The sequence below is a fragment of the Stenotrophomonas sp. SMYL20 genome (assembly GCF_036320045.1).
Taxonomy (GTDB): Bacteria; Pseudomonadota; Gammaproteobacteria; order Xanthomonadales; family Xanthomonadaceae; genus Stenotrophomonas; species Stenotrophomonas maltophilia_A.
In genome coordinates, this window is the sequence record NZ_JAWIRT010000020.1 from 44,564 (window position 1) to 102,234 (window position 57,671).

At 63.8% G+C, this 57,671-nt stretch carries 46 protein-coding genes and 1 pseudogene (1 of these 47 cut by a window edge); 24 read left to right on the forward strand and 23 right to left on the reverse strand.

Annotated elements, in window-relative coordinates:
* Nucleotides 1–96 precede the first annotated feature (96 nt).
* Together V3B48_RS15705 and V3B48_RS15710 are read right to left on the reverse strand one after the other, a co-directional pair.
* Nucleotides 97–1,338 carry a dipeptidase gene (locus V3B48_RS15705; protein WP_182266965.1) on the reverse strand — a complete coding sequence of 414 codons (1,242 nt, stop codon included), beginning with the start codon at nucleotides 1,336–1,338 and terminating at the stop codon, nucleotides 97–99.
* Between the two features lie 124 nt (nucleotides 1,339–1,462).
* A complete protein-coding gene (locus tag V3B48_RS15710; protein WP_049400342.1) occupies nucleotides 1,463–2,632 on the reverse strand; it encodes a class I SAM-dependent rRNA methyltransferase in 1,170 nt (389 codons plus the stop codon).
* A gap of 365 nt (nucleotides 2,633–2,997) precedes the next feature.
* On the opposite strand from V3B48_RS15710, the gene V3B48_RS15715 reads away from it, so the two are divergent.
* The gene (locus V3B48_RS15715; RefSeq protein ID WP_049400341.1) at nucleotides 2,998–3,960 is read left to right on the forward strand and encodes a TerC family protein; all 963 of its coding nucleotides are present in this window, start codon (nucleotides 2,998–3,000) and stop codon (nucleotides 3,958–3,960) included.
* A 106-nt stretch (nucleotides 3,961–4,066) separates the two neighbouring features.
* Nucleotides 4,067–4,837, forward strand: a complete 771-nt coding sequence (locus tag V3B48_RS15720; protein WP_253143489.1) for a rhomboid family intramembrane serine protease — start codon at nucleotides 4,067–4,069, stop codon at nucleotides 4,835–4,837.
* A 145-nt stretch (nucleotides 4,838–4,982) separates the two neighbouring features.
* Here the strand turns inward: V3B48_RS15720 and V3B48_RS15725 are convergent, their stop codons facing one another.
* Nucleotides 4,983–6,098 (reverse strand): glycerophosphodiester phosphodiesterase, encoded by a 1,116-nt coding sequence (locus V3B48_RS15725; RefSeq protein WP_253143490.1) that lies wholly within the window; start codon nucleotides 6,096–6,098, stop codon nucleotides 4,983–4,985.
* A gap of 200 nt (nucleotides 6,099–6,298) precedes the next feature.
* On the opposite strand from V3B48_RS15725, the gene V3B48_RS15730 reads away from it, so the two are divergent.
* Nucleotides 6,299–6,787, forward strand: a complete 489-nt coding sequence (locus tag V3B48_RS15730) for a hypothetical protein (protein ID WP_329894052.1) — start codon at nucleotides 6,299–6,301, stop codon at nucleotides 6,785–6,787.
* Nucleotides 6,788–7,483: 696 nt separating this feature from the next.
* Complete coding sequence (locus V3B48_RS15735; protein WP_253143491.1) at nucleotides 7,484–8,272, forward strand: phage integrase N-terminal domain-containing protein; 789 nt, start codon at nucleotides 7,484–7,486, stop codon at nucleotides 8,270–8,272.
* An 84-nt stretch (nucleotides 8,273–8,356) separates the two neighbouring features.
* Here the strand turns inward: V3B48_RS15735 and V3B48_RS15740 are convergent, their stop codons facing one another.
* The 12 genes from V3B48_RS15740 to rpmH all read right to left on the reverse strand — a co-directional run bounded on the left by V3B48_RS15740 (nucleotide 8,357) and on the right by rpmH (nucleotide 25,782).
* Entirely contained in the window at nucleotides 8,357–11,455 is a 3,099-nt protein-coding gene (locus V3B48_RS15740; protein WP_049400338.1) for a type I restriction endonuclease subunit R, read from the reverse strand.
* Nucleotides 11,448–12,764: an AAA family ATPase gene (locus V3B48_RS15745; protein WP_080355117.1), complete on the reverse strand. Its 1,317-nt coding sequence runs from the start codon at nucleotides 12,762–12,764 to the stop codon at nucleotides 11,448–11,450. Before V3B48_RS15745 ends, V3B48_RS15740 begins: the two co-directional genes overlap by 8 nt.
* A gap of 1 nt (nucleotide 12,765) precedes the next feature.
* Entirely contained in the window at nucleotides 12,766–13,965 is a 1,200-nt protein-coding gene (locus tag V3B48_RS15750; protein ID WP_049399032.1) for a restriction endonuclease subunit S, read from the reverse strand.
* Nucleotides 13,962–15,521, reverse strand: a complete 1,560-nt coding sequence (locus V3B48_RS15755; protein WP_049399031.1) for a type I restriction-modification system subunit M — start codon at nucleotides 15,519–15,521, stop codon at nucleotides 13,962–13,964. Before V3B48_RS15755 ends, V3B48_RS15750 begins: the two co-directional genes overlap by 4 nt.
* A gap of 216 nt (nucleotides 15,522–15,737) precedes the next feature.
* On the reverse strand, nucleotides 15,738–17,375 hold the full coding sequence (locus V3B48_RS15760) for an ATP-binding protein (RefSeq protein ID WP_253143493.1): 1,638 nt from the start codon (nucleotides 17,373–17,375) through the stop codon (nucleotides 15,738–15,740).
* Nucleotides 17,376–17,403: 28 nt separating this feature from the next.
* The gene (locus V3B48_RS15765; RefSeq protein WP_253143494.1) at nucleotides 17,404–17,736 is read right to left on the reverse strand and encodes a helix-turn-helix domain-containing protein; all 333 of its coding nucleotides are present in this window, start codon (nucleotides 17,734–17,736) and stop codon (nucleotides 17,404–17,406) included.
* Between the two features lie 159 nt (nucleotides 17,737–17,895).
* On the reverse strand, nucleotides 17,896–19,101 hold the full coding sequence (locus V3B48_RS15770; protein WP_253143495.1) for an integrase arm-type DNA-binding domain-containing protein: 1,206 nt from the start codon (nucleotides 19,099–19,101) through the stop codon (nucleotides 17,896–17,898).
* Between the two features lie 184 nt (nucleotides 19,102–19,285).
* Entirely contained in the window at nucleotides 19,286–20,635 is a 1,350-nt protein-coding gene (gene mnmE / locus V3B48_RS15775) for a tRNA uridine-5-carboxymethylaminomethyl(34) synthesis GTPase MnmE (protein ID WP_049399027.1), read from the reverse strand.
* A gap of 3 nt (nucleotides 20,636–20,638) precedes the next feature.
* Nucleotides 20,639–23,311: a polysaccharide deacetylase family protein gene (locus V3B48_RS15780; RefSeq protein ID WP_253143496.1), complete on the reverse strand. Its 2,673-nt coding sequence runs from the start codon at nucleotides 23,309–23,311 to the stop codon at nucleotides 20,639–20,641.
* A 115-nt stretch (nucleotides 23,312–23,426) separates the two neighbouring features.
* On the reverse strand, nucleotides 23,427–25,142 hold the full coding sequence (gene yidC / locus V3B48_RS15785; RefSeq protein WP_049399025.1) for a membrane protein insertase YidC: 1,716 nt from the start codon (nucleotides 25,140–25,142) through the stop codon (nucleotides 23,427–23,429).
* Nucleotides 25,142–25,636 carry a ribonuclease P protein component gene (rnpA, locus tag V3B48_RS15790; RefSeq protein ID WP_021203275.1) on the reverse strand — a complete coding sequence of 165 codons (495 nt, stop codon included), beginning with the start codon at nucleotides 25,634–25,636 and terminating at the stop codon, nucleotides 25,142–25,144. The genes yidC and rnpA overlap by 1 nt, the downstream gene beginning before the upstream one ends.
* 5 nt (nucleotides 25,637–25,641) lie before the next feature.
* Nucleotides 25,642–25,782: a 50S ribosomal protein L34 gene (gene rpmH / locus V3B48_RS15795; protein ID WP_005411729.1), complete on the reverse strand. Its 141-nt coding sequence runs from the start codon at nucleotides 25,780–25,782 to the stop codon at nucleotides 25,642–25,644.
* 255 nt (nucleotides 25,783–26,037) lie between these two features.
* Here rpmH and dnaA point away from each other — a divergent pair, with 255 nt between their 5' ends.
* From dnaA to V3B48_RS15870, 15 genes are all read left to right on the forward strand, one after another.
* Entirely contained in the window at nucleotides 26,038–27,369 is a 1,332-nt protein-coding gene (gene dnaA / locus V3B48_RS15800) for a chromosomal replication initiator protein DnaA (RefSeq protein WP_005411730.1), read from the forward strand.
* A 275-nt stretch (nucleotides 27,370–27,644) separates the two neighbouring features.
* Nucleotides 27,645–28,745, forward strand: coding sequence for a DNA polymerase III subunit beta (gene dnaN / locus V3B48_RS15805; protein ID WP_005411731.1), 1,101 nt, complete (start codon nucleotides 27,645–27,647; stop codon nucleotides 28,743–28,745).
* A 992-nt stretch (nucleotides 28,746–29,737) separates the two neighbouring features.
* Nucleotides 29,738–30,832, forward strand: coding sequence for a DNA replication/repair protein RecF (recF, locus tag V3B48_RS15810; protein ID WP_032128507.1), 1,095 nt, complete (start codon nucleotides 29,738–29,740; stop codon nucleotides 30,830–30,832).
* A 112-nt stretch (nucleotides 30,833–30,944) separates the two neighbouring features.
* Nucleotides 30,945–33,404 carry a DNA topoisomerase (ATP-hydrolyzing) subunit B gene (gene gyrB / locus V3B48_RS15815; protein ID WP_032128508.1) on the forward strand — a complete coding sequence of 820 codons (2,460 nt, stop codon included), beginning with the start codon at nucleotides 30,945–30,947 and terminating at the stop codon, nucleotides 33,402–33,404.
* 67 nt (nucleotides 33,405–33,471) lie between these two features.
* Nucleotides 33,472–34,317 (forward strand): CPBP family intramembrane glutamic endopeptidase, encoded by an 846-nt coding sequence (locus tag V3B48_RS15820; protein ID WP_329894053.1) that lies wholly within the window; start codon nucleotides 33,472–33,474, stop codon nucleotides 34,315–34,317.
* A gap of 71 nt (nucleotides 34,318–34,388) precedes the next feature.
* Nucleotides 34,389–35,195: a M48 family metallopeptidase gene (locus V3B48_RS15825; RefSeq protein ID WP_032128510.1), complete on the forward strand. Its 807-nt coding sequence runs from the start codon at nucleotides 34,389–34,391 to the stop codon at nucleotides 35,193–35,195.
* A 132-nt stretch (nucleotides 35,196–35,327) separates the two neighbouring features.
* On the forward strand, nucleotides 35,328–36,515 hold the full coding sequence (locus V3B48_RS15830) for a tetratricopeptide repeat protein (RefSeq protein ID WP_032128511.1): 1,188 nt from the start codon (nucleotides 35,328–35,330) through the stop codon (nucleotides 36,513–36,515).
* 254 nt (nucleotides 36,516–36,769) lie between these two features.
* Nucleotides 36,770–37,327: an energy transducer TonB gene (locus V3B48_RS15835; RefSeq protein ID WP_180836271.1), complete on the forward strand. Its 558-nt coding sequence runs from the start codon at nucleotides 36,770–36,772 to the stop codon at nucleotides 37,325–37,327.
* A gap of 94 nt (nucleotides 37,328–37,421) precedes the next feature.
* A complete protein-coding gene (gene exbB, locus V3B48_RS15840) occupies nucleotides 37,422–38,183 on the forward strand; it encodes a TonB-system energizer ExbB (protein WP_004132614.1) in 762 nt (253 codons plus the stop codon).
* A gap of 57 nt (nucleotides 38,184–38,240) precedes the next feature.
* Nucleotides 38,241–38,666 carry a biopolymer transporter ExbD gene (locus V3B48_RS15845; RefSeq protein ID WP_012509603.1) on the forward strand — a complete coding sequence of 142 codons (426 nt, stop codon included), beginning with the start codon at nucleotides 38,241–38,243 and terminating at the stop codon, nucleotides 38,664–38,666.
* Nucleotides 38,667–38,669: 3 nt separating this feature from the next.
* On the forward strand, nucleotides 38,670–39,083 hold the full coding sequence (locus V3B48_RS15850) for a biopolymer transporter ExbD (protein ID WP_032129281.1): 414 nt from the start codon (nucleotides 38,670–38,672) through the stop codon (nucleotides 39,081–39,083).
* A gap of 102 nt (nucleotides 39,084–39,185) precedes the next feature.
* Nucleotides 39,186–40,646, forward strand: a complete 1,461-nt coding sequence (gene cls, locus V3B48_RS15855; RefSeq protein ID WP_253143498.1) for a cardiolipin synthase — start codon at nucleotides 39,186–39,188, stop codon at nucleotides 40,644–40,646.
* Nucleotides 40,647–40,686: 40 nt separating this feature from the next.
* Entirely contained in the window at nucleotides 40,687–40,956 is a 270-nt protein-coding gene (locus V3B48_RS15860; RefSeq protein ID WP_032129280.1) for a hypothetical protein, read from the forward strand.
* Between the two features lie 9 nt (nucleotides 40,957–40,965).
* The gene (locus V3B48_RS15865) at nucleotides 40,966–41,709 is read left to right on the forward strand and encodes a pyridoxine 5'-phosphate synthase (protein ID WP_121504965.1); all 744 of its coding nucleotides are present in this window, start codon (nucleotides 40,966–40,968) and stop codon (nucleotides 41,707–41,709) included.
* 146 nt (nucleotides 41,710–41,855) lie between these two features.
* On the forward strand, nucleotides 41,856–42,947 hold the full coding sequence (locus tag V3B48_RS15870) for a PA0069 family radical SAM protein (RefSeq protein WP_253143499.1): 1,092 nt from the start codon (nucleotides 41,856–41,858) through the stop codon (nucleotides 42,945–42,947).
* Between the two features lie 54 nt (nucleotides 42,948–43,001).
* On the opposite strand, the pseudogene V3B48_RS15875 reads toward V3B48_RS15870, so the two are convergent.
* The 3 genes and pseudogenes from V3B48_RS15875 to V3B48_RS15885 all read right to left on the reverse strand — a co-directional run bounded on the left by V3B48_RS15875 (nucleotide 43,002) and on the right by V3B48_RS15885 (nucleotide 46,485).
* Nucleotides 43,002–43,738, reverse strand: a pseudogene (locus V3B48_RS15875) (2OG-Fe(II) oxygenase).
* A gap of 108 nt (nucleotides 43,739–43,846) precedes the next feature.
* Nucleotides 43,847–44,863, reverse strand: a complete 1,017-nt coding sequence (locus V3B48_RS15880; protein WP_014035428.1) for a class 1 fructose-bisphosphatase — start codon at nucleotides 44,861–44,863, stop codon at nucleotides 43,847–43,849.
* Nucleotides 44,864–45,282: 419 nt separating this feature from the next.
* Nucleotides 45,283–46,485: an amino acid aminotransferase gene (locus V3B48_RS15885; RefSeq protein WP_049462449.1), complete on the reverse strand. Its 1,203-nt coding sequence runs from the start codon at nucleotides 46,483–46,485 to the stop codon at nucleotides 45,283–45,285.
* Between the two features lie 171 nt (nucleotides 46,486–46,656).
* Here V3B48_RS15885 and V3B48_RS15890 point away from each other — a divergent pair, with 171 nt between their 5' ends.
* Nucleotides 46,657–48,747 carry a TonB-dependent receptor gene (locus V3B48_RS15890; RefSeq protein WP_329894055.1) on the forward strand — a complete coding sequence of 697 codons (2,091 nt, stop codon included), beginning with the start codon at nucleotides 46,657–46,659 and terminating at the stop codon, nucleotides 48,745–48,747.
* A gap of 78 nt (nucleotides 48,748–48,825) precedes the next feature.
* Here the strand turns inward: V3B48_RS15890 and V3B48_RS15895 are convergent, their stop codons facing one another.
* A complete protein-coding gene (locus V3B48_RS15895) occupies nucleotides 48,826–49,170 on the reverse strand; it encodes a hypothetical protein (RefSeq protein ID WP_032129273.1) in 345 nt (114 codons plus the stop codon).
* A 146-nt stretch (nucleotides 49,171–49,316) separates the two neighbouring features.
* Here V3B48_RS15895 and V3B48_RS15900 point away from each other — a divergent pair, with 146 nt between their 5' ends.
* The 3 genes from V3B48_RS15900 to ligD all read left to right on the forward strand — a co-directional run bounded on the left by V3B48_RS15900 (nucleotide 49,317) and on the right by ligD (nucleotide 53,279).
* Nucleotides 49,317–49,715 carry a hypothetical protein gene (locus tag V3B48_RS15900; protein WP_253143501.1) on the forward strand — a complete coding sequence of 133 codons (399 nt, stop codon included), beginning with the start codon at nucleotides 49,317–49,319 and terminating at the stop codon, nucleotides 49,713–49,715.
* A 156-nt stretch (nucleotides 49,716–49,871) separates the two neighbouring features.
* Nucleotides 49,872–50,789, forward strand: a complete 918-nt coding sequence (locus V3B48_RS15905) for a Ku protein (RefSeq protein ID WP_180837982.1) — start codon at nucleotides 49,872–49,874, stop codon at nucleotides 50,787–50,789.
* 3 nt (nucleotides 50,790–50,792) lie between these two features.
* Nucleotides 50,793–53,279 (forward strand): DNA ligase D, encoded by a 2,487-nt coding sequence (ligD, locus tag V3B48_RS15910; RefSeq protein ID WP_329894056.1) that lies wholly within the window; start codon nucleotides 50,793–50,795, stop codon nucleotides 53,277–53,279.
* A gap of 146 nt (nucleotides 53,280–53,425) precedes the next feature.
* Here the strand turns inward: ligD and V3B48_RS15915 are convergent, their stop codons facing one another.
* From V3B48_RS15915 to V3B48_RS15930, 4 genes are all read right to left on the reverse strand, one after another.
* The gene (locus V3B48_RS15915) at nucleotides 53,426–53,818 is read right to left on the reverse strand and encodes a hypothetical protein (protein ID WP_197617072.1); all 393 of its coding nucleotides are present in this window, start codon (nucleotides 53,816–53,818) and stop codon (nucleotides 53,426–53,428) included.
* A 127-nt stretch (nucleotides 53,819–53,945) separates the two neighbouring features.
* A complete protein-coding gene (gene adhP / locus V3B48_RS15920) occupies nucleotides 53,946–54,974 on the reverse strand; it encodes an alcohol dehydrogenase AdhP (RefSeq protein WP_182266977.1) in 1,029 nt (342 codons plus the stop codon).
* A 96-nt stretch (nucleotides 54,975–55,070) separates the two neighbouring features.
* On the reverse strand, nucleotides 55,071–55,709 hold the full coding sequence (gene eda, locus V3B48_RS15925) for a bifunctional 4-hydroxy-2-oxoglutarate aldolase/2-dehydro-3-deoxy-phosphogluconate aldolase (RefSeq protein ID WP_121504971.1): 639 nt from the start codon (nucleotides 55,707–55,709) through the stop codon (nucleotides 55,071–55,073).
* A gap of 116 nt (nucleotides 55,710–55,825) precedes the next feature.
* Nucleotides 55,826–56,416: a cysteine dioxygenase family protein gene (locus tag V3B48_RS15930; RefSeq protein ID WP_049399007.1), complete on the reverse strand. Its 591-nt coding sequence runs from the start codon at nucleotides 56,414–56,416 to the stop codon at nucleotides 55,826–55,828.
* Between the two features lie 239 nt (nucleotides 56,417–56,655).
* Here V3B48_RS15930 and V3B48_RS15935 point away from each other — a divergent pair, with 239 nt between their 5' ends.
* On the forward strand, nucleotides 56,656–57,671 hold the 5' portion of the coding sequence (locus tag V3B48_RS15935) for a LacI family DNA-binding transcriptional regulator (RefSeq protein ID WP_285302187.1). 40 nt of this gene lie beyond the right edge of the window; 1,016 of the gene's 1,056 nt are visible here — the first part of the coding sequence; it begins with the start codon at nucleotides 56,656–56,658; the stop codon falls past the right edge of the window.

Consider the following 57,671-nt stretch of genomic DNA (forward strand, 5'->3'; position numbering starts at 1 on the left):
CCCCCCGCCCCCCCGGGGGGCCGCCCCGGGGCCGCCCCCCCCCCGTGTCCCCCCCCCCCCCCCCCCCGCCCCGCCCCCCCCACTTCCGCAGGGCGGTCAACCGCCCTGCTTTGCAGCGTAGTCCTGCGCCTGCCGCATCACCCGCAGCAGGTTGCCGCCCCAGATGCCGGCAATCTGCTTCTCGGTATAGCCCTTGCGCAGCAGCCACGCGGTGATCTTCGGCAGCTGGCTGACATCGGGCAGGTCGCTCAGGCCACCGCCGCCATCCCAGTCCAGGCCGATGCCCACGTGCTCGGGGCCGACCACCTTGAGGATGTGCTCGAAGTGGGCGAAGAAGTCGTCGAGGCTGGCATGGCGCACCGGGTGCTCGTGGTCCAGCGCCTGCTCGGCCTTCAGCAGGGCAACGCCCTGTTCGATGCCCATGCCTTCCCAGCCACCCAGCTGCTTGCTCAGCGCTTCCTCGGCCTGCTTGCGCTCGGGCGTCTTTGCGGTGTCGATCAGGTAGCCGCCATAGGCGTTCACCTGGATCACGCCGCCGGCCTTGGCCAGCTTGCGCAGGCGCGCGTCATCCAGATTGCGCGGGTGGTCGTAGACCGCCTTGGCCGAGCTGTGCGACAGCACGAACGGCACCGGCATCATCGCCAGCAGGTCGTCGAACACCGCGTCGGACGCATGCGACTGGTCGATCACGATGCCCAGCTTCACTGCTTGCCGCACCAGATCCTTGCCCGCCGGGCTCAGGCCTTTCCACTCCGCCCCTTTGGGGTCGGTGGCCGAATCGGCAAACTCGTTGTTGGCGAAGTGCACGGTGCTGAGCAGGCGCAGGCCGGCGCGGTGGTAGAACGACAGCAGGCTCGGGTCTTCCACCAGCGGGCTGGCGTTTTCCATGCTGATGTAGACCACGCGCTTGCCGGCGGCCTTGATCCGCGCCGCGTCATCTGCGGTCAATGCCAGCGCGAAGCGCTCGGGGTTGGCCGCCAGCATTTCGCGGATCTCCAGCAGCCGCTGCAGGCCATGGTCACGCTCGGCGAGGTGCGCGGCGGGGCTGCGGTCGCCCTGATCGGTGTAGATCGCCCAGAAACCGCCGTCCAGCGCACCTTCGACCATGCGCGGGTAGTCGACCTGCGAAAGCGCGTTGCGGTCGTGACGCTGCTCGATGTCGAAGCCCGTTCGGCCGAAATTGGCCGGCGTATCCAGGTGGCTGTCGAGGGTGACCAGGCGCTGCTGCAGGGCCTTGGCGCGCGCCAGCTCCTGTGCGCTGAACTCGATGGCATGAGCCGACAGCGGCGCGCACAGCGCCAGGGCAAGCACGACGGACAGGTGGCGCAACGATGGCATGGGCTCTCACCGGCAATGGGAAGAGCCCGACCATAGCGCTGCGGCCCGCGGATTTGTAGAGTCGAACTGTGCTCGACTGATCAGGCACCGCGAGTCGAGCATCGCTCGACTCTACATCTGGAAATCAATCCACCACGCGGCAGAACACGGCCTTGAGGTAACGCGATTCCTGCACGTGGGCCATGAACGGATGGTCCGGACCGGCGCCGGCCACCTTCAGGATCTGGATCGTGCGGCCGGAGAAATAGGCCGCGCGGCGCAGCATGTCGAGGAACTGGTCCTCGGCCACCAGGCCGGTGCAGGAGAACGTGGCGAACAGGCCACCGGGCTTGACCACGCCCAGCGCCAGCTTGTTCATGTCCAGGTACTTCTTCAGCGCAGTGATGACCTGGTCGCGGTCGCGGGTCATCTTCGCCGGGTCCAGGATCACCACGTCGTACTGCTCACCGCGGTTGGCGGCGTCGCGCAGCCACGGGAAGATGTCGGACTGGACGAACTTCGGGCGCACGTTGTTCAGGCGCGAATTGCCCTTGGCGATCTGGATGACGTCTTCATCGATGTCGATGCCGACCACTTCAGTGGCACCACGCGCCGCTGCGTACACGGCGAAACCGCCGGTGTTGCAGCACAGGTCGAGCACGCTCTTGCCTTCCACCTGCTGGCTCAGCCACTCGCGGTTCTCGCGCTGGTCGGCAAAGAAGCCGGTCTTGTGCGCACCGGCCGGGTCAGCGCGGAACTTGATGCCGTACTCGGTGATCACCGCCGCTTCGGTGGTGGTGTTGCCGTGGAAGTCGAAGCTTTCCTGCTTCTGCACGTGCTCGTCGGCAAAGCTGTGGAAGCGGCAGCCCGGGAACTGCTCGCGCAGGGCGTCGTAGATCCACTCGCGGTGGCGGAACATGCCGGCGGCGAAGAATTCGACCACCACCAAGTCGCCGTAGCGGTCCACCACCAGGCCGGACAGGCCATCGCCCTCGCTGTGCACCACGCGCCAGGCGTCGGACACCGCGTCGAGCTTCAGCACCTCACGGCGCAGCGACACCGCCTGGGCGATCTTGCGCGAGAACCAGCCAGCATCGACCGGCACGTTCTGGTCGGTTTCGAGGATGCGCACGGCAATGCGCGAGTGCCCGTTGTAGAACCCGCGGCCGATGAACTCCCCGTCCACGCCGACCACGTCGACGATGGAACCGGGCTTGGGCCGGACGGTCGGCTTCTCGACCAGTTTCTGGAAGATCCACGGGTGGCTGGAACGCCACGCATTCTTGAGGCGGACAATCGGAAGGGGGGTATTCATCCACCTATTGTAGCCGGGGGGCGCTTTCGTAGAGTCGAGCTGGCGCGACGGGCGTTGCTGAACGGCCCGGGCAATGCGTGCCAACCAAGGTTGGCATCTACCAGGGCGGGGGCCCCGGCCGCCCGGCATTTGACGGCAGCCCGGCCAGGCCGCAGAATCGGCGCCAGAAGGGGAGTAGCTCCCAGACGTTGTCGCCGTCATTTCGAGCCCGCAGGCTCCGGTGCAACGGCAGTTCCAGCCGACTGGAACTGCGAGCGAGACCTTCGCCGTACTGGCGAAGCTCTGTCCCTGGATCCCCCTCCCGATCCTCCGTTGCAGATCCTCGCCGTCCGGCCTGGCATTCATCTTTCCAACGGACATTCCCAATGCAGACGATCGGTAACGTGTGGTTGTGGGGCGGCTTCGCAGCGGTGGTGGTCATCGCCCTGCTGGTCGACCTCGTGTTGATGCGCCATGGTGGACCGCACAAGGTCACCTTCAAGGAGGCCCTGTGGTGGTCCATCGGCTGGGTCGCGCTGGCCCTGCTGTTCAATGCGGGCCTCTGGTACTACCTGAATGAGACCGCGGGCCAGGTGGTGGCCAACAAGGTCGGCCTCGAATTCCTGACCGGTTACCTGGTCGAGAAGGCGCTGGCGGTCGACAACATCTTTGTCTTCCTGATGATCATGAGCTACTTCGCGGTGCCGGAGGAGCAGCGCCAGAAGGTGCTGATCATCGGCATCCTGGGCGCGATCGTGCTGCGTACGATCATGATCTTCGCCGGCAGCGTGCTGATCACCCAGTTCCATTGGCTGCTCTACGTGTTCGGCGCCTTCCTGCTGTTCACCGGCTGGAAGATGTGGTTCGCCGCCGGGCAGGAGCCGGACCTGGAGGCCAACCCCGCCCTGCGCTGGATGCGCAAGCACCTGCGCCTGCTGCCGGATTACGCGGGCAATGCGCTGAGCGTGAAGCGCGACGGCGTGCGCTGGTTCACCCCGCTGTTCGCGGTACTGATCCTGATCGCGGTCACCGACGTGATCTTCGCGGTGGACAGCATCCCGGCGATCTTCGCGATCACCACCGACCCGTTCATCGTGCTCACCTCCAACGTGTTCGCGGTGCTGGGCCTGCGTGCGATGTTCTTCCTGCTGGCCGGCATGGCCGACCGCTTCCACCTGCTGCCGTACGGCCTGGCGCTGGTGCTGGGCTTCATCGGCATCAAGATGATGATCATCGACCTGTTCAAGATCCCGACCCCGATCTCGCTGGGCGTGGTGGCGGTGATCATCGCCGCTACCGTGGTGTTGAGCCTGAAGTACCCGCCGAAGGAAGGCGAAGGCCAGGCCTGAGCCTGACCCGCTGGATGGCGCGGCCGGTGGGATTGTCCCGCCGGCCGTTTCCACTCTCCCGCAGCGGTGGCCTTGGTTTCGCGCCAACCACCGCCATTGCTGAGGTATGAACAACAACGCGCCCCTGCCCGCCGGCGACGTGCCGGCCCCCCGCAATGACCGCTCGCGCATCCTGCGGGCGTTCAATGTCAGCCTGGCCGCCGTGCTGGTGCTGGTGGCCGTGTTCGCCCTGCAGGGCACGTTCGACTGGCGACCGTGGGCGGTCGCGCCACTGGAAGCCAAGGGCCTGCTTGGCCTGATCGGCGGCCCGATGCTGCATGCCTCGGTCGAGCACATCGTCGCCAACAGCATCGCCATCCTGATCCTCGGCACGCTGGCCGGCAGCGTCTACCCGAAAGCCACTGTGCGCGCCCTGCCCCTGCTGTGGCTGGGCTCGGGCATCGGTGCGTGGATGCTGGGCAATCCGGGCAGCGTGCACCTGGGCGCCAGCGGCGTCACCCACGGCCTGATGTTCCTGCTGGCCAGCCTCGGCCTGCTGCGCCGTGACCGTGCGGCGATCGCCACTGGCCTGATCGGCATGCTGTTCTACGGCGGCATGCTGATGACCATCCTGCCGCACGCCGACGGCGTGTCCTGGCAGTCGCACATGGGCGGTGCCTTCGCCGGCATCATCGCCGCGCTGCTGTTCCGCAACGCCGACCCACTGCCGCCGCGCCCGCGCTACAGCTGGGAGGACGAAGAAGAAGACGTCGAACCGCTGCCCGACGATGAGCTGGAGCCGCCGTCACCGCAGCGCGTGCCGGTGCTGTGGCAGCCGCGCGAGGGCCAGGACTACGTGGTGATCCCGTTCCGCCGGCCGGACGAGCCGCGCGGTTGATCGGGTGACGGGGTCCGGCATCTTCATGACCCAGTAGTGGCCGACCTTGGTCGGCGCTCCTGCTGCATGCCAACCAAGGTTGGCAACTACCAGAGCATTCCGTCACATCCGGTAGCGCCGGGCCATGCCCGGCGGCATTGGCCGGTCAGTTCGCCGCATTCCCCGCCGTGCCCATGCCATCCACCGCCTGCCGGCCCAGTGCCGGATCATCGGTGAAGAACGCATCGATGCCAGTGGCCAGATAGGCGCGCATCTCGGCGACCGAACCCTCGGCATTGCGCGCGTTGTCGGCGCCCTTGCGCAGGTTGCTGGCCTGGAAATGGTTCTCCGGGCGGAAGGTATACGGAATCACCATCAGGCCCACTGCATGTGCGTCCTGTACCAGCGTGGTCGGTGTCCCCAGTGCACCCTTGGCGTCCAGCGGAATGATCGAGCGCAGCTCCGGGCCGATGCTGTCGGCGTAGCTGGCAATGTCCTTCAGTCCGGCCGGCGTCATCATCTGCGCGTAGGTCAGCTTGCCACCGGCCTTGGCGATGTCGGCCGGCTGGGTATCGCCTTTCCAAAGCAGCTGCAGCAGGCGGATGTTGCTGCCCCGCCCGATCTTGCCGCGCAGGTAGCGCAGGTTGGCGGTCTCGAACGACTGGATGGTGACCGGGCCCACGTTGGTATAGGCATTGCCGCGCAGCGCGGCCAGCAGCTTGTCTTCCATCGGCAGGCCGATCGACTGGAAGTAGGTCGGATGCTTGATCTCCGGCACCAGGCCGATGCCGCGGTTGGCGCGGCCGGCCTGCTGCACCAGGAACGCCAGGATCTCGTCGAGGCTGGCGATGCGGAACTGGCCATCGTAGGCGGTGCTGCGCAGTTCCGGCAGGCGTTCACGCGCGTACAGCGTCTTCAGCTCGGCCAGGGTGAAGTCTTCGGTGAACCAGCCATCGACCTTCTGCCCGTCGATGACCTTGCTGGTGCGGCGGCTGGCGAATTCCGGATGCGAGGCGACATCGGTGGTGCCACTGATCTCGTTCTCGTGGCGGGCCACCATCACCCCGTCCTTGGTCATCACCAGGTCCGGTTCGATGTAGTCGGCGCCATCGGCGATGGCCTGCGCATAGGCCGCCAGGGTGTGCTCGGGCAGCAGTGCGCTTGCCCCGCGGTGGCCATAGACCGACACCTTGTGCGCGGCCGGGGTGGAGGATTCAGCACTCATGGCCACCGATGGTGCCACGGCCAGCGACAACAGCAACGCACAACCCCACGACTTCACTGCGACTTCCCCAAGCGGTATGTGATGGGCGTCAGTATGCGGCGGCAATGTGACAGGCGGGGGACCCCATGGATCCGGTAGTCGCCGACCTTGGTCGGCGCTCTGCCAGTCGGCGTCCATGACCCCGGGCGTCCTGTGCCAACCAAGGTTGGCACCTACCAGAGCGAAGGTTGGCACCTGCCAGAGCATGAGCCGAGCAATTGATCGATGACGGGGTCAGAGATCCCTTCGGGGATCTGGCCCCGACCTTACTTGCCGTAGAAAAAGAAGTATTAAAAGAAGTACGTACACACCGCTCACAACCCGAAGTGCGGGTATCGGGGCCAGATGTGCCAGCCCGCTTCCGGCAACTGCCGCAGGATCAGCAGCGGGTTCTCACCGCGCGTCTCAGGGGCTTGCCTCCGGAGCAACGCCTGGCGGTGCTGGCCGAGTGGGACGTGCGCTGCGAATCAGGTGGCGTGCACAACGCCATCGCCTACCTCTACGGGTTGATCAAGAAGGCCGTGGAAGGCATGTTCAAGCTCTGGGCGGCGCGCAAATCCACCCCGCAGCAGACACCCGTGCAGGCCGTCAGCAACAGCCAGCATGGCTCGCCGCCGGCTCTTTCTCCATCGTCCAGCAGCCAAGCCGCAAAGCCTGCATCGCGCGAGGTAGCGCAACGGCATCTGGATCAGATCAGGCGCAGTTGAAGACCCCATCGCTGCCCATCGGACAGATCATCGGGTGCATGGCTGACAGCGGAATGCTGCTAACAGCCCCGGGAAACACGCCTGCTGCTGCAAGGTTGGGGCCACTGGGCTCGGCGTGAGACAGACGGGGGCCGTCACTGCCCGCCGCAGTGACGGCCCGGCGAAATGCAGCAGGAATGCGGGTTGGCGCGGCGTCGCATTGATGGCTGCGCACATGACGATGCCCCGGCACACTGGCCCAGCAACGACCTGCCGGTGGGTATGAACACCGGAACCCTGGCGCAGGTTCCTGCAAGCGCCGACCCGGCTCGCCGGACGGAACCATCCCAGGCATACCCAGGCTCGCTTGGTGTGCCGCCCTACCCATGGGCAGAGCCTTCCTCATCCTCGGCGTGATTCGTCTCGCCATCGTCGTAACACACATCCGCCGTTCCAGGCACTCGTCGCGGGTCGCCCGACCTGCCGGCTTCTTTCCACCACTGCACAACAGGAGGCACCCATCCCAGCACATCGCGTTGTTGTCCCTTGCAACTCTTCCGCCCGGCCTTCCCACAGGAAGCAAGGCGGACGCCTCATTCGAGGCCACAGGTGAACTGAGCACCTGGCCCTTGCCCTTCGGGGATCTCACCTTGGCGAGTTGGCAAAAACACTGACCGTTTGCTTCTCAGCCCCGACAACCGATGGAACAACGCCGCGATGGACGACCTGACCTATACCTTGCGCCAGCTCTGCCTGCGCAACCGCGACGGCAGCCACGCCACCCAGGCTGACCGGCAACGGTCGCTGAGTCTGGCCGCACGCCAACTGCGCGAAGCAGGTTTCCGCCAGATGCGGGCCATCTCGCTCAAAGGCAAGCATGTCGAAGCCCTGTTGCAGCGTTGGCAAGCCGAAGGCCTGTCGGCAGGCACGATCAAGAACCGCATGGCGCACCTGCGCTGGTGGGCAGAGAAGGTCGGCAAGGCAGGCATCCTGCCAACGAACAACACCAGGCTGGGCATCCCTGACCGTCGCTATGTGACCAACGAAAGCAAGGCCAAGGAATTGGGCGACGGACTGGACAGAATCTCCGATCCACACGTTCGCATGAGCCTGCGCCTGCAAGCGGCCTTTGGCCTGCGGCGGGAAGAGTCCATCAAGTTCCAGCCCCGCTATGCCGACCGTGGGGATCACATCGCCATCAAGGGGTCATGGGCCAAGGGTGGGCGCGACCGGACAGTGCCGATCACGACGCCGGAACAACGTGCGGTGCTGGACGATGCTCACCGCCTAGCTGGTTCGGGCTCGCTGATCCCGACGCACAAGACCTACATCCAGCAACGGCATGCCTACGACGGCCAGTGCAAGGCAGCGGGCCTGAGCAACATGCACGGACTGCGGCATCGGTACGCGCAGATGCGATATGAGGCACAAACGGGGTGGAAGGCACCTGCGGCGGGGGGGGGCGCCGACTGCGGCGCTGACACACAAACAACTCGCCCAAGATAATGCCGCACGGCAAAGAATCAGCCGAGAACTTGGGCATGAGCGGATCCAGATTACAGCGGTGTATCTTGGACGATAGATTACTTTTCAGATTGATCCACCTACACCCTTGAACTTCTCAACAAAGGCCGCGATCTTCTGGAAGACAGTCTGCTTCTTGGTCAGAAATTGCGGGTTCAATGGGCTCATCTTGGGCAGAACCGCGTTGAGTTCGGTGCCGTTTTCGCTGGCGAACTCACGCTTGAGTGAGGTGATGATGTAGCGCTTCGCAGCCTCGGCGTAGAGGCTTTCCGAAGTGATCAACTCCTGCGCCTCACGCTGCTGCTCAGCCTGGGCGAACTTGAAGAACGCATCGATCACGCTGGCCTTGTCACCGATCTGGTCCAAATCGGTCTGGTTGATGAAGTCCACCACTAGACTTTCTTTCGCGCGGTTGCCCAGGCTGGCGCGAATCACACGCCGCACCTCATCCACCAGTTCAGTCTTGCTCTTGGTCTTCTTGTTGTGCTCGAAGATCAGTTCCAGGATGTAGTCCAGGTTGATTTCCTGTGACCTCAATAGGTCCACCTCAAAGACCACGTCATCCCAGTCAATGGTGGACTTCTCTTTCTCGGCCCCCGCCTTCTCTCGGCGTAGCCAGTCGCGCACGTCGTTGTAGGTCGAGCGATAGTCCTGAATCTTCCGCTCGGGCGGGAGCGTGACGGCTTGCAGCGCGGTCAGATCTTCGTCACTCAGGTAGTGCTTGGCCTTGAACGCCTCAACTGCGGCAGCGTCGGCCAGATCGACGCTTTGCAACTCCTTCAAGCTGGCAAATTCGTCATAGTTCTGCAGCACGTTCTCCACGCGCAGGTACTCGCCGAACAGCTTGGCAAACGCCTTCTTGTCGGCCTCCTTCTCAATGGCCGCAGGGTCGGGGAAACGCTCTTCCAGCTCCTGCACCACATCCTTGAAGCCCCTCCGTGCCTCGCCGGTAGCCGCATCGGTGAAGCCTTCCATGTACTCCTTGTAGCTCTTCTCCAGCACCACGTTCTTGGTGTTCTTGTCACCGAACAGGGTGATGGCGTCGATGGTCGCTTGCTCCAGATCGCGGAACGTGACGATGTTGCCGAAGGTCTTGGTAGCGTCAAAGATGCGGTTGGTACGCGAGTAGGCCTGCATCAGTCCGTGGAAGCGCAGGTTCTTGTCGACAAACAGTGTATTGAGCATGGGCGCATCAAAACCAGTCAGGAACATGCCCACCACGATGAGCAGGTCGATTTCCTTGGCCTTCACCTGTTTGGCCAGATCGCGGTAGTAGTTCTGGAAGCCGTTGCTATCCACGCTGAAGTTGGTCTTGAACAGCGCGTTGTAGTCGGCGATGGCCGCGCTCAGGAACTCCTTTGCACTGCTGTTCATGGCCGAGACATCAAAGTTCTCGTCCTGGATGTCGCCAATCGCGTCCTGCTCTTCGTTGGCGGCGAACGAGAAGATGGTGGCCACCTTCAGCGGCTTCTCGCTGGTCTTCTGCAACTCGCGGAAGCACTCGTAGTACAGCTTGGCAGCATCCACGCTGCTGACGGCAAACATGGCGTTGAAGCCCTTGTTGCCCGCATGCTGGCGATGGGTCTTTTGCCGGAAGTTGTTCAGGATGTACTGGGTGATCTCGCGGATGCGATCCGGGTGCAGCAGGGCCTGCTTGTTTTCGGCTGCACTCAGCTTCTTCTCGTCCTGCTCGGTCTCGATGGCCTTGAACTGCGGACGAACGTCGTTGTAGTCCACCTTGAACTTCAACACCTTCTCGTCGCGAATGGCATCGGTGATCACGTACGAGTGCAGCTCACGGCCAAACACGCTCGCTGTGGTCTCGGCACCCAAAGCGTTCTCCGGGAAGATGGGTGTGCCGGTGAAGCCGAACTGGCAGAACTTCTTGAACTTTTTCTTCAAGTTCTTCTGTGCTTCGCCAAACTGGCTGCGGTGGCACTCGTCGAAGATGAACACCACTTGCTTGCCGTAGATGGGCAGGTCTGCCTCGCTCTTCATCAGGTTGTTGAGCTTCTGGATGGTGGTGACGACGATCTTGTTGTCGTCCTTCTCCAAGTTGCGCTTCAAGCCTGCCGTGCTATCCGAGCCGTTCACGCTGTCCGGCGAGAAGCGTTGGTATTCCTTCATGGTCTGGTAGTCCAGATCCTTGCGGTCTACCACGAAGAACACCTTATCGATGAAGTCCAGCTCGGTGGCCAGGCGCGCGGCCTTGAAACTGGTCAGGGTCTTGCCGCTGCCGGTGGTGTGCCAGATGAAGCCGCCGCTTTCTGTGTTGCTCCAGTTTTTGGCCTGATGGCTGCTCTTGATCTTCCACAGAATGCGTTCCGTGGCGGCGATCTGGTAAGGCCGCATCACCAGCAGCGTGTTGCTGACGTCAAACACCGAATAATGCAGCAGCACATTGAGCAGCGTGTGCTTCTGGAAGAAAGTGGCCGTGAAGTCCTTCAGGTCGCGGATCAAGCTGTTGTCCGCCTTCGCCCAGTTCATGGTGAAGTCGAAGCTGTTCTTGTTGCGCTGCGTGGTGTTGGCGAAGTAGCGGCTGTCGGTGCCGTTCGAGATCACGAACAGTTGCAGATACTTGAACAGGGAGTGCTCGCTGTTGAAGCTCTCCTTGCTGTAGCGGTGCACTTGGTTGAAGGCTTCCCGGATCGCCACGCCGCGCTTTTTCAGTTCCACCTGCACCAGTGGCAGGCCATTGACCAGGATGGTCACGTCATAGCGGTTGGCGTGCGTGCCTGCCTGCTCAAACTGCTTGATCACCTGTACCTTGTTGCGGGTGATGTTTTTCTTGTCCAGCAGGTAGATGTTCTGGATGCGCCCGTCGTCAAAGACAAAATCGTGGATGTAGTCGTCGTGAATCTTGCGGGTTTTCTCGACAATGCCATCACTGGGCTTGTCCAGCCAAGATTCGACGAACCGCAGCCATTCACCGTCGGTGAACTGCACGGCATTGAGCGCCTGCAGTTGCACGCGTACGTTGGCCAGCAGATCGACAGGGGTCCTGATGAACTGAGCGAACTCGTAGCCCTGATTGACCAAATCTTGGATCAGCTCGCGCTCCAGATCGCTTTCGCTTTGGTAGTGCTCAGAGACCTTCCACTCCCGGGTGTACTGGTCGAGGACGATGAAGTTCTTGGACTCAGCGATGGCCTTGTAATCAAACATTTTCGGCCTCCTGCTTTTTGAAACGGTAGGTGTCGCCTAAAAATGAAACCAGCTGAGCAAGCCTTTCCTTATCAGATTCTTCTATCTCAGCCACTTCTTCACCTGCGTGTGCAGAATGACTAGACAGATTCAGGATTCTGTTTGCAAATGGGTCCGGCACACCATCTGAAGTCGTCTGAAGCAAATCTTCCCATCGTAGATAACCCAGAAATGTCGCCGTCTTTTCGAGAATGTTTCTCAAGAAATTGAAGTGATACTTCTTTATCTGTCCGTCCTTTATGGCGGATCGCAATTCCGCCAGCAAGAACAAGTGATAAGAGAAAGGGTGGTCATTAGACGTGATTAAATCAAAATTTCCATCGGCCTTCTTCTCCAGCCTGTATTTCTCAGATTGCCCACGCTTATAAATCCAGGATGAACTGCCATCCTGATTGCGTTTTTTTAAATCGTTGTTAAGCTCATTGTGCAAAACGTTGTAAAAAAGAGGGCTGTGCGTTGTTATCACAAACCTCAATCCATGGCCATCAACATAGGCGCTTTTTTTAATTAGTCCAGCCAAATCAACAGCAAGTTCTATGAGATGACCGTCATCCAATGAACTTACCGGGTCATCGATAAAAACATACTTCAAGCTGTTGAATTTATCGGTGATCCTATTTGCTACATTCCCCTCATTACGTATCAATACAACCTGCTCCAAAAGCGTATACAAAACACTCCAAATAAAATTACTTTCTTCGCCTTTGGAGACTTTTATTATTTCGTATTGGCCCTGAATTGGGGCATCGACAACACTTGCTTCCGAATCGGCTTGAGCGGCGACAACAGGCTTATTGATAGGCACCTGGAAAGAAATTTCCGAAAAGGCTGGCACGACCAAGTCAATCTCTTGTTCGTCAAAATTTCTAATCTTCTTTGTATATCTTTGATTGAATACCGGATTGGTATTGCTGCTCGTATACCGTTGAAAGTTTGATGCAATGTTGCCGTCTTCACCCAAATCTTGGAGTATCGTTATTAGCCAGTCCGTAAAAGTATTCGGTTGAACCTTAAGCTTGGGTTCAATGTCGCTGTCTAAGTCGTTATCCCAGTAAAATAAGTCTTCAGTGAACGCGTTGTAATAAAGTATCTTGTTCCGCGGCGGGTCTACTTCTCCTCCGTTGTGATCCTCGGAGTTCTTTGGCGCAATTAAATCCTTGAACGCCCGGGATAGCCGAGTTTTGCCTGATCCGTTGAATGCATAGATTAGTTGCACCTTTTTGTTGGCATCTTGTAGCTGTTGCGCAATCTGCGCGAGTGTCTTTCCCATGTTATGCCTTCACCTCTTCCGGCTTTGGAAAGCTCATCAGCAGATCACGGTAGTACTCGTATTGCTTTTGGCGCAGCTCGATCTCGTGGGGCAAGCCTTCAGTTAGGGATGTGGTTAGGGCGTGGAACTTATCAAGGATGCCCGCAATACGCTGTTGCTCGAACATTGAAGGAAATGGGATTTTTAATCCTTTTAAAAGGCCGCCCGTCACTAGAGGCTGTCCACCACCCACTGCGTACTGATTTAGATTCATTTGCGTTAGTTGATGAAATGCGAAACGAATATTCCATTCATCTTTGGGGCGAACTATGAGCGTGTTGTCGGATACGTCAAAGGTTCCGGACACTGCATTAACTCGCCCGGCATTCGCACCGACGCGCGCAACCAGAAGTACTTTGCCCAAGTATGCTGCTTCGCTAGTGAACCCGATCAAACCTGTCGATCCATAGACTGGGATAGGACCATCTGTGGCTCGATCCTTATTTCGTCCTGATGCAATACTTCTTGTAACGTCTTCCAGGGTCTTCCACTCAACGTCACTATCGTCAAAACTCAACAACTGATCACGATAGTATTTGTATTGTTTCCTGCGGGCAGTCAGCTCAGCGGTCAGCTCGGCGGTCAGCTCGGTGAAGGCGTCCAGGATGCGGACGATTTCGGCTTGGATTTCAAGCGATTTTTTTGGATTGTCGGGGCAGGGGATGGGTACTTGTATCTTCCTAAACCTCTCTTTGGAAATATTGAAGCGAGTGACGCCGCTTGCGGTTTTTGCAATTTCCATCCGCATGAAGCTACTTCTAAAAAGATGCTTCACAAAGCCCGGACTCAGAGGGACGTCTTGGTTGAACCTGACCCCAAAAGAAAAACTGTTTAGATAGATCGGACCTTCGAAATCCTCGACGACCACCGAGGACATACCGGCTTCTTCCGCAATTTCGGAAGATCCAGTGAACAAAACGTCACCAATCTTAATGCTGTTCTGCTTTTCTGATTCTGACACCTTCACATTTTCAAGGCAGGAAAAATCAATGCTTGAATTTGCGAAGATGTTTTTGTACGTTACATACTTGGCACATCCTCCCTCAAAGTCTTTCTTGCTTTTTCCAGTAAGCCCCCCGTAGAAAGACGAGATTTCTCCCAGTGGCCGCCACTGAACATCAGCTTCGTCCAAAATCTTGACCAAGAAGTTCACGTCGCTCATGCCTCCAGCTCCTCGCCTTCAATCTCAGCGACGATGGCATCAATATCCCTCCGAAGCTGGTCAATCCTGGCGACAGTGGATTTCAGCTCGGCGTTGAGCTGAGCAATGTCCACCACTTCACGTGTGTCTTCGGGTTCCACGTAGCTACTGACCGAGAGGTCGTAGTCATTGGCCGCCACCTGCTCCAAGGGCACCGATTTGGAAAAGTGATCGACATTTTCCTTGCTGTCGAACACCGCCATGATTTGCTCGATATGCGAATCCAGCAGGACGTTGTTATTGGTTTCTTTCTTGAATAGCCCGCTGGCGTCGATGAACTGAGTAGTGGTGTCTTTCTTATTTTTCGCCAGCACCAGAATGTTCACCGCAATGGTTGTGCCGTAAAACAGGTTGGGCGCGAGCGAGATCACGGTTTCCGCGTAGTTGTTATCCACCAGATACTGGCGGATTTTCTGCTCAGCCCCACCCCGGTAGAAGATGCCGGGGAAACAGACAATCGCAGCGCGGCCTTTGCTGGAGAGGTAGCTGAGCGCGTGCAATACAAAGGCAAAGTCGGCCTTGGACTTTGGCGCGAGTACGCCGGCCGGGGCAAAGCGTTCGTCGTTGATCAGCGTGGGGTCGTCGCTGCCGATCCACTTCACCGAATACGGCGGGTTGGAGACGATGGCGTCAAATGGCCGGTCGTCAGCGAAATGCGGCTCCTCCAACGTGTTGCCCAACTGGATGTTGAACTTGTCGTAGTTCACGTTGTGCAAGAACATGTTCATCCGCGCCAGGTTGTACGTGGTGTGGTTGATTTCTTGCCCAAAGAACCCGTCTTCGATCAGGTGTTGGTCGAAGTGCTTCTTGGCTTGCAGCAGCAGCGAGCCAGAGCCGCAGGCGGGGTCATAAATCTTGTTGACGCTGGTTTGCTTGTGCATGGCCAGCTGGGCGATCAGCTTGGACACATGCTGCGGCGTGAAAAACTCGCCGCCCGACTTGCCCGCGTTCGCCGCGTAGTTCGAAATCAGGAATTCGTAGGCGTCCCCGAACAGATCGATGTGGCTGGCATCGAAACCGCCGAAGTCCAGCTCCGCCACGCGTTTGAGCACTTTGGACAGACGATCGTTCTTGTCCTTGACGGTGTTGCCCAGGCGGTTGCTGGTGGTGTCGAAATCCGCAAACAGGCCTTTGATATCGCGTTCGGAGGGGTAGCCGTTGGCGGAGGCCTCAATGGCGGAAAAGATGTTGGCCAGATCGGTATTCAGGCTCTCGTTGGTGTTGGCGTTGGCCGCCATGTTGACGAAGAGCTGGCTGGGGTAGATGAAGTAGCCCTTGGTCTTGATGGCGTCATCTTTGGCGGCCGCGATGTTCGGATCACTGTCTGCCATGGCGGCGTAATTGACAGAAGGGTCACCGCCGGTGATGTAGTCGATGAAGTTCTCGCTGATGAAGCGATAGAACAGGGTGCCCAGCACGTATTGCTTGAAGTCCCACCCATCGACGGCACCGCGGACGTCATTGGCGATATCCCAGATCTTGCGCTGTAGTGCGGTGCGTTGTTCGTTGCTTGTCATCTTAAAAGTCCAGTTTTGATTCGTTGGGTCCGGCTCAGGCTTAACGCTTGAACTGGAGGAAATGAGTTGTTACGGCAAGAGGGCCGAGGTCTATCTCCCGGCTTTCTTCGCCTTGGGTCGATAGAAATCCTTGATTCTTCAGGCGAATGCCGACGTATCGCTCAGCTTTTATCGCCCATCTATCGACGATAGAACGCAGGTTGTCCGATAGACTGGTCATGCCACGGCCCAGTACCGCCGCCAGCGGTTGTCACCCTCAAAGCGGACTTCCCCGCGCCCGATCAGCTCTTCCAGCGCGCGCTTGACTTGCTTGGGATGAATCTCCCCGCCAACGCGTTTATGTATGTCACTGATCGCAGACCTTGGATAGCGCTGCAAATCTTCAAGTACAAGTGCTGCCAAGCGGTGCGGCTCGATGCGCTTGAGCGTGGTGGACGTGGAGAAGTCCAGGCTGCGCAACAGTTCCGGATCAATGAAGTAGCGCGTGGCCTGGGTTCGGCCGACACTACGCACCAGCTGCCATTCCAGCGGACGTTTGAGCCACGCGGACAGCGATTCGACCGATGGAAGCTCCAGCGCCTGGGCCAGTTCCCGGGCTGTCAGGGCATCATGTTGCGCCAGCAACCCCAGAGCGATGCGTTCGCGCTGGGTCAACTGATAGGTCTGGTCGGCCTTCGCAATGAAGTCGATGACTTCGGGCTTGATGATGCGACGGTGCACCGTCACCTGCACGCGATCATGCCGTTCGGACAGTTCCGGCGCGGGCCGACCTTGCGACAGCAGCACCTCGAACATCTTGTCGAAGCCACTGCCTTCCCGCTCCATCAGCTTGAGGTCGTGGAACAGGCGCGCAAGGTGTTCGTTGCGGCGTACCGTCGTGTGCAGGATATTTTGTGGAGTGACGCCCAAGGGAAGCAGGCCAGGATTGACGACTTCAAGCCGGTCAGGGTGCAGGTTCAGGAAGATGTCGCCTCGCTGGGTGTAGGGGCGATGTACGAGGGCATTGACCAGCAATTCGCGCACCACGATCTCATCGAATGCAGGCACGTTCTGGCGGTACAGGCCATCGGGCAGTTCATAACGCTCCCGGAAATCCGGCACCCCCTGCCAGACGGCCTCGATCAGCTCCATCGGGTTCAACGTGTGGTCGTCCCAAGGCAGTTTGTTGACCTTCTGCTCATGTTCGTCGTACTTGATGAACTGGATGACTGGTGCGGTTGCCAGTTGCGCCCGGTGCTGCTGCTTGCCGATGCACAGGATGCCGAGGTGGGTCAGGTACTGGCCTTGTGCAAGCTGGTAGTGATCAAGCAGTTCCTCATCATCCTTTTCCTTGACAGATGCTTTGACGCGGTCGGATGCGCGCAGGGCGTTCAGCAGGCGGTTGAACTGGGCGGTGTCGCGCTCCGCGCGGGGGATGTACAGGGTGGTCTGGGTTTCCCAGGGCAGCGCGCTGCGCTCGGTTGCCAAACGCATCACCTCGTCACCGGTAACCGGCTTGCTCTGGTCTGCGACGCGCAGGAAGTAACGGCCGTCGGTGGTCGAGGCGACAGCAGCAGCGCGCGGGACAGTCAGGTCGATATATTGGCCGCCATTGGCGGCGGTCACGATGTCGGGGAGCGCCACCACATTGACCGTGCGTTCGGCCAGCTTGCGCCGCAATGTGTCCGGCAGGTCTATCGGTACTTGCTGGCCTGCAGGCGGCTGATCCTGGTCGTCCTCGATACCGATCAGGAGGTGGCCGCCCGTCGCATTGGCGAAAGCCACGCAGTCCTTGACCAGTTCGCCCCAGTCGGCTGTCTTGCCCAACACCGCGCGCAGCGACTTCCGGTCGAGCAGTTGCCCTTCCTGGCTCATCAGCAGACCCCCTTCATGTCCGTGTCCATCAATCCAGTACCACCAGGAATTCGGTCGCCAACGCGGTTGGCTGAACGTCCCGGACATTGCGTTGCAGGGAAACCAGCCCATAGTCCGCCATCATTCGCAGCGTGCGCGACAGGTTCGGCACCTTGCGCCCGCTGAGTTCGGCCAGTTCCGTAAGGGACTTGGGTTGCCTGTCGTGAATGAGGCGCAGCAGACGGCGGTTGTCATCGGAAAGCACAGCAGCCAGCGATGCCAGGGATGGAAACCAGATGCTTGGCATCTCGCTCCCTTTCTGGGGTGGTCTATCTGGCTGTCGGACGCCGACAATGCAACGCTTCATGATCGTGAGGTCCATGACATGTCTCTTTGATAATTATATCAGTGCGTGATAATCATCGCCGTTAAAGATGCCTCGGTTGCAGATGGCGGTGCCCTTTTGCAACCAAAGGGGGAAAAGGCAAGGGAATAGCGATTAAGAGACAACGGCCCTACCCCGAAAAGGAAAAAGCCACCCTCAAGCCGAACCAGCACCGATCACCAGATTTCCCGACGGCACCAACCCGTCGATGTAATCCGCCCACGCCTGCAACATCTCCCGCCGCTGCTCGGCGTACTCCGCCCGGTTGTAGACGCCCCGCACGCCGCCGATGGTGTGGTTCAGCGCCTTTTCCACCACATCCGAAGGCCAACCCTGTTCGTGCAGCAATGTCGATGCGGTGCGCCGCAGGTCATGGATGGTGAAGGCGGGGATCTCCTGCCCCTGCAACGACACCTTCAGCGCCTGGTTCAGCGCATTGCTGGCGAAGGGCTTGACCAGGGAGCCACGGCCCGGCAACACCCAGACGCTGCTGCTGGCGAGCGGCTTGAGCTCCTTGAACAGCGTCTGCGCCTGGGTGGACAGGTAGACGATGTGCGGCTTGCCGGTCTTGGAATTCTCGACCGGGATGTGCCATTCGCCTTCGTCCAGATGCACGTCCTTCCACTGCGCCAGCATCAGCTCGGACTTGCGCACCAGCGTCATCAGGATCAACTGGAAAGCGATCTTGAACTGGCGGCGGATGTTGGAGGTCTGCATGGCTCGCAGGAACTGACGGATTTCGTCTGGCGTCAGCGCCCGGTCGCGGGCGGCGGCGCGGTAGACGTGCCGCATTGGCAGGGCCATGACCGGATTGGCCTGGATCAGGCCGCAGGTCAGTGCGTAGTCGAACATGCGCTTGAGCAGGCCGCGCACCTGGCCGGCGGCGGCATCGAAGCCTTGCTCCTTCTTGCGCCAGATGACGCTGCGCACATCCTCGGCGGTGATGTCCCGGATCGGCTTGCTGCCGATATGCGGCAGGATGTCCTTTTCTTGGTAGCGGCGGGGCATGGTCACGTTCTTGTGGTCGCGTGACTGGATGTCCTTGAAGAAGCGTTCGGCGAATTCGGCCACGGTGGCGTCTTCTGCGCCGGTTACCTTCTCCTGCTGCTTTTTCTGCGCCGGAGACTGGCCCAGCGCCACCAGATGCGCCGCCTCGTCCCGTTTCAGGCGCGCATTCTTCAGGGTGAGGGCCGGGTACTTGCCCAGAGTGAGCTTCTCGCGTTTGCCACTCAGCCGATAGCGATAACGCCAGACGATGCTGCCACTCGGCAGCACTTCGACGTACAGCCCGCGATCGTCGCTGACGATGTATGAGGCGTCCCGGGGTTTGAGCGCCTTGAGTGCGGTGTCTGTGAGAGACATGGACCTTCCTTTGGGTCCATGGAAGCCAATCTGTTAGACCGTCCGGTGAAATTGGACCCAATTATGGACCCGGATGGCGATGGCTTCGACTGTATCACCGAATCAGTCAGTAGACAAAAATCCCTTTATTTATGCGGATTGTAAGCACATCAGCAGACTTCAGTGGACGCCCCAGGACCTCACCTCACTTCCCGATGCAGAAACTGGAGAAGATCCTTCCCAGCAGGTCATCGGCGCTCATCTGCCCGGTGATCTCGCCCAGCGCATCATGCGCCAGCCGCAGTTCTTCGGCGGCCAGTTCCAGGTGCTCATGCGCCAGCTCACCATCGGCGCGCTGCGCATGTTCCTGCGCGCGCTCGATCGCATCCACATGGCGCGTGCGTGCGGAGAACTCGCCGTCCACCTGCTCGCCTGCCCCGGCCGAGGCAATCGAACGCAGGCGCGCATGCAGATCTTCGAGTCCGGCGCCGGTGGCCGCCGAAACGAACACCCGATCCGGATCGTCCAGCGTCGGCAGCGCCGTCAGCAGATCCGACTTGTTGTGGATGTAGACCTTGTGCGGCACCGCCGCCACGGCATCGCCCAGCGCCGCTTCGCCGGCCGCTGGATCGCGCGCATCCAGCACGATCAGCGCCAGGTCCGTACGCTCGATTTCCACATGCGCGCGGCGCATGCCTTCGCGTTCGATGGCGTCGCCACCGTCGCGCAGGCCCGCGGTGTCGACCAGGGTCAGCTCCAGGCCGTCCAGGCGGATGGTCTCGCGCAGGGTGTCGCGGGTGGTGCCGGCGATGTCGGTGACGATGGCGCGTTCGCTGCCGGCCAGCGCATTGAGCAATGAACTCTTGCCGGCATTCGGCGGCCCGATCAGCACCGCATGCAGGCCATCGCGCAGGCGGCGGCCGCGCTCGGCATCCCGCCGCAGCAGGGCCAGGTCGCTGCGCGCCTGTTCCAGCCCACGCCGCACCTGCGCGCCACCGAGGGTATCCAGCGGTTCGTCGGCGAAGTCGATGGCCGCTTCCACATGGATGCGCAGCAGCACCAGCTGTTCGACCACGGCGTCGATGCGGCGCGAGAACACACCATCCAGCGAACGGCGTGCAGCGCGCGCGGCACGATTGTCGCCCGCGGCGATCAGGTCGGCGATGGCCTCGGCCTGGGCCAGGTCGAGCTTGCCGTTGAGGAATGCCCGTTCGCTGAACTCACCCGGGCGCGCCTGACGCGCACCGAGCGCGATGCAGCGCGCGACCAGTTGCTGCAACAGCACCGGACTGCCATGGCCCTGCAGTTCCACCACCTCTTCGCCGGTGAAGCTGTTCGGTGCCGGGAACCACAGCACGATGCCATCGTCGATGACCTCGCCGTCGGCATCACGCAGGCGCGCGTAGTGCGCGTGGCGCGGACGCAGTGCAGGTGCACCCAGCGCATTGGCAATCGCTGCAGCGCGCGGGCCGGACAGGCGCAGCAGGCCGACACCGCCGGCGCCGGGCGCACTGGCGATGGCCACGATGGTGTCGGTGCGGATCGCGTCGTTCATGGCTCAGAGTTTCTCCAGCTGCGCACGCGCCTGGGCCGCGCCGCTGCCCTGCGGCTGCAGCGCCAGGTAGGTGGTGTAGGCCTGTTTGGCCTTGGCCTTGTCGCCGGCGTTGAAGTAGGCGTCGCCCAGGTTGAGATAGGCCACGGCGCGCGAGGGGTCGATCTTCAGTGTGTTCTCCAGCCAGCGCGCCGCTTCGGCATAGCGCTGCTGGCGGTAGTAGACGAAGCCGAGGTTGTTGGCGGCCTGGGCGAAGTCCGGGCGCAGCTTCAGCGCCTCGGTGAACTGGGCTACCGCTTCGTCGTACTGCTTCTCGCGGTACAGCTGCAGGCCACGGTCATTGGCCTGCTGCGCGCGCTGGCGGTCGGACGCCGGGCCGGCGGTGGGCACCACCAGCTTGGCCTTGCCACCCTGCAGGTCGGCCACGGTTACCGGTGCCTGGCTGCCCTTGGCTTCGCTGGCGGCATCCACTTTGTTGTTCAGCGCGATCGCATCGGCGGTCAGCTGGCGCGTATCGGCGTTGAGGAATTCCTGGCTGTCCGGCACCTGGAACACGAACTCGCCGCCCTGCGAGCCGGGCAGGCTGCCGAAGGCCGGGGTCTGGTGCGAGACCGCCGAGACCGCCGGCGCCACGTAGGCGGCCAGTTCGGTACCGGTGATCAGGCCGTCGCCGTTGAGGTCGCCCTTGCCGGCCAACGCCTGCAGCAGCACCCAGGTGAACACCGAGTGGCCGTTGGGGCCGGCATCGGCCACCTGCTGGTCGGCACCACCGGCGGTCAGCATCTGCCGCGCGCTGCGGCGGGCGTTCTCGCGCAGGAACGACGACGACGAGGGACCGCCACGGGTCAGGCCCAGGCCGCTGTAGCAGGCATCCATCACGAACATCACATGTTTGGCCTGCATGCTCTCGGCGATGTTCTGGATGTCGGTCATCGCGATCGCGTCGGTGGCAAATTCCTTCGGATCCGAATCGACCGGAATGATGTAGCCGAGGTCGCGCCCGGAGGCGAGCTGGCGGGTCGCGCCATGACCGGCGAAGAACACGAACACGCGATCGTTCTTACCGGTGCGGTCGTCGGCCAGGCGGTCGTGGAAGGCGGCCAGGATGTTGTTGCGGGTGGCCTGCTCGTTCTTCAGCACGATCACCTGCGAGGACGGGAAGCCGAACTGCCCGGTCAAGGTATCGGCCACTGCCTGAGCATCATGGCTGGCGTATTCCAGCTTCGGCCACTTGGCGTAGTTGTCGATGCCGACCACGATCGCCCATGACTTCTCGTAGCCGGTGGTGACGGTGGCGGCACCGGCGTCGCCCTTTCGCGCACGGGCGACGGTGAAGTCGCGGCCATTCCAGCCGGCGAACTGGTAGCCATCGGCGATCAGCCGGTCGAGGATCTGCGGCAGCGCCTTCACCGCACGATCGTGGATGTCGTGGAACAGGATGATGCCGCGCTGTTCCGTGTTCACCTGGTCGAGCACGCGCTGCACGATCGACTCCGGTACCGGGTCGGCCCAGTCCATCGAGTCGATGTTCCACATGATCGACTTCAGGCCGGCTTCGTTGAGCAGCTGCAGGCCTTCGGCATTGCGCGCGCCATACGGGAAGCGGAACAGCGGCGCGCGCTTGCTGTCGACGTCCTTCAGCAGCGTGTCGGTGTCGAGTACCTGCTGGCGCAGCGCATCGCCGGTGGTGCGCGACAGCTGGGCATGGGTCAGGCTGTGGTTGCCCACAGCGTAGCCCTCCTCCATCAGGTTGCGGCTGATCTTCGCCATCGGGCCCAGGCTGACCTTGCCATCGGCCTCGACCTTGCCCAGGTTTCGGCCCACTTCGAAGAACACGCCCGGCACGTCGTAGCGCTTGAGGATGGCCACCACTTCATCGGTGTAGGCCTTGTGCGGGCCATCGTCGAAGGTCAGCACCACGGTCTTGGCCGGCAGGTCGCGGCCGAAGATCTCGCGGTCGCTGTCCTTCATCGACATCGGGTACGGCTCGATCACCCCGTAGTCGCGCAGGATCGCTTCGCGGCTGTAGTCCTTGTGCAGGTGCGCGATGTAATCGTCCCACTTCTCGCGCTTCAGCTCGATGGCGCGGGTGCGCTCGAAGCGGCTGAAGATGCGGGTCAGTTCCTGGTTGTAGTTGCGTTCGATCTCGTCGAGCGCCTCCAGGTCCTCGCCGATGCGCTGATGCAGCTTCACCGCCGGCAGCGACGAATCCGTGCCAATGCGCTCATGCAGATCACGCAGCACTTCGCGGAAGGCCAAGCGGTCGGCATCGAACAGTTCCGGCGCCGACTCGATGTAGTCCAGCACGGTGCCGAGGGTGGCGAAGCGCTGCGGGCTGGTACCGCGCAGCAGGGTGTCGAACTGCGCGGCGATGGCCGTACGTTGTTCCAGGCCATCATGGAACAGCTGCTGGCCCACACGCGTGGAGGTGCCGCGGTCGGCGGCCGACTGCTGTTCTTCGTCGGCCAGCAGCACGATGATCCGACGGTAACCGTCGAGCTGCTTCTGCAGCGCAGCCAGCAACGGCGCGGCGGCCGGGTCGGCGGCGGCCGCGGCCTGCGCGCTGGGCTGGGTCACGCCGGTTACCGGTGCCTTCGCGTCCTTGTCGCCACAGCCGGCAACGACCAGGGTCAACAACAGCGAGGGCAGGAACAGGCGGAACGACGACGCACGCGGCATGGCGGACTCGATGGATGGAGGAACGGTGTGCCGGCGATTCTAACGCCGCATACGAAAAGCCCGCCTTGCGGCGGGCTTCTGCTGGGGTCAGCCGGCCAGCGGCCGGCTCTACCGATTACTTTTTCTTGACCGGGGCCGGGGCGGTGGTGGCCGGGACTGGCTCGCCGCCGTGGCGCTTGGTCATCCACCACTGCTGCAGCAGGCCCAGGCCGCCGTTGACCACCCAGTACAGAACCAGGCCGGACGGCATGAAGGCCATCATGACGCCGAACACCAGCGGCATGAACTGCATCATCTTCTGCTGCATCGGGTCCATGCCCGGTGCCGGGGTCAGCTTCTGCGTGAACCACATCACCGCCACGTTGATCACCGGCAGGATGAAGTACGGGTCGCGTGCGGTCAGGTCCTGGATCCAGCCGAACCAGGGCGCCTGGCGCAGTTCGACCGATTCCACCAGCACCCAGTACAGGGCGAAGAAGATCGGCATCTGGATGAGGATCGGCAGGCAGCCGCCCATCGGATTGATCTTTTCCTTCTTGTACAGCTCCATCATCGCGGTCTGGAACTTCTGGCGGTCATCACCATAGCGTTCCTTCAGCTGCGCGATGCGCGGCTGGAAACGACGCATCTTGGCGCCGCTCTTGTACTGGGTCGCCGACAGCGGGTACAGCACCAGCTTCAGCAGCACCACCAGGCCGACGATCGCCCAGCCCCAGTTGCCGACCAGCTTGTGCACCTGGTTCAGCACCCAGAACAGGCCCTGGCCGATCACCGCCATCATCGAGAAGCGGCTGTAGTCGACCACGCGGTCCAGGCCCGGCACGTCTTCCTTGGCAATCAGGTTGACCAGCTTCGGGCCGACCCACAGGCGGGCTTCGGTGCTGGTGGACTGGCCCGGGGCCACGGTGAAGGCCGGGCCACGCGCTTCGATCAGGTCACGACCGGCCACCTGCGACAGCACGTAGTGTGCGGTCTGGTCCTTCTGCGGGATCCAGGCGGTGAAGAAGTGGTGCTGCAGCATCGCCAGCCAGCCGCCGGTGATGTTCTGGTTCAGCGTGCCGTCTTCCAGGTAGTCCTTGAACGCACGACGCTGGTACTTCTTGTCGTTGTCGTACCAGGTGGCACCGTTGAAGCTGAAGGAATCCGGGTTGGTCATGCTCCGCGACAGGATGGTCGGGGTGCGGTCCAGGGTGCGGTAGACGTAGCCGTTCCACGGCGCGGCGCCGGCGTTGCTGACTTCATCCTTGAAGCGCACGGCATACTCGTTGCGCGAGACGGTCAGCGTGCGCTTGATGGTCACGCCGTTGTCGGCGGTCCACACGAACGGGATCTGCAGCTCGTTCTGGCCCTTGGCCAGCACGAAGTCCTTGGTGTCACCGACCAGCTTGAAGCCGTCGGCGCCGGGGACCGGGGTGTTCTTGTCTTCGCTGGCCCAGCCACTGATCGCGCTGTACGGGTGCGCGGGGTCTTCGGTCAGCAGGCGGACCGGCGGGCTGCCTTCGTCCTTGGTCTGCGGGAACTGCAGCAGCTCGGCATCGAGCACGCGGCCGCCGTCGAGCACCAGGCGCAGCACGTCGGTGGTGACGGTCACGCGCTGGCTGGCCGGGGTGGCGCTGGCCTGGGCCTGCACGGCGGCCTGGCCGGGGGCACCCGGCACCTGGGCGCTGGGGATGGCGCCCGGGGTTGCGCCCGGAACGCTCTGTGCGGCGGCCGGGGCCGACGTGGTCGTCGGTGCCGGGGTCGGAGCAGCCTTTTCACGGCTCCACTCCATCCACAGCAGCACGGCCACCATCAGCCAGGCAAAAATGAGGAATACGCGGGTCTGGTTCATCAGCGGACAGGCTCGGCGGGGCCGGGACGCGATGCCGGCTCGGTCAAAGAAGGAGTTGCGATGCCATCAGGCGGCGGCATTGTGCCGTCCACGCCCGGCGTGGGCAATGCACGCAGGCGACGCAGCAGGCGCAGGAAGGCCTGGCGGATCTCGTCGTTGCTGGCGGAACGCGCAGCACTTCGAGCCACGACGACAAAGTCGCCTGGCTGGATGTCGGTACGTGTCTGACGCAGGATGTCGCGCAGGACGCGCTTGATCCGGTTACGCCCGACGGCGTTCGGATCAACCTTGCGGGAAACCGCCAGACCCAGCCTGGCCGGCCGGTCAGCCGGCAGCCAGTGCAGGGTCATCAGCGGATCGGACACACGGCGGGCGCCGTTGAAGACCGTTGAGTATTCGGCACGCGTGCGAACCCGCGCAGAGCGAGGGAATCGCTTGCGCGGGTCTGCAGTATTCACTGTCGAAGGGATTGCGTCTGCCGCGATGTGCGGCATGGCAATCAGGCGCTCAGGACTTTGCGGCCCTTGGCGCGGCGACGCGACAGGATCTTGCGGCCGTCAGCGGTCTTCATACGGGCACGGAAGCCGTGGTCGCGCTTACGCTTGAGGTTGCTGGGCTGGTAGGTGCGCTTCGTGGCCATTGGGGGCCTCTCGTATGAATGGGACGGAAAGAACCGGAAATTCTAGAGAGGTACCCCGCCCCAAGTCAACCCCTGGCAGCTACGCGAATTCACTGGGCTGTGCAATAGCTGTGGATGTTTTTGTGAATAAGTAGGGGACAAGCATTCCGAAGGCGGGCGCTCGGTGGTAGTCTGAGCCATCCATTTCCCCCCTTTCCGGCCTGTGTTTGGGCGCCTTGTCGCGTCCATGCCCCGGCCACCGGACGATTATTGCTGATGGATGCCTGGTCCCGTAGTCTCGAGCGCCTCGAAGCGGAGTTCCCGCCGGAAGACGTTCATACCTGGTTGAAGCCGCTGCAGGCCGATCTGCGCGTGGACAGCCTGGTGCTGTATGCACCGAATGCCTTCATCGTCGACCAGGTCCGCGAGCTGTACCTGGCCCGGATCCGCGAACTGCTGGCCCATTTCGCCGGTTTCAGCGACGTTTTTCTTGAAATCGGCTCGCGCCCGCGTCCCGTGGAGGCGCAGAACGCGCCCGTTTCCACGCCGTCGGCGCATGTGTCCAGCGAACCGCAGGTGCCGTTTGCCGGCAACCTGGACAATCACTACACGTTCGCCAACTTCGTCGAAGGCCGCAGCAACCAGCTGGGCCTGGCCGCCGCCTTCCAGGCAGCGCAGAAGCCGGGCGACCGCGCGCACAACCCGCTGCTGCTGTACGGAGGCACGGGCCTGGGCAAGACCCACCTGATGTTCGCCGCCGGCAATGCCATGCGCCAGGCCAATCCGGGTGCGAAGGTGCTGTACCTGCGTTCGGAACAGTTCTTCAGCGCGATGATCCGGGCTCTGCAGGAAAAGACCATGGATCAGTTCAAGCGCCAGTTCCAGCAGGTGGACGCGCTGCTGATCGATGACATCCAGTTCTTCGCCGGCAAGGACCGCACCCAGGAAGAGTTCTTCCATACCTTCAACGCGTTGTTCGATGGCAAGCAGCAGATCATCCTGACCTGCGACCGCTATCCGCGCGAGGTCGAAGGCCTGGAAGCACGCCTGAAGTCGCGGCTTGCCTGGGGCCTGTCGGTCGCGATCGAACCGCCGGACTTCGAGACCCGCGCTGCGATCGTGCTGGCCAAGGCACGCGAACGCGGTGCAGAGATTCCCGATGATGTTGCGTTCCTGATCGCCAAGAAGATGCGCTCCAACGTGCGCGACCTCGAAGGTGCGCTCAATACCCTGACCGCCCGCGCCAATTTCACCGGCCGCGCGATCACCACCGAATTCGCCCAGGAAACCCTGCGCGACCTGCTGCGCGCCCAGCAGCAGGCGATCAGCATTCCCAACATCCAGAAAACCGTTGCCGACTACTACGGCCTGCAGATCAAGGATCTGCTGTCGAAGCGTCGGACCCGCTCGCTGGCCCGCCCCCGCCAGGTCGCCATGGCCCTGACCAAGGAACTGACCGAGCACAGCCTGCCCGAGATCGGCGACGCCTTTGCCGGTCGCGACCACACCACGGTGCTGCATGCCTGCCGCCAGATCCGGACCCTGATGGAAACCGACGGCAAGCTCCGCGAGGACTGGGACAAGCTGATCCGGAAGCTGAGCGAATGATGCACGGATGCCGATGAGGCGTCATCGCACAAAACGGTGCAGAATCCGGTAGCAAGCGCGGGACACGTTGTGGATAAACATGGCGTCTGAAATCGCGTCGAATTTATCCACAGCTTTCCCCACCCCCTTGGGGTCGGTAATACAGAGGGTTTCGAGGTCTGAAATTCTTTTATTTACAAAGACTTAGCGTTGTTTTCCAGCGATTCTGTCTCTACCAGCACCACCAAGCTTTTGATTTATTCCACATTTTTTAAAGCATAGGGGCACGGAACCACATGCGTTTCACACTGCAGCGCGAAGCCTTTCTCAAGCCGTTGGCACAGGTCGTCAACGTGGTCGAACGCCGCCAGACCCTTCCGGTTCTGGCCAATTTCCTGGTCCAGGTGCAGAACGGCCAGCTGTCGCTGACCGGTACCGACCTGGAAGTGGAGATGGTGTCGCGGATCGCGGTTGAAGATGCCCAGGACGGCGAAACCACCATCCCCGCCCGCAAACTGTTCGAGATCATCCGCGCCCTGCCCGACGGCAGCCGGATCACGGTCTCGCAGACCGGTGACAAGATCACCGTGCAGGCCGGCCGCAGCCGCTTCACCCTGGCCACCCTGCCCTCCAACGACTTCCCGTCGGTTGACGAAGTGGAAGCCACCGAGCGCGTGGCCATCGGCGAAGCGACCCTGAAGGAACTGATCGAACGCACCGCGTTCGCGATGGCCCAGCAGGACGTGCGCTACTACCTCAACGGTCTGCTGTTCGATCTGCGCGGCGATGCGCTGCGTACCGTCGCCACCGACGGCCACCGCCTGGCGCTGTGTGAAACCGACCTGGCCAAGCCCAGTGGTTCCAAGCGCCAGATCATCGTGCCGCGCAAGGGCGTGACCGAACTGCAGCGCCTGCTGGAGAGCGGCGATCGCGAGATCGAGCTGGAAGTCGGCCGCAGCCACGTCCGCGTCAAGCGCGACGATGTCACCTTCACCTCGAAGCTGATCGACGGCCGTTTCCCGGATTACGAAGCAGTGATTCCGATCGGTGCCGACCGCGAAGTGAAGGTTGATCGCGAAGCACTGCGTGCCTCGCTGCAGCGTGCCGCAATCCTGTCCAACGAGAAGTACCGCGGCATTCGCGTGGAAGTCTCGCCGGGCAACCTGAAGATCAGCGCGCACAACCCGGAACAGGAAGAAGCCCAGGAAGAGATCGAAGCCGACACCACGGTCAGCGATCTGGCCATCGGCTTCAACGTGAACTACCTGCTGGATGCCCTGTCTGCCCTGCGCGACGAGGAAGTCATCATCCAGCTGCGCGACTCCAACTCCTCGGCGCTGGTGCGTGAATCCAGCAGCGAGAAGTCGCGCCATGTGGTGATGCCGCTGCGTCTCTGACGGCAGCCTGTTCCACGTGGAACCGAACGACGCCCGGGATCTTCCCGGGCGTTTTTTTTTGCAGGTTCCACGTGGAGCATCGCGATGGCCGGATCTCCAGGTGTGGGTGAATGCCTTCCTTGAGATTGCTGGTTGCCGATTGATCCTGGCTGCCCTTCCGATGCAATCGGTGCTGAGCGATTGGAATCCAGGTTGTGAGCTTGGGCGCAGTCCAGCCGCTCTCGATCGAGTATGCCGTTCCGGGTCTTCAGCCTGATGCACGTTCCCCGAACTTGCCGGAGGGGTGAAGCAGATCGTGGGTCGCAACGCTGCGGTTGCTTCATCTGCAGACGCCACTGTCCACAGGTCTCGTTGGGGTCGGATCGGGGCCGGCCTAGCTTCTAAATCTGGGTATAAATCTAAAGCATGGTGGTGATGGTAGGCCCAGATTTCGTGGAGAAATGCATTATCTATTTGATTTTTAAGAGATTTATGCACCTGAAACCCCCTGTATAGAGGCCCCTCAGGCTGGGGGGGAACCTGTGGATAGTTTCGCAGGCCGGGCAAAAGGGCTTTTTTATCCACAGTTTGCCCATACCTTGTGTATAAGTCATACAGACCTGCTGTGGACAGCGTGAAACGGCGGGCTCGAATTCCTTGAAATCTGTGGAACCCTCCAGGGCATCGCATCGTAGATTTCAAGAAATCTGCGCGGTGTTCGCGCAAACCACCGTCGGGGCACCTGGCGATGCTCGCGGAATGAGGCTGAAATCGCTGAAATCTGAGGGCCGGTACCCTGCGCCGCCGCTCAGAATTCAAGGATTCCCGGGCGTATCCAGACCCAGGCGAGCCCAGGTGAGGGAGCGCCACCACGTGGAACACGCGTAGGGTTGCCAGGCGGAGGCTTCAGCACAGTGGCGATGTCTGGCGCGGCACGGCTGGCTTGACCGATGCAGTAAGCTGATGGATTCCCTGCCCCTCTACCGCCTTGTGCGGATGGTCTTTCGCGCCCCATGCAGATCCGCCGCCTCGCCTTGCATCAACTGCGTCGTTTCAGTGCGGTGGACCTGTCGCCCCAGCCGGGATTGAACCTGCTGACCGGCGACAACGGTGCCGGCAAGACCAGCGTGCTCGAAGCCCTGCACTTGATGGCCTATGGCCGCAGCTTCCGTGGCCGGGTGCGCGACGGTCTGGTACGCCAGGGCCAGGAAGCGCTGGAAATCTTCGTGGAATGGGACGAACAGCGTGCCCATCACCCGCCCCACCGCCGAAAAGCCGGCCTGCGCCACAGTGGTCAGGACTGGAAGGGGCGACTGGACGGCGAGGATGTCGCACAGCTGGGTAATCTCTGCGCAGCGCTGGCCGTGGTGACGTTCGAGCCCGGGAGCCATGCACTGGTCAGTGGTGGTGGTGAACCCCGCCGCCGCTTCCTCGATTGGGGCTTGTTCCACGTGGAACCGGATTTTCTGTCCCTGTGGCGTCGCTACTCCCGGGCGCTGAAGCAGCGCAATGCCCTGCTCAAGCAGGGCGGGCCGTCGCGGATGCTCGATACCTGGGATCACGAGCTGGCCGAGGCAGGAGAACCACTGACCAGCCGCCGCCAGCACTACCTGGAGCGTCTGCAGCAGCGCACGGTCGCCTTGGCCGCCAGCCTCGCTCCACAGCTCGGTATCCAGGGATTGGAGCTGAGCCCCGGTTGGCGGCGGCACGAGCTTCCCTTGGCCGATGCCCTGCTTCTGGCCCGGGAACGTGACCGGCAGGCCGGGTATACCTCGGTGGGCCCGCACCGCGCGGACTGGAGTGTGGATTTCCACAGCATTCCAGGTCGTGATGCGCTGTCCCGCGGCCAGGCCAAGCTGACGGCGTTGGCGTGCCTGTTGGCACAGGCGGAGGACTATGCGGAACAGCGAGGCGAATGGCCGGTGATCGCATTGGACGATCTGGCCTCGGAGCTGGATCGCACCCATCAGGCGCGGGTACTGGAGCGCCTGCTCAATGGGCCGGCACAGATCTTCATCACCGCCACCGAAACCCCGGCGGCGCTGCAGGAACTGACCCACATCGCCCGGTTCCACGTGGAACATGCACAGATCGTGGCTGTGCCATAGTGGGCACACCAGGGCCGCTCGACCCCGGCTGGTATAATTCGGGTTGGAATCCTTTCATTCTCGGCGCATCGCCCCAAGCGGTGCCCGACCTGCGGAGCCTACGGCAAGCGCAATGAGCGACGAACAGAACACCCCGGCAAACAACGGCAATTACGACGCCAACAGCATTACCGCCCTGGAAGGCCTGGAGGCTGTCCGCAAGCGTCCCGGCATGTACATCGGCGACGTGCATGACGGCACCGGTCTGCACCACATGGTGTTCGAGGTCGTCGACAACTCGATCGACGAAGCGTTGGCCGGCCACGCCGACCACGTTGCAGTGACGATCCACGCCGACGGCTCGGTCTCGGTGTCCGACAACGGCCGTGGTATTCCGACCGGCAAGCACGAGCAGATGAGCGCCAAGCTCGGTCGCGAAGTGTCTGCGGCCGAAGTGGTCATGACCGTCCTGCACGCAGGCGGCAAGTTCGACGACAACAGCTACAAGGTTTCGGGCGGCCTGCACGGCGTCGGCGTCAGCGTGGTCAACGCGCTGTCGCAGAAGCTGCTGGTGGACGTGTTCCAGAATGGCTCCCACTACCAGCAGGAATTCAGCAACGGCGCAGCCGTGACTGCGCTGGCCAAGCTGGAAGCCACCACCAAGCGCGGTACCACCGTGCGCTTCTGGCCGTCGACCGTCGCCTTCCACGACAACGTGGAATTCCACTACGACATCCTGGCACGCCGCCTGCGCGAGCTGTCGTTCCTGAACTCCGGCGTCAAGATCGTCCTTGCCGACGAGCGTGGCGACGGCCGTCGCGATGACTTCCACTACGAAGGCGGCATCCGCAGCTTCGTGGAGCATCTGGCCCAGCTGAAGACCCCGCTGCACCCGAACGTCATTTCAGTCACCGGCGAGCACAACGGCATCGTCGTGGACGTGGCGCTGCAGTGGACCGACTCCTACCAGGAGACGATGTACTGCTTCACCAACAACATTCCGCAGAAGGACGGCGGTACCCACCTGGCCGGTTTCCGCGGTGCGCTGACCCGTGTGCTCAACAACTACATCGAGCAGAACGGCATCGCCAAGCAGGCCAAGATCAACCTGACCGGCGATGACATGCGCGAAGGCATGATCGCAGTGCTGTCGGTGAAGGTGCCGGACCCGAGCTTCTCCAGCCAGACCAAGGAAAAGCTGGTCAGCTCCGACGTGCGCCCGGCGGTGGAAAACGCCTTCGGTGCGCGGCTGGAAGAGTTCCTGCAGGAAAACCCGAACGAAGCCAAGGCGATCGCCGGCAAGATCGTCGATGCCGCACGTGCACGTGAAGCCGCGCGCAAGGCCCGCGACCTGACCCGCCGCAAGGGCGCGCTGGACATCGCGGGCCTGCCGGGCAAGCTGGCCGACTGCCAGGAAAAGGATCCGGCGCTGTCCGAACTGTTCATCGTCGAGGGTGACTCGGCAGGTGGTTCGGCCAAGCAGGGCCGCAACCGCAAGAACCAGGCGGTGCTGCCGCTACGCGGCAAGATCCTCAACGTGGAACGCGCGCGTTTCGATCGCATGCTGTCCTCCGACCAGGTGGGTACGCTGATCACCGCGCTGGGCACCGGCATCGGCCGTGACGAGTACAACCCGGACAAGCTGCGTTACCACAAGATCATCATCATGACCGACGCCGACGTCGACGGCGCCCACATCCGCACTCTGCTGCTGACGTTCTTCTACCGTCAGATGCCGGAGCTGATCGAGCGTGGTTACGTCTACATCGGCCTGCCGCCGCTGTACAAGATCAAGCAGGGCAAGCAGGAGCTGTACCTGAAGGACGACCCGGCGCTGGATAGCTACCTGGCCAGCAGCGCAGTGGAAAACGCTGCACTGGTGCCGGCCACCGGCGAGCCCGGCATCGAAGGCCTGGCGCTGGAGAAGCTGCTGCTGGCCTACGCGGCGGCGCTGGATTCGATCGAGCGCAACGCACACCGCTACGACCGCAACCTGCTTGAAGCGCTGGTCGACTTCGTCCCGATGGACCTGGAAAGCCTGCGCGCTGCCGGCGAAGGCGAGGGCCTGGATGCATTGGCCAAGCGTCTCAACCAGGGCAGCCTGGGCAGCCCGCGTTTCACGCTGGAGCTGCAGGACGCCAACGACGAGCGCCCGGCCGCTGTGCTGGTGACCCGTCGCCACATGGGCGAACAGCACATCCAGGTGCTGCCGATGTCGGCCTTCGAAAGCGGCGAACTGCGCGCGATCCACCAGGCATCGAAGCTGCTGCACGGTCTGGTCCGCGAAGGCGCGACCATTTCCCGCGGTGCCAAGTCGATCGAAGTCGACAGCTTTGCCAAGGCACAGAACTGGCTGCTCGAGGAGGCCAAGCGCGGCCGCCAGATCCAGCGATTCAAGGGTCTGGGTGAAATGAATCCGGAGCAGTTGTGGGACACCACGGTGAATCCGGAAACCCGTCGACTGCTGCAGGTGCGCATCGAAGATGCTGTCGCTGCCGACCAGATTTTCAGCACGCTGATGGGCGATGTCGTCGAACCGCGTCGCGACTTCATCGAAGACAACGCGCTGAAGGTCGCAAACCTGGATATCTGACACAATCGGGACACGGCCGGTGCGCGGGGAGGCGCGCCGGCCTTCGACTCTTGAACGCAGGTACCTGATGTCCGCATCCGCCCCGGTTTCCGCTCCGCCCCCGGTTCCGCCGGCTTCTGCCGCGCCGCGTGCCGTTTCGCCGTTGGCGGGGTTTTTCATCGACCTGGGTATCGCCGCTGTCACCCTGTTCGGCCTGAGCCTGATCAGCGGCCTGCTATGGGGCCTGTACCGTGGCGTGGTGGTTGGTTACGCGAACGCGCAGGCCAGCGCTGGCGCCCCCGACGCCAGTTCGGTAGCGGCATCACTGGGCCAGCCGGGCGCGCTTGCGCAGATTCTCATGGCGCTGTTTGCCACCGGCGGCGCCGCGCTGCTGCTGTACTTCTGGCGACGGCCGGCCAATGCCGCCGAGCGCCACGCGTCGCGCCAGGCGCTGCGCCGTCCCTCCACCTGGGGCTGGACCCTGCTGGTGGCGACTCTGATCGTGCTCGGCAGCAATGGCATCGCCTTCCTGGCCAAGCAGTTCGGCATCGAGCCGGTTCCCACCAATCTGGCGCTGATGCAGAGCGCGATCGCGCGCTTCCCGTTGTTCCTGGTGCTGTTCGCGGTGGTACTGGCACCGGCCTACGAGGAGCTGCTGTTCCGCCGCGTGCTGTTTGGCCGCCTGTGGAAGGCCGGGCGCCCGTGGCTGGGCGTGGTACTGAGCAGCCTTGCTTTCGCCCTGATCCATGAAATCCCTGGCACCAGTGCCAACGGCCCGGCCGAGATCGCGCAGCTGTGGTTGGTCTATGGCGGCATGGGGGCCGCGTTCTGCTGGTTGTACCAGCGCACCGGCACGCTCTGGGCCGCGATCACCGCGCACGCGCTGAACAACGGCGTGGCGCTTGCCGCGCTTGTGTTCTTCGGGGCAACGTAACGCCGTGTCCGCTTGACGAAAGATTAAGCCGCTACGCTACACACTGCGCATATGAACACGGGGGTGGATCCATGAAACAACTGCTGCTGGCCCTTGTCATCACCACCCTGGTCAGCGCCTGCGCGACCACGACCTCCCCTACCGGCCGTCGGCAGATGGTGGGCGGGGTGTCGCAGGCGCAGCTGGACCAGCTCGGCGCACAGGCGTTCGCCGAAACCAAGCAGAAGGAAAAGATCAGCACCGACGGCCGCCAGAACGGTTACGTGCAGTGCGTGGTCAACGCCCTGGTCGCGCAGCTGCCGCCTCAATACCGTGGCGTACGGTGGGAGACGGCCGTGTTCGTCGACAAGGAGCCCAACGCCTTCGCCCTGCCCGGCGGCAAGGTCGGCGTGAACACCGGCATCTTCACCGTCGCCAAAAACCAGGATCAGCTGGCTGCCGTAATCGGCCATGAAATCGGCCACGTCATCGCCCGCCATCACGAAGAGCGCATCACCCGGCAGATGGGTGCGCAGACCGGGCTGGCCGTGCTCGGTGCGCTGGCCGGCGCGGCCTATGGAGAAGGCGCTGCCAGCACCGTCAACCAGCTCGGGGGCATGGGCGCGCAGACCGCCTTCCTGCTGCCCGGTTCACGCACCCAGGAAAGCGAGGCCGACGTGATCGGCCAGCGACTGATGGCCCAGGCCGGTTTCAACCCGGCGCAGGCGGTCGACCTGTGGCAGAACATGATGGCCGCCAGTGGCGGCCGCAGCCCGCAATGGCTGTCCACCCACCCCGATCCAGCCAACCGTATCCAGGAACTGCGACGCGATGCACCGGGACTGACGCCGGTCTATCAGCAGGCGCAGGCGGCCGGGCTGCGGCCAAAGTGCGGATGAGTGCGCAGTTCTATGCTGTATTGCAGCACATAAAACGATTTCTCACGCCATCTGTTTCTGATACGTTTGGCGGCTCAGATTTTTCTGACAGTCCGACTTTGCCGCTATCCGGCGGTTCGATCGAGGTGAACGATGATTTTCCGTAACCACAAAGCTGTGCTTTCCGTCCTCGTCGCGACCGCCCTGACCGGCGCCGTGGTCACCGATGCCTTCGCGCAGTCCTCGCGTTCCTCCGAGCGTGGCAACCGCGGCGGCAAGCAGGCCAAGGCCGAAGCGCTGTACCCGAACGCGACCCGCGAGGAGCCGACCGTCAAGGCATCGGCCAAGCTGGGCAGCAAGCTGCAGAAGATGATCGACAGCTACAACAAGGAAAAGTTCCCGGAGACGCGCACGCAGGCCGACGCGATCCTGGCTGACAGCGCCGCGAACGAGTACGACAAGTCGCTGGCCGCGCAGCTGGCCTCGCAGGCCGCCTACCAGACCGACGACACCCCGGCTGCCGTGGCCTACCTGAAGCAGGTCCTGCAGTTCAACGGCCTGGACAACAACGGCCACTTCCAGTCGATGCTGATGCTGGGCCAGCTGCAGCTGCAGGAAGACCAGACCGCCGAAGGCCTGGCGACCCTGGACAAGTACTTCGCCGAGAGCAAGTCGACCAAGCCGGAAGAGCTGATCGCCAAGGGCCAGGCGCTGTACCAGCTGGAGCGCTACCAGGAAGCGATCCCGGTGCTGAAGCAGGCCATCGCCGGCGCCACCGAACCGAAGGACAACTGGAACCAGCTGCTGATGGCGGCCCTCTCCGAAGCCGGCCAGTCCGGTGAAGCGGTGAAGGAAGCCGAGGCACTGGCCGCCAAGAACCCGAACGACAAGAAGGCCCAGCTGAACCTGGCCAGCATGTACATGCAGGCCGATCAGATGGAGAAGGCTGCCGCGGTGATGGACAAGCTGCGCAGCAGCGGCCAGCTCACCGAAGAGCGCGAGTACAAGCAGCTGTACTCGATCTATGCCAACACCGAACACAAGGAAAAGGACGTCATCGCGGTCATCAACGAAGGGTTGCAGAAGGGCATCCTGAAGCCGGATTACCAGGTCTACCTGGCGCTGGCCCAGTCCTACTACTACTCCGACCAGGTGCCGCAGGCGATCGATGCGTGGCAGAAGGCTGCCCCGCTGTCCAAGGACGGTGAGACCTACCTGAACCTGGCACGCGTCCTGCATGCCGAAGGTCGCATCCCGGAGGCCAAGCAGGCCGCCCAGCAGGCGCTGGCGAAGGGTGTGAAGAACCAGGCTGATGCCAAAAAAATCATCAACCTGAAGTAAGTAGGAATAACGCCTGAATGCCTGCACAGTTGATGCGCAGGCGCTCAGGATTGGTATAAGCTTGGAGGTTCCTGCGGTGTCATGCACCGCTGATCAGGGATTCCGCCCCCGGCATCCCGGCCCCACTATTGAGCTCTTGGCGCATGACGGAACAACTAGTCGTTCACCGGTACGAACAACCCGATGACAAGGGGCTGAGCTGGCCTCGCATCGTCGGCATCGCGTTTGTAATTGCCCTGCATCTGGCCGCGTTCATGATGCTCCTGATCCCCGCCGTGGCTCCCAAGGCCGTGGCTGAGAAGGAGCGCAACGTCATGGTGACGATCGTCGACGCCCCGCCGCCGCCGCCACCGCCGCCGCCGCCGCCGCCGCCGACGGATACTCCGCCGCCGCCGGTGAAGAACCTGTCGCCGCCGAAGCCGTCGCCGGTCCCGCCGCCTCCGCAGGCGCCGGTCGTGGACGTGCCGGAACCGCGCCCGAGCGATATCGTCACCCCGCCGTCGCCTCCGTCGCCGCCGGCTCCGCCGACCTCGATCGAGGCCAGCGTGGACATCTCGTCGAAGGCCATGAACCCGCCGCGCTACCCGCCGGCAGCCTTCCGCGCGGGTATCCAGGGCGAAGTGATCCTGATCATTGATGTCGATGCCAGCGGCAACGTCACCAATGTCACGGTGGAAAAGTCCAGCCGTAACCGCGACCTGGACCGTGCTGCGATGGAAGCAGCTCGCAAGTGGCGCTTCAACGCCGCTGAATCTGGCGGTAAGAAGGCGGCAGGTCGCGTTCGCGTCCCGGTCAACTTTGCGCTGAACTGATGCGTCCGGGTGGCCGCCTGGCCACCCCCGCTCCCAGTTCGATTGTTTAGCTTAGCTACACCCTTTATCACCACACACAACAAAGGTAAGCGTCATGCTGCAGGAAATTTTCATCGCCGCTGCTGCCGGGGGCAATCCGTCCAACGCCCTGTCGCAGATGGGCTTCGAGCACCTGATCCACGAAATGACCACCAAGCCGGGTGATTTCGCGGTTTCCTGGGTCGTGCTGCTGACCCTGGTCGTCATGTCGGCCATGTCCTGGTACTGGACCGTCATCAACATCTTCCGCGCCACCCGCCTGAAGAGCGCCGCTGATCGCGTCGTCAGCCTGTTCTGGGATACCCCGAACGCGCAGGACGCCATCCGTGCGATGGAAGAACAGCCGGCTTCCGAGCCGTTCTCCAAGATCGCCCTGGACGCTGCCCAGGCGGCTGCCCACCACCAGCGCGCTGAAGGCGGCGCCACCGGCGGCGTGGGTGAGAACCTGAGCCGTTCGGAGTTCGTCGACCGCGCTCTGCGTCAGGCCGTGACCCGCGAAAGCAACAAGCTGCAGTCGGGCATGACCCTGCTGGCCACCGTCGGCGCGACCGCTCCGTTCGTCGGTCTGCTGGGTACCGTGTGGGGCATCTACGGCGCGCTGATCAAGATCGGTGCCACCGGCTCCGCTTCGATCGACGCCGTTGCCGGCCCGGTGGGTGAAGCGCTGATCATGACCGCGATCGGTCTGTTCGTCGCGATCCCGGCCGTGTTCGCCTTCAACTTCTTCAGCAAGATCAACAGCGCGACCATCAGCAAGTTCGATACCTTCGCGCACGACCTGCACGACTTCTTCGCCACCGGTTCGCGCGTCCGCTAATTGCGACGCGCTGTACCCAGCGAGAACGTAGTCAACACGATCTAGACGGAGCCCGTTATGGCTTTCAGTAGTGGTAACAGCGGCGGCCCCATGGCCGACATCAACGTTACGCCCCTCGTGGACGTGATGCTGGTGCTGCTGATCATCTTCATCATCACGGCGCCCCTGATGTCCCACAAGGTCAAGGTGGATCTGCCGGAGGCCAACCTGGTCCAGAAGCCGGACGACACCAACGACCGCAAGGGCCCCATCACCCTGGCAGTCAAGGAAGATGGCTCGATCTACTGGAACGACGAAGAAATCAACAAGCAGACTCTCGAGTCGCGCTTGGCGACCGCCGCCCAGCAGACCCCGCAGCCGCCGTTGAACCTGCGTGGTGACCGCACCACCAAGATGCGTGTCATCAACGAGATGACCAAGATCGCGCAGGAACAGGGCATGCTGGACGTCGGCTTCGTCGCGACCAAAGAGAAGGGGCAGTAAGCCATGGCATTCAGTAGTGGTGGTGGCAAAGGCCCCATGGCAGACATCAACGTCACGCCCCTCGTGGACGTGATGCTGGTTCTGCTGATCATCTTCATCGTGACCGCGCCGATCATGACGTACCCGATCGCCGTGGACCTGCCGCAGCGCGTGCTCAACCCACCGCCGCAGCTGGTCGAACCGCCGCCGCCGATCGAACTCAAGATCGACGCCAGCAACCAGGTCTCGTGGAACAACAGCCCGATCAATGCGAGCGAGCTGCAGCAGCGGATGGAGAACGAGGTCCAGAAGGACCCGACCAACCAGCCGGAACTGCGCATCGATGCGAGCCCGGATTCCGAGTACGACGTGATGGCCAAGGTTCTGGCTGCCGCGAAGAACGCTCAGATGAAGAAGATCGGTTTTGTGCAGCAGTAACTGCTACACCGCAATACAACAGTCATGACGCGACTGCAGACGCCCCTGGAAACAGGGGCGTCTTTTTTTATGCCTGACGGTCTGGACCGTTATGATCGGCGGATGCTCGCCCTCTTCGACTCCCTGCGCCACTGGCTCGACGGCATCGCCCACCTTGGCACGATCCTGGCGGTCGCCTATCTGCTGTACCTGTTCGCGCTGGCGGGCTGGATCATGCTGCAGAAGCGCGAGCCGGTGGCCACGCTGAGCTGGATCCTGTCGCTGGCGCTGCTGCCCTACCTGGGTCTCTTCATCTACTACCTGCTGGGCCCGCAGAAGGTGAAGCGGCAGCGCCTGCGCCGTGGCCGTGCCCGCTCGGGCATGGAGCACTACAGCGATGTCTGCCCACCCGACGCCGACTGCACCGAGCTGGCCAAGGTCGCACAGGCCACGACCGGGCTCGCGCCGAGCAGCGCCACCGAAGTCACCTGGCTGGTGGATGGCGCGGCAACCTACGCGGCCCTGCTGGACGCCATCGCGCAGGCCCGCGATCACGTGCACCTGGAGTACTACATCTTCAACCCGGACCATGCCGGCACCGCGCTGCGCGACGCCCTGGTCGAGCGCGCCCGCGCGGGTGTGCAGGTGCGCCTGCTGCTCGACGCGGTGGGTTCGTCGGCCCTGCCCCGCCGCTTCCTGCAGCCGCTGCTCGACGCCGGTGGCGAAGCGATCTGGTTCCACCCACGGCAGCTGCTGAAGCCATTCAAGCGCCCGTGGTTGAACCTGCGTACCCACCGCAAGCTGGTGATCGTCGACGGCCGCCTCGCCTTCACCGGCGGCATCAACATCACCGACGACGAGGATGAAAGCCGCAGGGCGGATGCCTACCGCGACCTGCACATGCGCATCCGCGGCCACGTGGTGCGCAGCCTGCAGCTGGTGTTCGCCGAGGACTGGCTCTACGCCAGTGGACAGGATCCCTCGCGCATGGACATCGCGCGTCTGTGGCCAGCTGACATGCCGCTGCGCGGCGATGGTGCGATCAACGCCCAGGTGCTGGTCTCCGGCCCGGACTCGGGCTGGGAAACGATCCATCGCCTGCATGTGGCGGCGATCCAGGAAGCGCACGAGCGCGTCTGGCTGGTCACGCCCTACTTCGTGCCGGGCGAAGCGGCGCGGATGGCACTGACCTCGGCCGCGCTGGGCGGGCTGGACGTGCGCCTGCTGGTGCCGAAGATGAGCGATTCCTGGTTCGTCACCCAGGCCGCCCGCTCCTACTTCGACGAGCTGCTGCATGCCGGGGTGAAGATCTACGAGTACGGCCCACGCATGCTGCATACCAAGGCCTTCATCGCCGATGACGACGTCTGCATCGTCGGCAGTGCCAACTTCGATCACCGCAGCTTCCGGCTGAACTTCGAGCTGTCGATGATGATCAGCGACCGTGACCGGGTGGCTGCGCTGGCCGAACTGCTGCAGGGCGAATTCGACCGTTCCGCGCGGGTGCACGACCAGGCCGGTCGTTCGCTGTGGCTGCACCGCCTGCCCGAGGCCTTCGCCCGGCTGGCCTCGCCGCTGCTCTGACGCAGCGCTACACTGCGCCGATCATCCGGGGAGCCCGACTATGTACTGGTTGTACCTGCTGCTGGCGCTGGGCTGTTTCGCCTTCGCGCTGAAGACCCCCAGCCCCGGGCTGATGACCCTGTGCCTGCTGGCCGCCCTCGCCTTCCTGCTGGCCTGGGTACGCGGCCGCTATGTGGCCCGTTTCGGTGATCCACAGCGCGATCCGTCCACACTGGTCGATGCCGAAGAACTGCGCCGCCTGCGCGAACAGGCCCAGGCCCGCCGCGGTGACGACCCCAACGATCACGATCCATCCCCTCTTTCCAAGTAGTTTCGTTCCATGACCCAGCTCAGCGTCAACGTCAACAAGATCGCCGTCCTGCGCAATTCGCGCGGCGGTGCCGAACCGGACGTGGTACGCGCCGCCCAGGCCTGCCTGGATGCCGGCGCGCACGGCATCACCGTGCATCCGCGACCGGACCGTCGCCACATCACCGCCGAGGACGTGCTGGCCCTGTCCACGCTGACCCGTGCGCGTGGGGTGGAGTTCAACATCGAAGGCAATCCGTTCGCACCGCCGCGCGAGGGTTATCCGGGGCTGCTGCCGCTGTGTGCACAGACCCGTCCGGCGCAGGCTACCCTGGTGCCTGACAGCGACGGCCAGATCACCTCCGATCATGGTTTCGACTTCGAGCGGGATGCCGAACGACTGCGCCCGCTGATTGCCGAACTGAAAGCGATGGGTTGCCGGGTCAGCCTGTTCGTCGATGCCGGCAACCCGTTGCTGGAGCAGGCGGCCGAAGTGGGTGCGGACCGCATCGAGCTGTATACCGGGCCCTATGCGGAGGCGCATGCGGCTGGTGATGCTGACGCGATGCTGGCGCTGTTCGCCACTGCCGCACGCCGTGCACAGGCCGTTGGCCTGGGCGTGAACGCCGGCCACGATCTGTCGCAGGACAACCTGCGCGATTTCCTGGCCAACGTGCCGGACGTGCTGGAGGTGTCGATCGGCCACGCGCTGATCGGTGAGGCGCTGTACGACGGGCTGGACGCCACGGTGCGCGGGTACCTGGCGCTGCTCTGACCCCTCCCCTGTAGCATCGAGCCCTGCTCGACTTCGGTCTTGGGCCACCTTGGGTGGGAGTCGAGCACGGCTCGACTCTACGGGGGCGCTGAACCCTTCAGGCGGCCGTCGCAGCCACTGAGACGGCCGCGACGTACCCTGCCGCAATGGGTATTGCGATCAAGGGCCGAGGTTCCACGTCCCACCTTGCCGGGCGCTTTGAAAGCACTGTCAGCGAGGCGGTGGACGACGGCTGGGCGGTCGACGAGAGCGAGGAGTTCCTTGCCCCTCGCCTGCGTACCGAAGTGCGTGCCGAGACCGCGCGCAGCATCATCAGCCGCAACACCTCGCCGGACGTCGGCTTCAGCCAGTCGGTCAATCCGTATCGCGGCTGCGAGCATGGATGCTCATACTGCTTTGCACGCCCCTCGCATGCCTATCTGAACCTGTCGCCGGGCCTGGATTTCGAAACCAAGCTGTTCGCCAAGACCAATGCGCCGCAGCTGCTGCGCAAGGAGCTGTCGAAGCCGGGCTACGTGCCGCAGCCGATCGCGCTGGGCATCAACACCGACGCGTATCAGCCGATCGAGCGCAAGTTCAAACTCACCCGCCAACTGATCGAAGTGATGCTGGAGACCAAGCATCCTTTCTCGCTGATCACCAAGAACGCACTGGTCGAGCGCGATATCGACCTGCTTGCACCGCTGGCGGCGGAGAACCTGGTCAGCGTGCATTTCTCGGTGACCTCGCTGGACCCGCACCTCTCCGCGAAGCTGGAGCCACGCGCGTCTGCACCGCATGCGCGGCTGCGCGCGATGAAGCGCCTGCATGAAGCCGGTATTCCGGTGGGCGTGATGGTGGCGCCGGTGATTCCGTGGATCAACGACAGCGAACTGGAAGCCGTGCTGGAGGCTGCACACGATGCCGGTGCCAGCACCGCCGGTTATGTGCTGCTGCGCCTGCCGCTGGAAGTGGCACCGCTGTTCCGCGAGTGGCTGGACACCCATCATCCAGATCGCGCCGCACATGTGATGAGTACCATCCAGCAGCTGCGCGGCGGCAAGGACTACGACAGCCAGTTCGGCACGCGCATGCGGGGCCAGGGCGTGTATGCCGATCTGTTGAACAACCGCTTCAAGCTGGCGCGCAAACGTCTGGGCTTCAATGCGCAGAACAGCCATTGGCCGAAGCTGGATTGCAGCCGGTTCCAGAAGCCGCTGCCGCCGAAGAAGGATTCGCCGCAGGGTTCGTTGTTCTGAGTAGAGTCGAGCTTGCTCGACTGGAGACGGAAAAGCAGTCGAGCAAGCTCGACTCTACCCTCCAAACAACTTCTGCGCACTCTGGAACAGGATGCCCCGGGTCGCGGTGAACTAGTGCCCCCCCAGCTGGTCGCGATGAACTTGTCCCCACCCTGCGGCCGGTTGCCACGATGCGTGTGGGTGAACGCAGTCGGCGCAATCAGCAGGCTGCCGGTGCGCGGCGCGATCTTCCGCCCCTGGAACAGGAACTCGGTTTCGCCCTCTTCGAAGTCGTCGTTGAGGTACAGCGTCCACAGCACGTGCCGGTGCAGGGTCTCGGCCTGCGCATCCTTCGGGTACAGCTCGCAATGCCAGTACGGGTAGCCGCCCTCGCCTGCCGCATACCACTGCAGGTTGATCGCACCCGGGCGCAGGCAGGTGCGGGCCAGATCGGCCAGCTGCTGCTGCGGCATGTCGGGGAAGTCCTCGGCAGACAGGCGTCGCGGTTGGCCGTTGCTGTCCTGGATCTGCAACATCAGCGGCGCAATCAACGCCTGTGGATAACGGCGTAGATAAGTCAGCAGGCCGTTGAACACCGCGATCTGCAGCTGCTGATCGACATCCTGCCAGCCGTCCAGGCCACTGATGCGCAGATCCTTGCTGTGCTTGAGTTCCGGGAACACGCCACTGCCCACCGCACCGGGCTGCAGGCCACGCGTAGCGCGCAGGCGCTCAACGATGGCCGCGCAGACCTCGCTGGGGACGGCGTTGTGGATGACTTCGATGAAATCGACCGGGCCCTGCTCGTGCATGCGTGCATTCCTTAGGCGGCAACGGCTTGATGGTGCCGTTTGCCGCCCTCGGTGTCACCCCACGGTCATGTCATCGAACTGCCATGACCGCTGTCAGGCGATAGGCCGTCAGCCCTGCGCGTCGTCGTGTGCGTGGTGGTAGCGCACGGCTTCAGCCACTTCCTCGCGCGAACCCAGGAACACCGGCACGCGCTGGTGCAGCTGGTCGGGCTGGATGTCGAGGATGCGCTCGCGGCCGGTCCAGGCAGCGCCACCGGCCTGTTCGACCAGCAGGCCCATCGGGTTGGCTTCGTACATCAGGCGCAGCTTGCCGGCCTTGGACGGATCCTTCTTGTCCCACGGGTAGATGAAGATGCCGCCGCGGGTCAGGATGCGATGCACGTCGGCGACCATGCTGGCGATCCAGCGCATGTTGAAGTTCTTGCCGCGCGCGCCTTCCTTGCCCGCCAGCAGATCACCGACATAGGCCTGCATCGGCGCTTCCCAGTGACGCTGGTTGGACATGTTGATGGCGAATTCCTGGGTGGCCGCCGGAATCTGCATGTTCTCGGTGGTCAGCACGAACTCGCCCTTCTCGCGGTCCAGGGTGAAGGCATGGGTACCGTGGCCGACGGTCAGCACCAGCTGGGTGCTGGGCCCGTAGATGCAGTAGCCGGCGGCAATCTGCTTGCTGCCCGGCTGCAGGAAGGCGTCATCGCCCGGCAGTTCGACGTTGGTCGGGCAGCGCAGCACCGAGAAGATGGTGCCGACGGAGACGTTGACGTCGATGTTGGAGCTGCCATCGAGGGGATCGAACAGCAGCAGGAAATCGCCGCGCGGATAGATGTCCGGCACCGGCTGGCTGTGGTCCATTTCCTCCGAGGCGCAGGCGGCGAGGTGGCCGCCCCAGGCGTTGGCTTCGAGCAGGATCTCGTTGCTGATCACATCCAGCTTCTTCTGCGCTTCCCCCTGCACGTTGCCGGTACCGGCGTCGCCGAGCACGCCACCGAGGGCGCCCTTGCTGACGGCGATGGAGATGCTGGTGCAGGCGCGGGCGACGACCGCGATCAGCTGGCGCAGGTCGGCATTGATGCGGCCGGCGTGCTGTTCCTGGATCAGGAAGCGGGTCAACGAAGTACGGGACATGAGCGGGCAGGTCTCGGCAGCGGGAAAACGCCTATTGTCGCCCGTATGGCGGGGCCGTGCGTGAGCGCGGGAAGGCGTAATCGTTTCCAGATGCGTTGCGCTGTCGGCGCACTCCTTCATGGAGGCGCAGGGCGAGGCACACCGTGACCAGGACACGCCGTAAACCCCCCTCCGGGGTCCGGCCCAGCCGCTGGCGGCAGGGCGTTCGGGCGCTTGCGAAGCAGTGCTTCGCAGGCAAAGCGCCCTCACCCATGGGGGCTCGATCGGCGCATCCATGCGCCTCACGGTCCTGGCCACGGTGTGCCTCGCCCTGCGCTTCAGGGTTCGCCGCGAGCGCGGAGAGTGTGGCAAAGGCAAAGCAGGAGCAAAAACAAAGGCGCCTTTCGGCGCCTTTGTCTTCAAACCACTGGAGCACTGTTTCAGCCCTTGGCCACAGTGGCCACGGCCTTGGCGACGTACTCCAGGTTGTTCTGGTTCAGCGCGGCCACGCAGATGCGGCCGGTGCCGACGGCGTAGATGCCGAACTCGTCGCGCAGGCGTTCGACCTGCTCACGGCTCAGGCCGGAGTAGGAGAACATGCCGGCCTGCTCGTTGATGAAGCCGAACTGCGGGGCACCGGCAGCGGCCAGCTTCTCCACCAGGCCCTGGCGCAGGGCGTGGATGCGCTCGCGCATCTCGGTCAGCTCCTGCTCCCACATCGCGCGCAGTTCCGGGTTGGTCAGCACGCCGGCCACCAGCGCGGCACCGTGGGTGGACGGGCTGGAGTAGATGGTGCGGATCACGCGCTTGACCTGCGACTGCACGGCCTTGGCGTCAGCGGCGGTCGGCGCCACCATCGACAGCGCACCCACGCGCTCGCCGTACAGCGAGAACGACTTGGAGTACGAGTTGGCGACGATGAAGCTGTCGATGCCGGCTTCGGCGATGATGCGCACGGCGGCGCCGTCCTGCTCGATGCCCTTGTCGAAGCCCTGGTAGGCCATGTCGATGAAGGGGAACAGCTGCTTCTCCTTCAGCAGCTGCGCGACCTGCTTCCACTGGGTGACCGTGAGGTCAGCGCCGGTCGGGTTGTGGCAGCAGGCATGCAGCAACACCACGGTGCCGGCTTCCAGCTTGCCCAGGTCGGCCAGCAGGCCGTCGAAGTTGACGCCGTGGGTGGTCGGGTCGAAATAGGTGTAGTCCACCACCTCGAAGCCGGCCGCGCTGAACACGGCGCGGTGGTTTTCCCAGCTGGGGTTGCTCAGCGCAACGGTGGCGTGCGGCAGCAGCTTCTTCAGCACGTCGGCGCCGACGCGCAGCGCACCGCTGCCACCGACGGTCTGTGCGGTGGTGACGCGGCCGGCGGCCAGCAGCGGCGAGTCCTTGCCGAACACCAGCTCGCGCGTGGCCTGCGTGTACGCCGGCAGGCCATCGATCGGCAGGTAGCCGCGCGGTTTGGCTTCAGCGGCGAGCTGCTGCTCGATCTGCTTGACGGCGCGCAGCAGCGGAATGCGGCCGCTCTCGTCGTAGTAGATGCCCACACCCAGGTTGACCTTGGTCGGGCGGCTGTCGGCGTTGTACGCCTCGGTCAGGCCCAGGATCGGGTCGCCTGGGACCAGTTCCACGTTTGCAAAGAAGGACACGGCGGTACTCGTTCGGTAGACGGAAAGGGGGAGGAATTGCGCCACGCGGTCTGCGGCTTTTCGGCCGGAAACGGCCCATCGTAACAAAGCCTGCCGGGGCTGGCCGCCGCCATCGTCATCCACGGCCCCGTACCATGGCGTGCGTTGCCGCCCGATCCATCAACCTGAATCATGAATCCTGCCGCACGACGCCGTTGCCTGCCGCTGTCCGCCCTGCTGCTGTCGCCCTGGGCGGCCATGGCCGAGCCTGCGCCCACCGCCCTGCCCGCCGTGCAGGTGCAGGTGGCGCGGGTGCCGGGTATCGACCCGTTCGCGCTGCCGGCCAGCCTGGACACCGTCTGGATCGACGCCAGCCGCGCGGGCACCGGCGCGCAGCTGTCCGAGGCGCTGGCCGGCGTACCGGGACTAGTGGCGCGCGACCGGCAGAACTTCGCCCAGGACACGCAGCTGTCGATCCGTGGCTTCGGCGCGCGCTCGACCTTTGGTGTGCGCGGGGTACGGGTGTTGATCGACGGGGTGCCGGCGACCATGCCCGATGGCCAGGGCCAGCTGTCGCACGCCAGCTTGTTGGGCGCCGAACGCATCGAGGTGCTGCGCGGGCCGTTCTCGGCGCTGTACGGCAATTCCTCCGGCGGCGTGCTGCAGGTCTGGAGCGCGCAGGGCCGGGCCGGCGACCCGTGGCGGCTGCGCGTGAACGCCGGCGCCGACAACACGCTCAGTGTCGGCGCGCAACTGAAGGGTGCCGGCCAAGCGCTGGACTACAACATCGCCGCCAATCACTTCCGCACCGATGGCTGGCGGGACCATAGCCGCGCGCGCCGTGAATCGCTCAACGCACGTATTGGTGGTGATCTGGGCGGTGGACGGCTCGAGCTGCTGCTCAACGCGCTCGATGCCCCCGATGCGCAGGATCCGCTGGGCCTGAGCCGTGCCCAGGTGGCGGCCGATCCGCGCCAGGCCACGGCAGTGGCTCACCAGTACAACACCCGCAAATCGGTGCGCCAGCAGCAGGCTGGGTTGCGTTGGACCCGGGAAACCGACACCCAGCGCTGGCAGCTGATGGGCTATGCCGGGCAGCGTGAGGTCACCCAGTACCTGCCGATTCCGCCGACCGCACAGGTCAACCCGTTGCATGCGGGCGGCGTGATCGATCTGGACGCGGGCTACGGCGGACTGGACGCGCGCTGGGGCTGGCATGGCGACCTCGCCGGCCGACCGTTGGACCTGGTGGCCGGGCTCAGTGCGGACCGCCAGCGCCAGCACCGCACCGGCTACGAGAACTTCATCGGCAGCACCCTGGGCGTGCGTGGGCGCCTGCGTCGTGACCAGATCGACGTCGTGCAGAACGTGGACCAGTTCGCCCAGGCCTGGTGGCAGTGGAGCCCGCGCTGGTCGCTGCTGGCTGGGCTGCGCCACAGCGCCTTGCGATTCGAATCGAATGACCGCTACATCACCGGGCGCAATCCGGACGACAGCGGCCACCGTCGCTATCAGGCAACCACGCCGGTGGCAGGTGTCAGCTTCGAGGCCAGCCCGCAGTGGCGGCTGCACGCCGCCGTGGGCCGGGGCTTCGAGACGCCTACCTTCAATGAGCTGGGGTATCGCGCCGACGGCCAGGCGGGATTGGCACTGGATCTGGCGGCCGCGCGCAGCCGCAATCTGGAGATAGGCAGCAAATGGCGCGCACAGGACGGAACCCAGCTTGATATCAGCCTGTTCCGCGCAGATACCGACGATGAGCTGGCAGTTGCCAGCAACTCTGGTGGGCGCAGCACCTATCGCAACATCGGCCGCACCCGCCGCCAAGGTGTGGAACTGCAGTACCGACAGCCGCTGGCCGAGCAGCTGGAACTGCAGCTGGCATGGACATGGCTGCAGGCGCAGGTGCGCTCGCCGTACCTGACCTCGAACAGCGTGGTCGCCGCGGGCAGCCGCCTGCCCGGTGTGCCGCGCCAGCAGGCCTTCGCCAGGCTGCAGTGGACCCCCGCCGACTGGCAGTGGGCGCTGGAAGCCTCGGCCAGTAGCGATACCGTGGTCAACGACGTGGCGACCGAACGCGCGCCCGGTTTCGCCCTGCTGCATCTGGAAGGCGGGCGTCGCTGGAACCTGCCGGGTGGCGAGCTGCGCGCCTTCGCACGGTTGGAGAACGTGCTGGACCAGGCCTACATCGGCTCGGTGATCGTCAATGACGGCAATGGCCGCTTCTACGAGCCGGGACCGGGACGGCGGGCCAACGTCGGCCTGCAGTGGTCGTGGCGCTGAAGTGGTAGTGCCGGCCGCTGGCCGGCATCGCGCGGTGCAGGACGTCAGGAGGTTGCCGGCCAGCGGCCGGCGCTACCGTCAGTCGGGGGCCTTGGCCGGCACGAACGGCGAGGTCGGGTCGCTGGCCGGGAAGGTCTCCTCCAGCGCCTCATCCTGGTTGTCGCTGGCGCGCTGCTTGCGCTCACGCCGCTTGAGCGGGCTTTCCTGGCCGCCACGATGGCGGTCGCCGCCGTCCTTGCGGTCCAGCGCGGCCTGTTCAGACTCGTGCTTCACTGGCAGATGCTCTCCGGCATGCTCGGCATCGAAGAACGGTGCACCGGTGCCGCGGTAGTCGGCATTGTCGGCATCGCGCTTGCCGCGCTGCTCGCCGGGAATGGGCGGGTGGTTTTCGCGCAGCGGGTCTCGTGAGGTCTCTCGGCTCATGGTCTGGTACCTGCACTCGGGGACTCCCACTACACCGCCCTGCAGGTAAAGCCGCTGCGAACCTGGCGTCATGAACATCTCGCTCACCCCCCGGTAACGGGACCGCGCGTATTCCTGCCCACCCGCCCCCGCTGCAGGAGCCGGCCATGCCCCGTCTTGAACGACCCGCACCGTCCGTGTTCAACGCCCTGCTCGATCCGCTCGGCCAACGCACCGCGCAGCGCCGCACGCGCCGCCAGGAAGATCCGCAGGCGGTGGCGCAGGACTACCTGCAGTACATGCTCAGTGACTACGAAGAGCGCCGAGGCCACAGCCACCGCAACTGGCGCGATCTGTGCCCGGTGTATGCCTTCGCGCTGACCACGCATGCCGCCGACTGGCCGCGCGGTGATGCCGCCGATACCTGCGAGGAACTGGCCGAGCATTGGGAGCAGATGCGCGGGCAGTCGCGGTTGAGCTGGTCGCAGGCGAGGCCGGTGGTGGAGGACGCCTGGCGCGCACTGGACCATATTCCGGCGGCGGCGGTGAGGCCGTTGCTGCAGTAGTGCCGGCCGCTGGCCGGAAACCCAGGAAACTTCAGTCCGCGAGCCTCAGCCGGCCAGCGGCCGGCACTACCGTAGAACCCACGTGCACGGCATGGACACGGCTGGTTTACGCCCTCCGGCCCACGCTGGGCACCCTGCCCCGCCAAAGGTGCGCCCATGGCCCGCCCGATCTGGACCGGCACGTTGTCGTTTGGCCTGCTCAACGTGCCGGTGTCACTGATGTCCGGCGAACGCAAGGTCGATCTGCAGTTCCGCATGCTCGACTCCCGCGATCGCAAGCCGATCCGTTTCGAACGGGTCAACGCCGACACCGGTGAGGAAGTGCCCTGGAAGGACATCGTCAAAGCCTATGAGTACGACAAGGGCAGTTATGTCGTGCTGGAGGAAGGTGATATCCGTTCGGCGGCGCCGGAAAGCCACGAAGCGGTGGAGGTGGAATCGTTCGTGGATGCGGCGCAGATCGACCCACGCTACTACGAGAAACCGTATCTGCTGGTGCCCGGCAAGAAGGCCGAAAAGGGCTATGTGCTGCTGCGCGAAACGCTGCGCAGTACCGGCAAGGTGGGCATCGCGCGGGTGGTGGTGCGCACGCGCGAATACCTGTGCGCGGTGATGCCGCATGAGGACGCGCTGGTGTTGATGATCCTGCGCTATCCGCAGGAGCTGGTGGATCCCGAGGACTACAAGCTGCCCACCGGAAAACTGTCCGACTATCGCATCACCAGCAAGGAAACGGCGATGGCCGAACAGCTGATCGAGTCAATGGCCGGTGACTGGGATCCTTCGGATTATCACGATGAGTTCCGCGAGCGTCTGCAGCTGGTATTGAACAAGCGCATCAAATCCAAGGGCGGCACTACCCGGGTGGAAGACGAGCCCGCACCGCGTGAAGATGCCACCACCAATGTGGTGGATTTCATGGCGTTGCTTCAGAAGAGCCTGGACGCCAACAAGCGCACGCCGGCGAAGAAGACGGCAATGCGCAAGGCACCGGCGAAGAAGGCTGCGAAGAAGGCTGCGAAGAAGGCCGCCAAAAAGGCCGTAAAGAAGACCACGCGGCGCAAGGCAGGTTGAACCATGTCGCTGCACCAGTACCGGCGCAAGCGCAGACTGGGTGGTGGCGCCGGGCGGACGCCGGAGCCTGACGACACGCCCGCACGCGGGAATCCGAAGCGGCGGCCGACCTTCGTCATCCAGCTGCATCACGCAAGCTCGCGTCACTATGACTTCCGCCTGGAAATGGACGGCGTACTGAAGAGCTGGGCCGTGCCCAAGGGGCCTTCGCTGCGCGTCGGTGAGAAGCGGCTGGCCGTGGAGGTGGAAGATCACCCGTTGTCCTACGCCGGTTTCGAAGGAGACATTCCTGAAGGCCACTATGGCGCTGGCCACGTGGATGTCTTCGATCACGGCACCTGGGCCTGTGAAGGTGATCCACTGCAGGCGCTGGCGGCTGGAAAGATCGACTTCGTGCTGCACGGGCAACGCCTGGCCGGTGGGTGGAAGCTGGTGCGTACGGCAATGAAAGGGCGTCAGGTGCAGTGGCTGCTGATAAAGCGCGACGACGGCGAAGCGCGCGACGCGGAGGCGGATGACCTGCTGACGGCACCCACGCCGAAACGAGCATCTGCGGCGAAGAAGCGTTCCACAGCGAAGGCGGCGCGTGCTGCACCCGTCGCACGCACGACCACGCGCAAGGCCGATGCGCGTTGGCATGCACGCGCGCTGCAACTGCACGGCGCACGTGATACGCCCTATCCCCTTGGGTTCAAACCGCAGTTGACCGATCATCGCGACAGTGCCCCCGACGGCGAGCGCTGGCTGCACGAGATCAAGTGGGACGGCTATCGTCTGCTGGCCGATCTGCACAATGGCGAGGTGAAACTCCGCTCGCGCAACGGCCTGGACTGGACGGCCGATTTTCCCGAGGTCGCGCAGGCCGTGCTGGCGCTGCCGGTGCGCGATGCGCGCCTGGATGGCGAGCTGGTGGTTCTGGACAAGGAAGGACGCAGCGATTTCGCAGCACTGCAGCGCGTGATCGATGGAAGCTCGAAGCAACCGTTGCGTTACATCGTGTTCGATCTTCCGGGTGTGGCCGGCGTGGACATCAGTCGTGCGCCGTTGCTGGAACGCAAGGCGCTGCTGAAGGATCTCATCGGGCCGGCGCCCGGCACACTGGCCTTCAGCGAACACGTGGTCGACCATGGGCCGCAGGTGTTCGATGCCAGCGGCGAGGCCGGCTTCGAAGGCATCGTCAGCAAGCAGGTGGATGCGCCGTACGTAAACACCCGCGCGCGCAGCTGGGTGAAGGTGAAGCACGAAGACACCGACGAGTTCGTGATCGTCGGCTATACGGCACCCAAGGGTTCCCGGGTGGGATTCGGCTCGCTGCTTCTGGCCACGCCGGACAAGGCCGGGCTGCGCTATGTGGGCCGCGTGGGTACCGGCTTCGACGACGAGCGCCTGCGCGCGCTGCTCAAGGCACTGCAGCCTTTGGCAGTGAAGACGCCGGTGCTGCAGCTGCCGGCGCATGTGCCGTTCCGCGCCGCCAGCGTACGCTGGGTGAAACCGGTGACGGTGGCGGAGGTGGCGTTCCGTGGCTGGGGCAAGGAAGGCCTGCTGCGCCAGGCCAGTTTCAAGCGGCTGCGCAGCGACAAGCAGGAGGAGGACCTGGGAATGAGCACCGCAGATGCCGAACCCGGAGGTGAGGTCCAGATCACCCATCCTGAGCGGGTGGTGTTTCCAAAGCAGAAACTGAGCAAGGGCGACGTGGCCGACTACTACCAGCGCATGGCGCGCTGGATCCTGCCCGAACTTGGCGGACGTCCGCTGTCATTGCTGCGCTGCCCGGACGGCGTGGGCAAGGCCTGCTTCTTCCAGAAGCATCATGGCCCCGGCCTGGGCGATGCGGTACATGCGGTGCCCCTCCTGCAGAAGAGCGGCCGCGAGGATTACGTCTACATCGACGATGCGCGGGGCCTGCTGCAACTGGTGCAGATGAACACGCTGGAGCTGCATCCCTGGGGTGCGACCGTGGCCGACCCGGAGCATCCGGATCGACTGGTGTTCGATCTCGACCCTGGTGAGGGCGTCAGCTGGGCACAGGTGAAAGCCGGTGCGCGCGACGTGCGTGACCGCCTGCAGCAGGTGGGTCTGGAGAGCTTCGTACGCCTGTCTGGCGGCAAGGGGGTGCACGTGGTGGTACCACTGCAGCCCAAGGCTGGCTGGGGCGAAGCCAAGGCATTCTGCGAGGCGTTCGCACAGGCGATGGCGGAGCAGGCGCCGGACCGCTACGTGGCGACGATGAGCAAGGCGAAGCGCAATGGCGTCATCTTCATCGACTGGCTGCGCAACACCCGAGGCGCCACCAGCGTGTGCTCGTGGTCGCTGCGTGCACGCGATTCTGGCGGCGTGGCGGTGCCGCTGCGCTGGGAAGAACTGGCGCGGGTGAGCGCGGCCGACGCGTTTCCGATGGTCAAGGCGCTGGCGCGTGCCAAGCGGCTGAAGGGGGACCCATGGCAGGGCATCGCGCGATTGAAGCAGACGCTGCCGACGCTGAAGCGGTAGTGCCGGCCGCTGGCCGGCACCTGTAGCATGGGCGAGGTTGCCGGCCAGCGGCCGCGCCCCCGGGGCCGGGGGGGGGGCGGGCCGGCGCCCGCCCCGCGCCCCGGGGCGGGGGGGCCCCCCCCCCCCCCGCCACTACCTGGATGCGCTCAGCGCGGATCGCGCGACGCGCGGCGGCCGAACCACCAGCCGGCCAGCAGCTGCAACGGCAGCGATGCCAGCAGCGAAATGACGAACCAGAGTGGGAAATCCGCGCCGGCGCTCCACATCGCGTAACCGCATCCGAGTGCGATCAACGACCAGATCGAGAACCCATGCGAACGCGGCCAGCACGGCGCGTAGTAGGTGGCGAAGGAAATGCCGGCGATGCCGCCCAGTACGCTGAAGGCCAGGTCCCACCCCAGCTGCACGCTGTTGTTGTCCGGCGACATGCCCAGCAACGGGGGCAGCCAGCTGGCGACGCTGCTGACCAGCGCAAGCGACAGCACGCCGCCGATCAGGGCGACGAGGGACAGGAACAGGGTCTTGAGCAGGCCGGGCATGCGCGCATTGTACGGCGGCGCGAAATGCCTGGGGTTGCCGGCCAGCGGTCGGCACCACCGGGGGATAGGCATGGCCGCCGCGTCCGTGGGAGAGGGGGACGGAGCGACGGCGGCCATGCACAGGCGGTCAGGCGGCGAAGTCGAGCACCACGCGGCCTTCAATGGTGCCCGCGTGCATGCGCGCGAACACGTCGTTGATGTTTTCCAGGCGGTCGGTGCTGACCGTGGCCGCGACCTTGCCTTCGGCAGCGAACTGCAGCGACTCCTGCAGGTCCAGCCGGGTGCCGACGATCGAGCCGCGCACGGTGATGCCGTTGAGCACCATGCCGAAGATGTCCAGCGGGAAATTACCGGGCGGCAGTCCATTGAGCGAGACGGTGCCGCCACGGCGGACCATGCCCAGCGCCTGCTCGAAGGCCTTCGGCGAAACCGCGGTGACCAGCGCGCCGTGCGCGCCGCCGATTTCCTTCTTCAGGAAGGCGGCGGGGTCGGTGGTGCGCGCGTTGACGGTGATCTGCGCGCCGAGCTGCCGGGCCAATGCCAGTTTGTTGTCGTCCACATCCACCGCGGCCACGTTCAGGCCCATCGCGCGGGCGTACTGCACCGCCATGTGGCCCAGACCGCCGATGCCGGAGATGGCGACCCAGTCCCCGGGCTTGGTGTCGGTCACCTTCAGGCCCTTGTAGACGGTCACGCCGGCGCACAGCACCGGCGCGATCTCGACGAAGCCCACGTCCTTCGGAAGCAGGCCGACATAGTTGGCATCGGCCAGTGCGTACTCGGCGAAGCCGCCGTTGACGGAGTACCCGGTGTTGCGCTGTGTCTCGCACAGCGTTTCCCAGCCACCCAGGCAGTGTTCGCAATGGCCACACGCCGAGTACAACCAGGGGATGCCGACCCTGTCGCCTTCCTTGACGTGCCCTACCCCGCCTCCCACGGCCACGATGTGCCCCACGCCCTCGTGACCGGGGATGAATGGCGGGTTCGGTTTCACCGGCCAGTCGCCCTCGGCGGCGTGCAGGTCGGTGTGGCAGACGCCACAGGCCTCGATCTTGACCAGTACTTCGCCCGCCCCCGGGCGCGGTACCTGGACTTCCTCGATCACCAGTGGCTTGCCGAACTCACGCACCACGGCGGCCTTCATGGTCGAATTCATGTTCGGATCTCCGTAGTGCGCTTGCCCACAGAATGACGCCGGCTCGAGGCCGGCGCTTTGATCACGATCAAACCTTTGACGATTCGTGCAGCAGGTTCAGCTGGCCAGCACTGACGCCTCGCGGGCCAGGCGCTCGATCGCATCCCAGTCGCGGGTCTGCAGCAACGCCGGGGTGGTCAGCCACGAGCCGCCCACGCACAGCACGTTGGGCAGGTGCAGGAACTGCGGCGCGGTCTGCGCGCTGATGCCGCCGGTCGGGCAGAAGCGCACATCGGCGAACGGGCCGTGCCAGGCCGCCAGCAGCGCAGCGCCACCGGCCTGCACCGCCGGGAAGAACTTGAAGGTGTCGTGGCCGTGCTCCAGGCCCAGGATCAGGTCGGAGGCAGTGGCGGCACCGGGCAGGTATGGCAGGTCGGCATCACGCGCGGCGGCATACAGCGTCGGGGTGGCACCGGGGGACACCGCGAAACGCGCACCGGCCTCCTTGGCTGCCTGCATCTGCGCGGCGTTGAGCACGGTGCCGGCACCGATTACCGCATCGGGCACGGCCTCGACCATCGCCTTGATCGCATCCAGCGCCTGCGGCGTGCGCAGCGTCACTTCGATCACCGGCAGACCGCCGCGGAACAGCGCCTGGGCCACTTCGACCGCTTCATTCACATCTTCGGGGGTGTACACCGGAATCACCGGTGCCAGCTTCAACAGCGCGCGCAGGCGCGGATCAGCGCTGGACATCGTCTTGCTCCTTGCCCGACCGGGCATCGCGGATCGCCGCCGGGTCCGGCAGCGCAGCGGCGCATGATGCCACGTGGCTCACGACGGTGCCGGTGGTGCCCCGCCCTGCCCCCGGCTCAGGCCGGGTCGGCCTGCAATGCCTGGATGCGGCGCTGGTACCAGTCACCACCGAGCGGATCGAACACCGCCGAGCGCTCCATCTGCGCCTCGTACACGTGTACCGAGATCGCCAGCGCTTCGTTGCTGGCGTTGCGCAGGGTGTGGTACTCGTGCGGCGGAATCAGGCTGCCGGCACTGCCGCAGCCCCCGCGCAGCACGGCGTGGCGGCGGAAGCGGCAGCGCTCACCGTTGCGCTCCAGCAGTTCATAGCGGGTGATCTCCAGCTCGCCTGACCACACTCCCTCCACACACCACATGGCATCGTGGTCGTGCAGCGGCGTGCCCTGCCCTGGGCCCCAGCTCATGGCAATCACGCTGTAGCCGTGTTCGCGGCTGTGGTACAGCGGGCGTCGCGCGTAATGATCACTGACCGGACGGTGTACGCACTCGGGCAATTCGATGCGGCTGTCCGCGATGGCTTCCTGCAGCGCCAGCTGCAGGTCGGCGGTGATGCGCTCGGCATCACCGGAGGTCATCGCCGCGTCGACCGCAGCGATCAACCTGTCGCGGCCACGGAACACCGGAAACGGAGAAGTCTGCAGGTCCATGCCCCGACTGTAGCGGAGCCTGGTTAAGGGAATGTTGGCGTTCGCGCGCGTCGCGCCCGCATTCAAGGTGAACACGCGCGGAAGAACGGTTCAGATGGACATCAAGTAGAGCGATCACAATGGAACCTCGCGCAGCAGAAGCGGTCGAACACGACGCGATCCATCTTCGCTGCGACATTCCGCAACTTCGCGCCCCACGGGCGCAAGGCTAGAATTCTCCGACTTACCTGGTTCTATACATGTCAGTGCGAATTATTAGCGATGCCGCGTTGCCGGCATCGAAGGGCAAGGCTGCCACGATCAACGACATCGCACGACTGTCGGGAGTTTCCAAGAAAACGGTTTCAAGAATCATCAACAACTCGCCGCTGGTGCGCAAAGACACCCGCGACAAGGTCGAGGCGTTGATGCGCGAGGTCGGTTACGTGCCCGACCCCCTGGCGCGCGGCCTCGCGTTCCGCCGCTCCTTCCTGATCGGCCTGGTGTATGACGACCCGGGCGCCCAATGCATCGTCGACCTGCAGCACGGCGCGCTGGAAGCGCTGCGCGGCACCGGCTATGAACTGGTGGTGCACCCGTGCAACAGCCAGGATGCGGACTGTGCGTACGGCGTGCGGCGCTTCGTGCAGCAGCAGAAGCTGCACGGCGTGATCCTGGGCCCGCGTGCCTCCGAGTCGGCTGCGTTGACGGAGATGCTCGACGGCATTGAATGCCGCTACGTCCGCATCAACGCGCATGTGTCGGATGACGAGGCACAGGCCGTGGTCACCCATGATCGCGACGGTGCAGCCGCGGCAGCGGGCTACCTGCTCTCGCTCGGCCACCGCGACATCGCGGTGATTGCCGGTCCGGGCGACCGCCGTACTGCACGCGAGCGCACCCATGGCTTCCTCGACCGGCTGGCGCAGGTGGGCCTGACCCTGCCGGGTGAACGCGTGCTGGAAGCGGGCGATACGTTCGAGTCGGGCGTGCATGCCGCCGAACGGCTGCTGATGGGCGGACAACGCCCCAGTGCGATCTTTGCCGGCAACGACGAAATGGCTGCCGGCGTGTACCAGGTGGCGTTGCGTGCGGGCATCGCGGTGCCGCAGCAGTTGTCGATCGTCAGCTACGACGACAGCCCGCTGGCGTCGCGGCTGTGGCCGCCGCTGACCTCGGTGCGTCGCCATGTGTCCGACATCGGACGCATGGCGGCGGCGATGCTGGTGCAGGCCGACGTGCCGGATGCGCCGACCGCAACCAGCGTGCATCCGCA

Coding starts and splice junctions, on each gene's coding strand:
- V3B48_RS15825 (WP_032128510.1), top strand. CDS start 34,389: ATGAAACAACTGCTGCTGGCCCTTGTCATCACCACCCTGGTCAGCGCC.
- V3B48_RS15735 (WP_253143491.1), top strand. CDS start 7,484: ATGGACGACCTGACCTATACCTTGCGCCAGCTCTGCCTGCGCAACCGC.
- V3B48_RS15760 (WP_253143493.1), bottom strand. CDS start 17,375: ATGAGCCAGGAAGGGCAACTGCTCGACCGGAAGTCGCTGCGCGCGGTG.
- gyrB (WP_032128508.1), top strand. CDS start 30,945: ATGAGCGACGAACAGAACACCCCGGCAAACAACGGCAATTACGACGCC.
- V3B48_RS15870 (WP_253143499.1), top strand. CDS start 41,856: ATGGGTATTGCGATCAAGGGCCGAGGTTCCACGTCCCACCTTGCCGGG.
- V3B48_RS15880 (WP_014035428.1), bottom strand. CDS start 44,863: ATGTCCCGTACTTCGTTGACCCGCTTCCTGATCCAGGAACAGCACGCC.
- V3B48_RS15890 (WP_329894055.1), top strand. CDS start 46,657: ATGAATCCTGCCGCACGACGCCGTTGCCTGCCGCTGTCCGCCCTGCTG.
- V3B48_RS15830 (WP_032128511.1), top strand. CDS start 35,328: ATGATTTTCCGTAACCACAAAGCTGTGCTTTCCGTCCTCGTCGCGACC.
- V3B48_RS15710 (WP_049400342.1), bottom strand. CDS start 2,632: ATGAATACCCCCCTTCCGATTGTCCGCCTCAAGAATGCGTGGCGTTCC.
- V3B48_RS15835 (WP_180836271.1), top strand. CDS start 36,770: ATGATGCTCCTGATCCCCGCCGTGGCTCCCAAGGCCGTGGCTGAGAAG.
- V3B48_RS15895 (WP_032129273.1), bottom strand. CDS start 49,170: ATGAGCCGAGAGACCTCACGAGACCCGCTGCGCGAAAACCACCCGCCC.
- V3B48_RS15720 (WP_253143489.1), top strand. CDS start 4,067: ATGAACAACAACGCGCCCCTGCCCGCCGGCGACGTGCCGGCCCCCCGC.
- V3B48_RS15750 (WP_049399032.1), bottom strand. CDS start 13,965: ATGAGCGACGTGAACTTCTTGGTCAAGATTTTGGACGAAGCTGATGTT.
- eda (WP_121504971.1), bottom strand. CDS start 55,709: ATGTCCAGCGCTGATCCGCGCCTGCGCGCGCTGTTGAAGCTGGCACCG.
- V3B48_RS15820 (WP_329894053.1), top strand. CDS start 33,472: ATGTCCGCATCCGCCCCGGTTTCCGCTCCGCCCCCGGTTCCGCCGGCT.
- yidC (WP_049399025.1), bottom strand. CDS start 25,142: ATGAACCAGACCCGCGTATTCCTCATTTTTGCCTGGCTGATGGTGGCC.
- ligD (WP_329894056.1), top strand. CDS start 50,793: ATGTCGCTGCACCAGTACCGGCGCAAGCGCAGACTGGGTGGTGGCGCC.
- V3B48_RS15905 (WP_180837982.1), top strand. CDS start 49,872: ATGGCCCGCCCGATCTGGACCGGCACGTTGTCGTTTGGCCTGCTCAAC.
- cls (WP_253143498.1), top strand. CDS start 39,186: ATGCTCGCCCTCTTCGACTCCCTGCGCCACTGGCTCGACGGCATCGCC.
- exbB (WP_004132614.1), top strand. CDS start 37,422: ATGCTGCAGGAAATTTTCATCGCCGCTGCTGCCGGGGGCAATCCGTCC.
- V3B48_RS15915 (WP_197617072.1), bottom strand. CDS start 53,818: ATGCCCGGCCTGCTCAAGACCCTGTTCCTGTCCCTCGTCGCCCTGATC.
- V3B48_RS15900 (WP_253143501.1), top strand. CDS start 49,317: ATGCCCCGTCTTGAACGACCCGCACCGTCCGTGTTCAACGCCCTGCTC.
- V3B48_RS15765 (WP_253143494.1), bottom strand. CDS start 17,736: ATGGACCTCACGATCATGAAGCGTTGCATTGTCGGCGTCCGACAGCCA.
- dnaN (WP_005411731.1), top strand. CDS start 27,645: ATGCGTTTCACACTGCAGCGCGAAGCCTTTCTCAAGCCGTTGGCACAG.
- V3B48_RS15930 (WP_049399007.1), bottom strand. CDS start 56,416: ATGGACCTGCAGACTTCTCCGTTTCCGGTGTTCCGTGGCCGCGACAGG.
- rpmH (WP_005411729.1), bottom strand. CDS start 25,782: ATGGCCACGAAGCGCACCTACCAGCCCAGCAACCTCAAGCGTAAGCGC.
- mnmE (WP_049399027.1), bottom strand. CDS start 20,635: ATGAACGACGCGATCCGCACCGACACCATCGTGGCCATCGCCAGTGCG.
- rnpA (WP_021203275.1), bottom strand. CDS start 25,636: ATGCCGCACATCGCGGCAGACGCAATCCCTTCGACAGTGAATACTGCA.
- adhP (WP_182266977.1), bottom strand. CDS start 54,974: ATGAATTCGACCATGAAGGCCGCCGTGGTGCGTGAGTTCGGCAAGCCA.
- V3B48_RS15745 (WP_080355117.1), bottom strand. CDS start 12,764: ATGGGAAAGACACTCGCGCAGATTGCGCAACAGCTACAAGATGCCAAC.
- V3B48_RS15865 (WP_121504965.1), top strand. CDS start 40,966: ATGACCCAGCTCAGCGTCAACGTCAACAAGATCGCCGTCCTGCGCAAT.
- V3B48_RS15755 (WP_049399031.1), bottom strand. CDS start 15,521: ATGACAAGCAACGAACAACGCACCGCACTACAGCGCAAGATCTGGGAT.
- V3B48_RS15860 (WP_032129280.1), top strand. CDS start 40,687: ATGTACTGGTTGTACCTGCTGCTGGCGCTGGGCTGTTTCGCCTTCGCG.
- recF (WP_032128507.1), top strand. CDS start 29,738: ATGCAGATCCGCCGCCTCGCCTTGCATCAACTGCGTCGTTTCAGTGCG.
- V3B48_RS15845 (WP_012509603.1), top strand. CDS start 38,241: ATGGCTTTCAGTAGTGGTAACAGCGGCGGCCCCATGGCCGACATCAAC.
- V3B48_RS15770 (WP_253143495.1), bottom strand. CDS start 19,101: ATGTCTCTCACAGACACCGCACTCAAGGCGCTCAAACCCCGGGACGCC.
- V3B48_RS15715 (WP_049400341.1), top strand. CDS start 2,998: ATGCAGACGATCGGTAACGTGTGGTTGTGGGGCGGCTTCGCAGCGGTG.
- dnaA (WP_005411730.1), top strand. CDS start 26,038: ATGGATGCCTGGTCCCGTAGTCTCGAGCGCCTCGAAGCGGAGTTCCCG.
- V3B48_RS15705 (WP_182266965.1), bottom strand. CDS start 1,338: ATGCCATCGTTGCGCCACCTGTCCGTCGTGCTTGCCCTGGCGCTGTGC.
- V3B48_RS15780 (WP_253143496.1), bottom strand. CDS start 23,311: ATGCCGCGTGCGTCGTCGTTCCGCCTGTTCCTGCCCTCGCTGTTGTTG.
- V3B48_RS15740 (WP_049400338.1), bottom strand. CDS start 11,455: ATGTTTGATTACAAGGCCATCGCTGAGTCCAAGAACTTCATCGTCCTC.
- V3B48_RS15850 (WP_032129281.1), top strand. CDS start 38,670: ATGGCATTCAGTAGTGGTGGTGGCAAAGGCCCCATGGCAGACATCAAC.